Source organism: Kitasatospora aureofaciens (assembly GCF_019192735.1).
Classification (GTDB): Bacteria; Actinomycetota; Actinomycetes; order Streptomycetales; family Streptomycetaceae; genus Kitasatospora; species Kitasatospora aureofaciens_A.
In genome coordinates this window covers 224,256-281,926 of record NZ_JAHTKP010000003.1, presented here as the reverse complement: position 1 = coordinate 281,926, position 57,671 = coordinate 224,256, and the positions used below count along the sequence as shown (strand labels likewise).

The window sequence follows — 57,671 nt, the reverse complement described above, 5'->3', positions numbered from 1 at the left end:
GAGCCAGGGCGACAGTCCCGGGATCGTGATGTACGGCAGCGGATCCGCCGGCGGGGACTGGTTCGCGCCGGCCCCGGCGGAGATGTAGTCCTTGTAGTAGATCCGGTTGACGTACGCGCAGATGCCGGGGATCAGCAGGTTGATACCGACACCGGACACGATGTGGTCGACGCCGAAGGTGACGGTGATGACCGCGTGCAGCAGGCCACCGAGCGCACCGCCGAGCATGCCGGCCACCAGGCCGAACCACGGGTTGACGAGGTATCCGGCCCAGGCGCCGCAGAAGGTGCCGGCGACCATCATGCCTTCGAGGCCGATGTTGACCACGCCGGCCCGCTCGGACCAGAGACCGCCCAGACCGGCCATGCCGATCGGCACGGCGGCGCTGAGCGCGGCGGTGATCTGCCCGGAGGAGGTCAGCGAGTGGTTGCCGGTGGCCATGCCCACGGCGGAGAACAGGGCCAGGGCGCCCGCGATCAGCAGGAGCACCACGGGCCAGGACAGCTTGCGCTTCTGGGCGGGCGCACCGGGCGCCTTCGGACGAGCAGCAGTGGCGGTGCTCATGCCCACACCTCGCTTCGCTCGGCGCGTGCTTCGCACAACGCGCTGTACTTCATGGCTCGCTCGCTTCGCTCGTTCACGCGGCCGCCTCCTTCTTCTCAGTGGCCGCGAGCTGGGCGGCGAGCTGGGCGCCGACCTTCTGCTGCTGGCGCTTCAGGCCGTACCGGCGCACCAGCTCGTACGCGACGACGACGCAGATGACGATGGTGCCCTGCATGACGGCGACGATCTCGAACGGGAAGCCGCCGTTCTTCGGCAGCGGCAGCTGGGAACCGGTGGAGTCCAGGAACGCGAACAGCAGCGCCGCGAAGGCCATGCCGATCGGGCTGTTCCGGCCGAGCAGGGCGACGGAGATGCCCAGGAAGCCGAGGTTCTGCTGGAAGCCCTGACCGAAGTTGTACGAGTTCTGCAGCAGCTCGGGCAGGCCGATCAGGCCGGCCAGCGCGCCGGAGACCGCCATCGAGATCATGACCATCCGCTTGACGTTCACGCCGGACGCGGTGGCGGCGCTCTCCGAGCGGCCGGTGGCGCGCAGGTCGAAGCCGAAGCGGGTGCGGGTCAGCACGAACTGGAAGGCCACGCCGACCAGGAGGGCGATGAAGATGAAGCCCCAGAGGTTGCCGCCGGCCGTGTTGAACGAGAAGAAGTGGCTGGACTGCGAGACCGGGTCGGTCTGGATCGAGTTGCTGGTGGTGCCCTGCTTCGGCGCGAAGATGCCCGGGACGAGGAGCAGACCGATGATCGCGATCGAGATGGCGTTCAGCATGATGGTCGAGATGACCTCGCTGACGCCGCGGTAGACCTTCAGCGCACCGGCGATGCTCGCGTACAGACCACCGACCAGCATGGCGGTGATCAGCAGCAGCGGGATCTGGATGATCGACGGCAGGTTGATCTGGGCGCCCACGTAGGCCGTGAACAGCGCCGCGACCTTGTACTGGCCCTCGACGCCGATGTTGAACAGGTTCATCCGGAACCCGAACGCGGCGGCCGCGGCGGCCAGGTAGTAGGTGGTGGACCGGTTGAGGATCGCCACCTGGCCGTCCGACTTCGTGGCGTACGTGATCATCACGTTCCACGCGTCGAACGGGTTCTTGCCCGAGGTCGCCAGCAGGATCGAGCAGATCGTCACCGAGAGCACGACCGCGAGCACCGGCGCCGCCAGTGCGAGCACGATCCGCTCACCGCTGATCCGCTGCGCCAGGCTGCGCTTGGCGGCGGGAGGGTTGGGACTGGTCATGTGGGTTACTCCCCCGCCTGCGGGTCGTCGGCGGTGTCGGTGGGGCCGGCGTCGGACTCGGCCTCGGTGCCCTCCACGAGGATCTCGTGGAAGTGCTCGACGGCCTCCGGCTCGGACTCGATGTGGCCGCGGGCCGCACCGGTCATCGCGGTGCCCAGGTCCTCGGCGGTGACGGTGGCCGGGTCGGCGTCGGCGACCAGGCGGCCGCGGTAGATGACCCGGATGGTGTCGGAGAGGCCGATCAGCTCGTCCAGGTCGGCGGAGATCAGCAGCACGGCCAGGCCGTTGCGCTGCGCGACCCGGATGTGCTCCCAGATCTGCGCCTGCGCGCCGACGTCCACACCGCGGGTGGGGTGGGCGGCGATCAGCAGCTTGGGCTGGTGGCTCATCTCGCGGCCGATGATCAGCTTCTGCTGGTTGCCGCCGGAGAGGGACGCCGCGGTGACCTCGATGCCGGGGGTACGGACGTCGTACTCCTCGACGATCCGCCGGGTGTCCAGACGGGCCGCGGTCGGGTCGAGCAGCGGGCCGCTGGAGTTCGGCTTCTCGGTGACGTGGCCGAGGATCCGGTTCTCCCAGAGCGGGGCCTCCAGCAGCAGGCCGTGCCGGTGGCGGTCCTCGGGGATGTAGCCGATGCCGGCCTCGCGGCGGGCCCGGGTGAGGCTGCCGGAGAGGTCCTTGCCGTCGAGGGTGACGGTGCCGGCGTCCAGCGGGAGCATGCCCATGATGGCCTCGACCAGTTCGGCCTGGCCGTTGCCCTCGACACCGGCGATGCCGAGGATCTCGCCCTTGTGGATGCGCAGCGAGATGTCGTCGAGCACGACGCGCTCGATGCCCTCGGCGTCGGTCTTGGCGATCCGCAGGCCCTGGACGTCGAGCATCTCGGTCGTGGTGACGGTCGACTCGCGGCTCTCCGGGGAGGGCAGCTCGGCGCCGACCATCATCTCGGCGAGCTGGCGGGCGGTGACCGTCTTCGGGTCGGCGTCGCCGACCGTGGTGCCGCGCCGGATGACGCTGATCGCGTCGGCGACCGCCAGCACCTCGTGCAGCTTGTGCGAGATGAAGATGACGGTGACGCCCTCGGACTTGAGCTCGCGCAGGTTGTCGAACAGCGCGTCGACCTCCTGCGGGACGAGCACGGCCGTCGGCTCGTCGAGGATCAGGATCTTGGCGCCTCGGTAGAGCACCTTGAGGATCTCGACGCGCTGGCGGTCGGCGACGCCGAGATCCTCGACCAGGGCGTCCGGGCGCACGCCCAGGCCGTACTGGTCGGAGATCTCCTTGATCTTCGCCTTGGCCTTGCCGCCGATGCCGTACAGGTGCTCGCCGCCGAGGACGACGTTCTCCCACACCGTGAGGTTGTCGGCGAGCATGAAGTGCTGGTGCACCATGCCGATGCCGCGGGCGATGGCGTCGCCCGGGGTGTGGAACTCGCACAGCTCGCCGTTGATCGCGATGGTGCCCTCGTCCGGCTTCTGCATGCCGTAGAGGATCTTCATCAGCGTCGACTTGCCGGCGCCGTTCTCGCCCATGAGGGCGTGCACGGTGCCGCTGCGGACGGTGAGGTTGATGTCGTGGTTGGCCACGACGCCGGGGAAGCGCTTGGTGATGCCGCGCAGTTCGACGGCCTGGGTCGCCGTCCCCGCGCTGGGGGTACCGTCCTTGCGCAGCGGGACGGGGTCGGATGCGGTGATGGCGGTCTCCTGGTGGTCTGGAGGCGCGTCGTTGCGCTGGGAGGGCCAAAGGGGGGAAACGGGGGGACGGGACGGGGCCCGGGGGTACGCCTTCAGCGCACCCTGCCGGGCCCCTCCCGTGATGCTGTGCCCATCATCGCGCTGCCGGGCAGGCGGCAGTCGCTACGACGTCCTGGACGCGGGCCTTACTGGGCCGGCGCGGTCGGGACGGTGGTGGCGCCGGTCTTGATCGCGTTGGCGGCCTGGTCCAGCTGGGTCTTGATGTCGTCGATCTTGCCGCCCGTGGTGGCGAGCGCGACACCTTCGGCCTTCAGGTCGAAGAGCTTGGTGCCGGTGAACGGCGCGCCCTTCTTGACCGAGTCGATGTAGGAGAACACCGCGTTGTCGACGTTCTTCACCATCGAGGTGAGGATGCTGGCCTTGTACTTCGCCAGGGCCGGCTGGGTGGCCTGGTCGGAGTCGACACCGATGGCCAGGGCGCCCTGCTTGTTGTTGGCGACGGCCTCGATGGAGCCGTTGCCGGAGGAACCGGCCGCGGAGTAGATGACGTCCGCGCCCTTGTCGAGCTGGCCCTGGGCGGCCTCCTTGCCCTTGTCGGGCGAGGCAAAGCCGGAGAAGTCCGGGGGCGTGGTGAGGTAGGTGACCTCGACCGGCATCTGCGGGTCGATGGACTTGACGCCCGCGCGGTAACCGGCCTCGAACTTCTTGATCAGCTCGGTCTGCACACCGCCGATGAAGCCGACGTGCTTGTTGTGCGACTTGAGGGCGGCGGCCACGCCGGCGAGGTAGGAACCCTCCTGCTCGGCGAAGACCAGCGAGGTGACGTTGGTCGGCTGGGCGTCGTCGTGCGAGTCGATGATCGCGAACTTGACGTCCGGGTTGTCCTTGGCGACCTTGTCGACCGCCTGCTGGTACACGAAGCCGACCGCGATGACGGTCTTGTAGCCGCCGTCGATCAGGTTCTTGAGGCGGGTCTCCTTGTCGGCCTCGGCCTCGCCGGCCTTTGCCTCGGCCTCGGTGACCGAGACGCCGAGGTCGGACTTGGCCTTGTCGAGACCGCGGGCGGCGGAGTCGTTGAAGGACTGGTCGCCACGGCCGCCGATGTCGTAGGCCATACCGACCTTCAGCGAGCCGTCGGAGGCACCGGCGGAGGAGGTGTTGTCAGTGCTCTTTGCGCCGCAAGCGGCGAGCGAGGCCATGCCCAGGGAACCCGAGAGCACAACCGCGGCGAGCTTCATTGAACGGCGCAAGGGAGTATCTCCTTCTCACACGCACCCGTTTAGCGTGGTCGGACGCCACCGTAACGCGCGTAGAACACGGTTGTATTACGGGCTGCCGGAGCATTCGGGTTGTTATCAAACCGTGGTCTGACAGTCGTCCCGATGTCCTGTTCCCGTGCGCGGACGGCGATCCGGAACTGGTGGCCCCAGTTTACGGAACCCCGCCAGAACCCCGGATCCCGACAAACCCGCCACCCGTCCGACACCTGCTCCCGGGTGCGGGGCTCAGCTCCCGGGCACCTCCAGGGCCAGCGCCGCGAACAGCTCCACACCGATGCCGATCGCCCGCTCGTCCACGTCGAAGCGGCCCTGGTGCAGGTCGCGGACCGTCGTGTCACCGGGGGCGCGGACACCGAGCCGGGCCAGCGCGCCCGGGGCGTGCTCCAGGTACCAGGAGAAGTCCTCCCCGCCCAGGCTCTGCTCGGTGCTCTCCACCACCTGGCCGCCGTCGCGCCCGAACCGGGCCGTCATGGCCTCCTCCAGCAGGGCGACCGAGACCGCCTCGTTCACCACCGGCGGGACCCCCCGGTGGTAGTCGAGCGTCCACTTCGCCCGGTAGGTCTCGGCGAGCTTGGCGATCAGCTCGTGCAGCAGGTCCGGCGCCTCGCGCCAGCCGTCCAGCTCCAGGCAGCGGACGGTGCCCTCCAGTTCGGCGTGCTGCGGGATGACGTTGGGCGCGGAGCCGGAGGCGATCCGGCCCCAGACCAGGCTGACGCCCCAGCGCGGGTCCATCCGGCGGGCCAGGGCGGCCGGCAGGTCGGCGGCCATCCTGGCGATCGCGGTGACCAGGTCGGTGGTCAGGTGCGGGCGGGCGGTGTGTCCGCCGGGGCCGTCCAGGTGGAGCACCAGGCGGTCGCAGGCCGAGGTGATCGCCCCGGTGCGCAGCGCGATCCGGCCCACCTCGACCTTCGGGTCGCAGTGCACCGCGAAGATCCGGCCGACGCCGTCCATCCCGCGGGCCTTGATGACGTCCAGCGCGCCGCCGGGCATGACCTCCTCGGCCGGCTGGAAGACCAGCCGGACCGGGCGGCGCAGTTCGCCGGTGCGGACCGCCTCGGCCAGCACCAGGCCGGTGCCGAGCACCACCGAGGTGTGCACGTCGTGGCCGCAGGCGTGGGCCCGGCCGGGGACGGTCGAGCGGTACGGCGCATCGGTCTTGGCGTCGTCGATCGGCAGCGCGTCGATGTCGGCGCGGAAGGCCAGGAACTCGGTGCCGGGGGCCGTCCCGGGCGGGACGATGTCGACGATCAGGCCGGTGCCGCCGGGCAGCACCCGGGGCTTCAGGCCGGCCGCCACCAGGCGGTCGCGGAGCAGGCCGGTGGTGCGGAACTCCTGGCGGCCCAGCTCCGGGTGCCGGTGCAGATCGCGGCGGAAGGCGATCAGCTCGGACTCCAGCCCGCTGACCCGGGCACGCAGTTCGGCGGCGGGGCGGGCAGCGGCGAGAGTGGTGCCCGGCTGAGCGGGCTCAGGACGGTTCATCTCATTAAGAGTAGGGCTGTTGGGGGGATTTGGCCCGACTTCCGGAAAACTAGTCCCCGGATGGGCGCATACCGGCCGGACAGGTGGGTATGACATCTCGTTTCAGCCGCCTTCCCCGGGTTGCTTGCCCTGTGCAACGATCACCCGGGCCGGTGGTCACGGCCCCGCTTCCTTGACATGGGGTCAGAACCGCTCCACCGGCGCGTATGTGCCCCACACCTCGCGCAGCGCGTCGCACACCTCCCCGACGGTAGCGCGGGCGGCCAGCGCCTCCTTCATGGGGTACAGGACGTTCGCGTCGCCTTCGGCAGCTCGACGCAGCCCGTTCAGCGCCCGGCCGACCGCCGGGGCGTCGCGCTCCGCGCGCAGCCGGGCCAGCCGCTCGGCCTGCCGGCGCTCGATCGCCGGGTCCACCCGCAGCGGCTGGTACGGCTCCTCGGCGTCCAGCCGGAAGCGGTTGACGCCGACCACCGTGCGCTCGCCGGCGTCGGTCTCCTGCTGGACGCGGTAGGCGGTGCGCTCGATCTCCGCCTTCTGGTAGCCGTGTTCGATCGCGGCCACCGCGCCGCCCAGCTCCTCGACCCGGGCCATCAGGGCGAGGGCGGTGGCCTCCACCTCGTCGGTCAGCGACTCGACCACGTACGAGCCGGCGAACGGGTCGACGGTGGCGGTCACGTCGGTCTCGTACGCGAGCACCTGCTGGGTGCGCAGGGCGAGCCGGGCGGCCTTCTCGGTGGGCAGCGCGATCGCCTCGTCGAAGCTGTTGGTGTGCAGCGACTGGGTGCCGCCGAGCACGGCGGCGAGCGCCTGCACCGAGACCCGGACCAGGTTCACCTCGGGCTGCTGGGCGGTCAGCTGCACCCCGGCGGTCTGGGTGTGGAAGCGCAGCATCTGCGAGCGCGGGTCCCGCGCGCCGAACTCCTCGCGCATCACCCGGGCCCAGATCCGGCGTGCGGCACGGAACTTGGCCACTTCCTCCAGCAGCGTGGTGCGCGCCACGAAGAAGAACGACAGCCGGGGCGCGAACTCGTCCACGGCCATCCCGGCGGCGAGCGCGGTGCGGACGTAGGCGATGCCGTTGGCGAGCGTGAAGGCGATCTCCTGCGCGGGGCCCGCCCCGGCCTCGGCCATGTGGTAGCCGGAGATGGAGATGGTGTTCCAGCGCGGGATCTCCGCCCGGCAGTACCGGAACACGTCCGCGACCAGCCGCAGCGAGGGCGCCGGCGGGAAGATGTAGGTGCCGCGGGCGATGTACTCCTTCAGCACGTCGTTCTGGATCGTCCCGGTGAGCTCGGCCGGCGCCACCCCCTGGGCCTCGCCGACGAGTTGGTAGAGGAGCAGCAGCAGAGCGGCCGGCGCGTTGATGGTCATCGAGGTGGACACCCCGCCCAGCGGGATGCCGTCGAACAGCACCGCCATGTCCTCGACGCTGTCGACCGCGACCCCGACCTTTCCGACCTCCCCTGCGGCGAGCGGCGCGTCCGAGTCGTAGCCCATCTGGGTGGGCAGGTCGAAGGCCACCGAGAGGCCGGTGCTGCCGCCGGCGATCAGCTGCCGGTAGCGGGCGTTGGACTCGGCGGCGGTGCCGAAGCCCGCGTACTGGCGCATCGTCCACGGCCGGCCGGTGTACATCGACGGGTAGACGCCCCGGGTGTACGGGTACTCCCCCGGCCGCCCCAGCCGGGTCGCCGGGTCCCAGCCGGCCAGCGCCTCCGGGCCGTACAGCGGCTCGATCGGGAAGCCCGACTCCGAACGACGGGCGGACTCGGCGCGGCGCGGCTCGGCTGCCATGGGTGTCTCCACGGGATCGGCGGGCTGGTGCTCCTCCTCGCAATGTAGTGGCGCCCGGCCGGAAGACGGCGGAGCCGACGCGGTTGAGATGATCGGACCAACGACCGACGTGCAGACCGATACGACAAGCCCAGGGAGTGGCAATGACCGAGCAGAAGGTGGCCGTGGTCACCGGTGCCAGCAGCGGGATCGGCGCGGCGACCGCCCGCCGGCTGGCCGCGGAGGGTTTCGACGTGGTGCTGACCGCCCGGCGGACCGAGCGCATCGAGGCACTGGCCAAGGAGATCGGCGGCCGGGGCGGTTCAGCAAGAGCGGTCACGCTGGACGTCACCGACCGGGCGGCCGTGGACGCCTTCGCCGCCGAGGTCGGCCGGGTGGACGTCCTGGTGAACAACGCGGGCGGGGCGCTCGGCGCCGAATCGATCGAGCACGGCGACCCGGCCGACTGGCGCGCCATGTACGAGGTGAACGTGCTCGGCGTCCTGCACATGACGCAGGCGCTGCTGCCCGCCCTGCGCGCCACCGGCGACGGCACCGTGCTGGTGCTCTCCTCGACGGCCGCGCTGGCCGCGTACGAGGGCGGCGGCGGGTACGTCGCGGCCAAGCACGCCGCACACACCATCGCGGCGACGCTGCGGCTGGAGCTGTGCGGGGAGCCGATCCGGGTGATCGAGATCGCCCCCGGCATGGTGAAGTCCGAGGGCTTCGCGCTCACCCGCTTCGGCGGCGACGAGGAGAAGGCGGCGGCCGTGTACGCGGGCGTGGCCGAGCCGCTGACTTCGGAGGACATCGCCGACACCGTCGCCTGGACGGTCACCCGGCCGTCGCACGTGAACATCGACCTCCTGGTGGTCCGGCCGCGCGCCCAGGCCGCCAACCACAAGGTCCATCGCGCCTGATCAGGCGGCAGGCGGGCAGCCCGGTACCCCTCGATCGGACGTGCCACCCGGCAGTGATACATACGTGCGATGAACATCAACCGGGCCGCCCGCCCACGGGTCCTGCTGACCGCCCTGGCGGCAGGCACCCTCCTGCTCAGCTCCGCCTGCAACGACAACGCCGCGCCCGCCCAGGACAAGGCCGCCGGCGCCCCCGCAGCGGCCACCCCGACCGCCACCCCCACCCCGACGCCGAAGCCCACCGGGGCGGACGACCCCGCCCTCAAGCCGTTCTACGGCCAGCAGATCGCCTGGGCCGCCTGCCCGGCCGACCCCCAGGCCGAGAAGGCCAAGATCGACATATCCGGCATGCAGTGCGGCAAGCTGCACGTCCCGCTCGACTACGCCAACGCCACCAAGGACGCGCTCGACGTCGCGCTGATCAAGCTCCCGGCCGCCAAGCCGGACCAGAAGGTCGGCTCGCTGATGGTCAACCCGGGCGGCCCGGGCGAGTCCGGCGTCGACATGGTCAAGTACGGCGCCAAGGACTTCACCGGCGCCCTGCACAACCGCTTCGACGTCATCGGGTTCGACCCCCGCGGCACCGGCGACAGTTCGCCGATCGTCTGCTACGACGACAAGCAGCGGGACGCCCTCGACCAGACCGACGAGCCGCTCGACCCGGCCGCCCGCAAGACGCAGCACGTCAAGATGGCCACCGACCACGCCGCCGCCTGCGAGGCCAAGGCCGGCAAGCTGCTGCCCTTCGTCGGCACCCGCAACACCGCCCGGGACATGGACGTGCTGCGCGCCGCCGTCGGCGACAAGAAGCTCAACTACCTCGGCGTCTCCTACGGCACCTACCTCGGCTCGCTCTACGCCGAGGAGTTCCCGAAGTACGTCGGCCGGCTCATCCTGGACGGCGCCGTCGACCCGGCCGCCGACAGCCTCGACGAGGGCGTGAACCAGCGGATCGGCTTCGAGAAGTCCTTCGACCGCTTCGCCGCCGACTGCGTCAACAACCACGCCGCCGAGTGCCCGCTCGGCAGCGACCCGGACCAGGCCGCCAAGAAGGCCGCCGACTTCCTGGACGGCCTGCGCGACCACCCGCTGACCGCCAAGGACGGCCGCAAGATCGGCAGCGACCTCGCCTGGACCGGCACGACGCAGTTGCTCTACGGCGACGAGAAGACCTCCTGGCAATACCTGCGCAATTCGCTCGGCTGGGCGATGAAGCGCGGCGTGGGCGACGGTCTGCTGGCCTTCGCCGACGAGTACAACGGCCGCGACCAGAACGGCCACTACAACGCCTCGCAGGAGGCGCTGGGCGCGATCCGCTGCGCCGACATCGCCTCCCCCGCGCCGACGCCGGAGAAGGCCCAGCAGGTCGTGGCCAAGCTCCAGGCCGAGGCACCGCTGATGTCCAAGGGCGTGTCGGTCGACGACTACACCGAGGCCGGCTGCGCCTACTGGCCCTTCAAGACCACCGAGAAGCCGCACACCATCCGGGCCGAGGGCGCCGACCCGATCCTGGTGGTCGGCTCCACCGGTGACCCGGCCACCCCGTACGCGGCCGCCGAGTCGCTCGCCAAGGGCTTCGCCAACGCCACCCTGCTCACCCGGGTGGGCGAGGGCCACGGCGCGTTCGGCAAGGGCAACGCCTGCATCGACCAGGCCTACGAGGCCTACCTGACCGCGGGCACGCTGCCGGCCCCCGGGACGCGCTGCAGCTGAGCCCGCGCACCGGGCAGACCCGGTGTACTAGCAGATGAACGCGGGGAGGGCGCTGACACGAAGGTGTCAACGTCACAACTTGATAGCTCGTTCGGATGAAATCCGCATGCGCCCTCCCCAACCGATGACGGCTCAACTACCGTGGAGCCGCTGCCCGGCAGGCGCTGGACGCCACCCCGTAGCCCCCATACTTCAGCTGCTTCACCCACCCACATCACCGGCCACCTTCCCGCCCTCACGAGGAGGACCCGCTGGCCAGCGACATCCCGTCACAGCGGCTCGATCCCAGCTCCGAGCCGACCCTCCTCGGGTTGCACCGCTTCAACGAGGCCGACGCCGGCGCCGCCGAGGAGGCCTTACTGGCCTGCTGCGGCAGCCACCGCTGGGCCCTCCGGCTCACCGCCCACCGGCCGTACCCCGACATAGAGTCCCTGCTGGCCGCTGCCAGCGAGGCCTCCTACGACCTCCGCCCGGCCGACCTCGCCGAGGCGCTGGCGGACGAGAGCTGGATGCCGCAGCCGCTGCTCGGCATGCGGGCCCCGGGCAGCCAGGCGGCGCACACCGCGCTGCGGGCGGCCCACGCCGCGTACGAGGCCAGATTCGGCCACGTCTTCGTGGTCTGCCTGGACGGCGTGGCGCCCGAGGAGATGCTCTCCACCGTGCTCTCCTCGATCCGCACCCGGCTGGCCAACGACCCGGACGAGGAGCGGCTGATCGCGGCGGACGAGCTGCGCCGGATCGCCCTCACCCGGTTGGAGCACCTGGTCGCCACCCATTCGGAGGCCGGGGCGCGCTGAGCCGCCTACCGCTGCCTCCTTCTTCGGCTGCGCTCCTTCTTCAGCGGGCTACTTCTTGAGTCGCGCTACTTCTTCAGCCGCTACTTCTTCAGCCGCTACTTCTTCAGCTGGGCGGCCCGCAGCTTCGCCACCTGCTGCCGGACGATCCGCTCGTCCGGCGCGCCGGCCGGCTCGGTGGCGACACCGAAGGTGGTGAAGACCGCGAGCGCCGGTCCGACCCGCGTCAGCACCGCACGCTGCGAGAGCACCGCCGTACCCGATTCATTCGTCAGGGTGAATCCGGTCGCCGCGTCGGCTCCCTCGGGCGTGGGCGTGTCGACCTGGGCCAGCCGGTGCCGGGTGTGCGTCGCCTGCGCGCCCCTCTTCCCCTTCTCCGCGGGTGGTGGCGGCGCCGTCGAGCTGAAAGTGGCGCACGGGCCGAACAGCTTCTCCAGCTCCGCCTGCACCTGCGCCGCCCGCCCGGCCCGGTAGCCCACCAGGGCTCCGTACGCCGCGCCCTTGGGGTCGGCGGCCCGGGCCACACTCAGATCGGTCTCCGCATACGGGAGCCCCGGGCCGGGTGTGGCCGAGCCGGGGCCCGCCCCGCCGCCCGGGGCCACCGCGTCCAGCAACGGCTGGCAGGCCGGGGCGTCCGCGAGCTCCCGCCCGGCGCCCGCCCCGGTGTCGCCGTGACCGGGCGTCATCACCGTCACCGTGTAGCCGGACCCGAGGTCGGCGTCGGCCACCGCCGCCGCCCGCAGTTCGGCCGCGGACAGTTCGCGCCCCGGCGCGGCCCGGTCGACGGACGGCCCGCCGACCGTGGTACAGCCCGTGGCGAGCAGCAGCGCCCAGAGGAGGGCGGCGGACGGTCGGGCTGGGCGAAGTGGCACAGCTGCCTCGGGAGGGTGTCGGCGACGAAGGGGCCGTCACCGTAGCGCAGCAAGTCGGTCACCCAGAGCGAGCAAGCCGGGCTTGGTTCCCGCCCGACTAGGCCAGTCGTGCCTGATTGATCACACCTGAGACCCCCGGAGGCGGTTACCGAGGAGGCGTCGATAGGATGCTCGCGGCCGGTGGACCGTACCCGGCCGGGCTGACCGACACCGAAGCCGGCCGAGCCCCCAATCGCTTCCGGAGGGTTTTTCCGTGCCGGCTGGAACGCTGTACCGCGGCCGGGAAGGTATGTGGAGCTGGGTGGCTCATCGAGTCACCGGCGTCCTCATCTTCTTCTTCCTGTTCGCCCACGTCCTGGACACCGCCCTGGTGCGAGTGTCGCCGGAGTCCTACGACACCGTCATCCAGACGTACAAGACTCCCCTCGTGAACCTGATGGAGTACGGCCTGGTGGCCGCCATCCTGTTCCACGCCCTCAACGGCCTGCGGGTCGTCGCCGTGGACTTCTGGTCCAAGGGCCCGAAGTACCAGAAGCAGATGCTCTGGACGGTGGTCGGAGTCTGGGTCGTCCTGATGGCCGGCGCCTTCTACCCGATCCTGCAGCACACGCTGGTCGACTGGTTCGGGAAGTGAGCTGACTGATGTCCACGGAAATCTCCGACGCCCTGGTGGTCCCCTCCGCCCAGGCGCACACCGGCAAGGGTCTCGGCACCGGCAACCCGGCCGACGAGTTCGTCATCGAACCGCCGCGCCAGCGGACCGCGAAGACCCCGCGCCGTACCCGCACCAACTTCGAGATGCTGGCCTGGCTCTTCATGCGCCTGTCCGGCATCGTCCTGGTCGTGCTGATCCTCGGTCACCTGCTGATCATGCTGGTGCTCGACGGCGGCGTCTCCAAGATCGGCTTCGCCTTCGTGGCCGGCCGCTGGGCCTCCCCGTTCTGGCAGGGCTGGGACCTCCTGATGCTCTGGCTCGCCATGCTGCACGGCGCCAACGGCATGCGGCAGGTCATCAACGACTACGCCGACAAGGACTCGACCCGGCTCTGGCTCAAGGGGCTCATGGGTACCGCCACGGTCTTCACCGTGCTGCTCGGCACCCTGGTGATCTTCACCTTCGACCCCAACATCTGAGCCGCGAGCATCATCGGACATCGGCAGAGGCCAGAGGCGAGTTAACCCCCCATGCAGATTCACCAGTACGACACCGTCATCGTCGGCGCCGGCGGCGCCGGCATGCGCGCGGCCATCGAGTCGACGCAGCGCAGCCGCACCGCCGTCCTGACCAAGCTCTACCCCACCCGGTCCCACACCGGCGCGGCCCAGGGCGGCATGTGCGCCGCCCTCGCCAACGTCGAGGAGGACAACTGGGAGTGGCACACCTTCGACACGGTCAAGGGTGGTGACTACCTGGTCGACCAGGACGCCGCCGAGATCATGTGCAAGGAGGCCATCGACGCCGTCCTCGACCTGGAGAAGATGGGCCTGCCCTTCTCCCGCACCGAGCAGGGCCGGATCGACCAGCGCCGCTTCGGCGGCCACTCCCGCAACCACGGCGAGGCCCCGGTCCGCCGCAGCTGCTACGCGGCCGACCGCACCGGCCACATGATCCTCCAGACGCTGTTCCAGAACTGCGTCAAGCACGGCGTCGAGTTCTTCAACGAGTTCTACGTCCTCGACCTGCTGATCAACGAGGGCAAGACGGCCGGCGTCGTCGCCTACGAGCTGGCCACCGGCGAGATCCACGTCTTCCAGGCCAAGTCGGTCGTGTTCGCCTCCGGCGGCACCGGCAAGTTCTTCAAGGTCTCCTCCAACGCCCACACCCTCACCGGTGACGGCCAGGCCCTGGTCTACCGCCGCGGCCTGCCGCTGGAGGACATGGAGTTCTTCCAGTTCCACCCGACCGGCATCTGGCGCATGGGCATCCTGCTCACCGAGGGCGCCCGCGGCGAGGGCGGCATCCTGCGCAACAAGGACGGCGAGCGCTTCATGGAGCGCTACGCCCCCGTCATGAAGGACCTCGCGTCCCGTGACGTCTGCTCCCGCGCGATCTACACCGAGATCCGCGAAGGCCGCGGCTGCGGTCCGGACGGCGACCACGTCTACCTGGACCTCACCCACCTGCCGCCGGAGCAGCTGGACGCCAAGCTCCCGGACATCACCGAGTTCGCGCGCACCTACCTCGGCATCGAGCCCTACACGGACCCGATCCCGATCCAGCCCACCGCGCACTACGCCATGGGCGGCATCCCGACCAACGTCGAGGGTGAGGTGCTGCGCAACAACACCGACATCGTCCCGGGCCTGTACGCGGCCGGCGAGGTCGCCTGCGTGTCCGTGCACGGCGCCAACCGCCTCGGCACCAACTCGCTGCTGGACATCAACGTGTTCGGCAAGCGGGCCGGTATCGCCGCCGCCGACTACGCGCAGACGGTGGACTACACCGAGCTGCCCGAGAACCCGGCCGAGAAGGTCCAGGCCCTGGTCGACGGCCTGCGCGAGGCCACCGGCGAGGAGTCCGTGGCGCAGATCCGCAAGGAGCTGCAGGAGACCATGGACGCCAACGCCATGGTCTACCGCACCGGCGCCACCCTGAAGCAGGCGGTCGAGGACATCGCCGCGCTGAAGGAGCGCTACAAGAACGTCTCCATCCAGGACAAGGGCTTCCGGTACAACACGGACCTGCTGGAGGCCGTCGAGCTGGGCAACCTGCTCGACCTGGCCGAGGTGCTGGCCGTCTCCGCGCTCGCCCGCGAGGAGTCGCGCGGCGGCCACTACCGCGAGGACTTCCCGACCCGTGACGACGTGAAGTTCATGCAGCACACCATGGCGTACCAGGAGGTTGCCGAGGACGGCACCACCTCCATCCGCCTCGACTACAAGCCGGTCGTCACGACCCGCTACCAGCCGATGGAGCGTAAGTACTGATGAGCACTCCGACCGTGGAGAAGCACTCGGCCGCTCTGGACGCGGCTGAGAGCGGTGGCGTCCAGCTGATCACCGTCACCTTCCGGATCCGCCGGTTCAACCCGGAGGAGCACCCGGACCCGGTGTGGGTCGACTACCAGCTGACGATGGACCCGAAGGAGCGCGTCCTCGACGCGCTCAACAAGATCAAGTGGGAGCAGGACGGCACCCTCACCTACCGCCGTTCCTGCGCGCACGGCATCTGCGGCTCCGACGCCATGCGGATCAACGGCCGCAACCGGCTGGCGTGCAAGACCCTGATCAAGGACGTCAACCCGGAGAAGCCGATCACGATCGAGGCCATCAAGGGCCTCACGGTCCTCAAGGACCTGGTCGTGGACATGGACCCGTTCTTCCAGGCGTACAAGGACGTCATGCCGTTCCTCATCACCAAGGGGAACGACCCGACCCGCGAGCGCCTGCAGTCCGCCGAGGACCGCGAGCGCTTCGACGACACCACCAAGTGCATCCTGTGCGCCGCGTGCACGTCGTCCTGCCCGGTGTTCTGGAACGACGGCCAGTACTTCGGCCCGGCCGCCATCGTCAACGCGCACCGCTTCATCTTCGACTCGCGCGACGAGGGTGCCGAGCAGCGCCTGGAGATCCTCAACGACCGTGAGGGCGTGTGGCGTTGCCGCACCACCTTCAACTGCTCCGAGGCCTGCCCGCGTGGCATCGAGGTCACCAAGGCGATCCAGGAAGTGAAGCGGGCGCTGGTCACCCGCCGCTTCTGATCCCCGCCTGACACGGCGAAGGCCCCCGTCCGACCGGACGGGGGCCTTCGTCATGCCGTCAGCGCAGCACGCCGAGATACGGGCAACGGGGATCTTCAGTCGGCGGCCGGGGCCCGGCGGGTGGCGCGGAGGCCGCGGATGCCGATGGTGCCGACGGCGATGCCGAGGAGGAAGGAGGTGATGGCGAGCAGCAGGTGGATCCAGAAGAACGCGGTGGGCTGGGAGTGGTCGCCGTTGGTGAAGGCCTGGCCGCCGGAGTCCTTCCACAGGTTCTTGACGAAGGTGGTCCAGATGATGACCGACCAGACGCCAAAGGCGGTCAGGAACCAGGACGTGCGGCGGCTGAGCTTCATGGGGGTCCTCGGCGGCGGTGTGAAGGCGGTGTGCTGCTCCCCCAGTATGCGGTGGCCGCCGATCGGCGTACGGCGGGCCCCTCCTTCGGAGGACCGGCCCGGCGTGGCGGACGGCGGGGGCCCGGAGTGGGTACGGTCTGCGGGTGACTTCACGCTGTCGAAAGCTCGCGCACCTGTTCGCCGCCGCCACCGCGGTCCTTCCGGTGCTGCTCGCCGCCCCGGGGGCGGTCGCGGCCCCGGGTGAGCCGGCTCCGCCGACCGCGATCGGCGGCGACCGGCTCGGCCGGTCCGGGGTCCAGGTCTCGCCGCTGGCCGGGGCGCCGGCGCTGCCGAGGGATCTGACCGGACAGTCCTGGATAGTCTCCGACGCCGCGTCGGGGGAGGTGCTGGCGGCCAACAACCCGCATCTGCGGCTGGCTCCGGCCAGCACGCTGAAGATCCTCTTCGCGGACACCGTGCTGCCCAAGTTCGACCGCAACGCGGTGCACAAGGTGGCGGACGAGGAGATCCTCGGGATCGGCGCCGGCAGCAGCCTGGTGGGGATCAAGGAGAACCTGGAGTACCGGGTCGAGGACCTGTGGCGCGGGGTGTTCCTCAGCTCGGGCAACGACGCCGTGCACGTCCTCGCGCACATGAACGGCGGCATCCGGCAGACCGTCACCGAGATGCAGGCGCGCGCGGACGCCCTCCAGGCGCGGGACACCAAGGTGGTCTCCCCGGACGGCTACGACATGGACGGCCAGGTCTCCTCGGCCTACGACCTGACGCTGTTCGCCCGGGCCGGGCTGCGCAACCCCGACTTCCGGATGTACTGCGCGACCCGGTCCGCGATGTTCCCGGGCGCGGTGGACCGGAACACCGGCCAGCGCGGCAGCTTCGGGATCGCCAACACCGACCGGCTGCTGGGCAAGTACCCCGGCCTGATCGGCGTGAAGAACGGCACCACCACCAACGCCGGCTCGACCTTCGTGGGCGCCGCCGAGCGGAACGGCCGCACGCTGCTGGTGACGGTGATGCACCCCGCGTCGTACCAGAGGGTCTACGACGAGACGGCCGAACTGCTGGACTGGGGCTTCTCGGCGGCCGGCAAGGTCCAGCCGGTGGGCCGGCTGGTGGACGAGCTGCCGGCCGGAGCCGCCGAGCCGACCGGCCAGGCGGGCGAGGCCTCCGGACTGCCCGCGCCACCGCACGCGTCGCCGTCCGCCCCGGCGGCATCGGCCGCATCGACTGCATCGGGTGACGGGGACGACGGGATCGGCGTCGCCGGCTGGCTCGCGGTCGTCGCGGTCGGGGCCGTGGTGGGCGCGTGGGCCCTGGTGGTGCTGCGGCGCCGACCGGCCTAGCCCTCGAACGGCTGAGGATCGCCCTACCCGGCCCGGCCTCACGTGTGAGGTCGGGCCTCTTCCATCTCGTCCGCCGCCGCCAGCAGCGCCCGCCCGTGCTCGCGGGTCCGCTCGCGGGCGGCGGCCGGGTCGGCCAGGGCCGTCCAGGCGACGCAGTACATCAGCAGCCGGCAGACGAAGTTGATCCACAGCAGCAGGGCCACCGGCACGCCGAAGGCGCCGTACACGCTCTTCCCGGCGACCGAGCCGAGGTAGGAGGCGAGCAGGATCTTCAGCAGCTCGAAGCCGACCGCGCCGATCAGCGCGCCCTGCAGCACGTCGCGCCGGCGCTGGCCGCCGATCCCGGGGAACGGCGCCAGCAGGTAGGCGAAGAGCAGGGTGTCGCAGGCCACCGCTATGAGCAGGCCGACCCCGGTGAGCAGGTAGCCGTTGGTGAGGCCGATCGCGTCGGCGATCCGCCCGGCCAGGGTCGTCCCGACGGCGGAGGCGCCCAGGGAGATCATCGAGACCAGGCCGAGGCCGCCGAGCACCACGCAGTCCCGGACCTTGCGCAGGACCAGGTTTCCGTCGCCGTCGGGCACCTGCCAGACGTCCCGGATCGAGGTGCGCATGGTGTCCACCCAGCCGAGGCCGGAGACCAGCAGCAGCGCCCCGCTGACCAGCCCGACGGCGCCCGCGTTGGCCACCAGGGAGGGCAGGTTGAGCGCATCGGAGATGCCCGGCAGCTGGTGGGAGATGCGCTTCTGCAGGTCGGCCACGCGGCTGTCGCTGAGGGTGGCGGCGGCGATCGCCAGGGCCACGGTGAGCAGCGGGAACAGCGCGAGGAAGCCGAAGAAGGTGACCGCGCCGGCCAGCCGGTTGCCGCGGGCGGCGGTGAAGTACTCGTACACCCGGTACGGGCGGCTGCGCAGCACCCGGGCGACCAGCGGGCCGACGACCGGAAGGCGGGTCAGGAAGTCCACCCGACCGGTTATACCGGTCATTCCCCTGAATGGCCGTCAGGCTCGACGTACGCCGTCCGGACGAGCGCCGGTGCTCAGCGCTTCACCAGCCGGCGGGCCCGGGCGAGGGCGCGGACGGCCTGGTAGGCGCCGTAGCGGCCGTGGCTGAGCAGTTCGGTGCGTACCCCGTCGACCCCGGCGGGCGGGCGGTAGCCGGCCGGGCGCAGCCGGGCGCAGTGCTCGGCGGCGCGGCGGAAGTACTCGCGGCGGTCGCCGGGCGGGACCCGGCCGGGCTTGGAGACCACGGTGTTGAGGTGGTGCAGCATCCGGTCGTAGACCACCGGGCGCCAGTGGTCGAGGCCGGGGCGGCGGTCGAGGAAGGCGAAGACGAGGTCGTACTGGGCGAAGACGTCGAAGTGCTTGCGGCTGGCGGTGGCCAGGATGTTGCCGCCCTCCTGGCGCTGGCGGTAGTGCACGCCGACCCGGTCGAGCAGGGTGATGCTCGTGGCGGCCAGCAGCGCCGGGTACGTCCAGGGGGTGTCCTCGTAGTAGCCGGCCGGGAAGACCAGCTTCTGCTCGGCGATGAAGCCGCGGCGGTAGGCCTTGTTCCAGACGACCTGGAGCAGGTCGAGCAGGTCGGGGCGGGCGGCGAGGTCGAAGGCGTCCGGGGAGGCGGCGCCGAAGACGTGGGCGGAGGCGGCCCGGGTGATCCGGCCGTCGACGTAGGTGCGGGCGTAGTCGTAGACCAGGATGTCCGGGTCGCCGGTGACGGTGAGCCGGTCGTCGACGGCCTTCAGCAGGCCCGGCGTGAGCGTGTCGTCACTGTCGAGGAAGATCACGTACTCGCCGGTGGCGACCTCCAGACCGGCGTTGCGGGCGCGGCCGAGGCCGACGTTCTCCGTGAGATGCAACACCCGGACGCGGGGGTCGGCAGCGGCCGCCTGGTCGAGCAGCGCGCCGCAGCCGTCCGGGGAGCGGTCGTCCACCGCGATCAGTTCGAGGTCGGGGCCACCCTGGCCGAGCACCGAGTCGAGGCACTCGGCGAGGTAGTCCTGGACCAGGTACACGGGGACGATCACGCTGAAGCGGGGCACGGGGCCCAGCGTAGTGGGCCCGGGGGAGGCCGAGGGCCGGGCCGGTAGGATCGGGGCGCACGTACGCACCGATTCAAAGTGCGGCCAGACCCCAACCGGGCTGCCACGCTGATTCCCGAGAAAGGCCTGCGTAGCCGATGGCTCCCCGCCTCTCCATCGTCGTTCCGATCTACAACGTCGAGCGCTACCTCGTCGAGTGCCTCGACTCGATCGCCGCCCAGACCTTCACGGACTTCGAGTGCGTCATGGTCGACGACGGTTCGAAGGACGGCAGCGCGGCGCTCGCCGAGGCGTACGCCGCCAAGGACGCCCGGTTCCGGCTGGTCCGCCAGGTCAACAAGGGCCTCGGCGCCGCCCGCAACACCGGCATCCGGCACATCGACCCGGACGCCGAGTTCCTGTGCTTCGTCGACAGCGACGACTCGATGCCGCCGAGCGCGTACGAGTTGATGATCAACACGCTGGACGAGACCGGCTCGGACTTCTGCACCGGCAACGTGCTGCGCTTCCGTGCGGTGGGCTACTACCAGTCCGGCGGGCACGTGAAGCCGTTCAAGGAGACCCGGCTCAAGACCCACATCACCGAGATCCCCGCGCTGGTCACCGACCGCACGGCGTGGAACAAGGTGTACCGCCGCTCCTTCTTCGACGCGGCCGACATCCTCTACCCCGAGGGCATCCTGTACGAGGACGCGCCGGTCAGCGTGCCGCACCACTACCTCGCGAAGAGCGTGGACGTGCTCTCCGAGCCGATCTACCACTGGCGCGAGCGCGAGGTCGGCGAGATGTCGATCACGCAGATGCGCACCAACCCGAAGGGCCTGATCGACCGCGTCGCCTCGGTCGAGCTGGTCCGCGGCTGGCTGAAGAAGCAGACCGACCCGCGCTTCGCCCAGTACCTGCGCTCCTACGACGAGAACACCCTCGTCGAGGAGATCCCGATGTTCTTCTGGTCCGTCGTGGACGGCGACAAGGAGTACCGGGACGCCTACGTCAAGCACGTCAGCCGGCTGCTCCGGTCGATCGGCCCCGAGCAGGTCCGCAAGCTGCGCGCGCCGCTGCGGCTGAAGTACCACCTGACCCTGGCGGGCCGCATCGACGAGTTCGTCGAGCAGATCAAGTACGAGGGCGAGAGCAACGGCGGCGTCCAGGCCCGCGGCGTGCTGCGCCCGTACGCCGACTACCCGTTCCTGCGCGGCGGCCGCAAGAGCGTGCCGGCCGGGGTGCTCAAGCTGGACAACTCGCTGGTCATGCGCAGCCGGCTGTACGAGACGGCCTGGGTGGGCGGCCGGCTCCAGCTGACCGGGCACGCGTACCCGGAGCAGCTGGGCGCGGCCGGCAAGCACGACATGGTCCGCACGCTGGTGCTCCGCGAGGCCAAGGGCCGCCGGGTCATCGCCGTGCCGATGAAGACCCAGTACAGCCCCGAGGCCACCGCCAGCTGCAACCACGACCTGTACAACTGCGACTGGGCGGGCTTCACCGTCGCCCTCGACCCGCAGAAGCTCAAGCACCGCGGCCAGTGGAAGGACGGCAACTGGCGCGTCCTGGTGGCCGGCGCGGGCAAGGGCGGCGTCTACAAGGGCCGGATCTCGGCCGGCTGGAGCGACACCGCGCAGTACCTCCCGGCGCACTGGGTCGAGCCGGACGTGCGGATCGTGCCCTGGGTCCGGGACAACTTCGTCTACCTGCGGGTGGAGACGGTCCGGGCCCGGGTGACCGGCCTGGCCGCGCACGCCGGCCAGGTGGAGGTCTCGGGTGCGGCCCGCTCCGGCGCCAGCTTCGCCGGGGCCCGCCTGCGGCTCACCCACGTCGAGTCCGACCGCGAGCTGCACTACCCGCTGGAGCTGGGCGCGCCGGTCGGCACGCTCCAGCCGTTCAGCGTCTCCTTCCCGGCGGCGGAGCTGACCGCCGTCCGCGAGGCCTGGGCCGAGCTCGACCCGGTGGCCACCGAGCGCGCCCGCGACCGCTGGGACACCGTCCTGGTGCTCGCCGACGGCAGCACCGTGCCGGTGGCCTGGGACGACCGCAACGCCCCCGAGCAGCTGCACGTCGCGCTGGGCGAGGACCCCACGGCCGACCGCCGCCGCGCGCTCTACTCCAAGCCCTCCCCCGGCGGCTACCTGCAGTTCTCCGACCAGCTGCTCCAGCCGGTGGTGGACGAGGTCGCCTCGCGCGGCGCCGACGGCTTCCTGCTGAGCGGTTCCTTCCCGCTGTCCGGCTCCCACCGCTGGGAGCTGGTGGTCCGGCACAACTGGCGCGAGGAGGAGCACGTCTACCCGGTGGAGATCGCCGACGGCCGGTTCCGCACCGCGATGCCGGCCGTGCCGACCGCCTCCTTCGCCGGTCGGGTGCCGCTCGCCCAGGGCACCTGGAACGTCTTCTTCCGCCCGGTCGGCGCGCCGGTCGACGAGGTCGCGACCTCGTACGCGCTGATCTCGCCGGACTGCTTCGGCGCGCTGCCGCTGGAGGTGGAGTCCCGCGGGAAGCGGATGGTGCTGGAGCGCCGCCACCACGACGGCCTGTCGCTGGAGTCGCACTCGGCCCTGCTGCCGGAGGAGCGCAGCGGCTACCGCCAGCGCCAGCTGCGGACCGTCGACTACCCGGCCGCGCGCCGGCACCCGGTGCGCGACACCGTGCTGTACAACGTCGGCCTCGGCGGCCTGTACGCGGACTCGCCGCGGGCGATCCACGAGGAGCTGGTCCGCCGCGGCCTGCCGCTGGAGCACCTGTGGGGCAGCGACGACCTGCAGGCCGACCTGCCGCAGACCGCGCAGGCGGTCCGGCTGTGGAGCCCGGAGTGGTTCGAGGCGCTGGCGACCGCCAAGTACATCGTCACCAGCACGCACCTGCCCGACTTCTTCGTCCGCCGCCCCGGCCAAGTGGTCGTGCAGACCTGGCAGGGCACCCCGCTGAAGCAGATCGGCCTGGACTTCGAGAAGGTCTGGTTCACCGACTCCAACTACCTGAAGGGCCTCGCCCAGGAGGTCCCGAACTGGAACCTGCTGGTCGCCGGCAACAGCTGGTCGGCCCCGGTGCTCAAGCGCGCGTTCGACTACAAGGGCGAGATCCTGGAGAGCGGTTCGCCCCGCAACGACCTGCTGTTCGCCGCGGACCGGGAGAAGACCGCCGAGCAGGTCCGGGAACGGCTCGGCCTGCCCGAGGGCAAGAAGGTCGTGCTCTACGCGCCGACCTGGCGCGAGGACCGGCGCCGCCCCAACGGCGGCTACCAGATCGACCTGCGGCTCGACCTGGCGGCGGCTCAGGCCGCGCTCGGCGACGACCAGGTGCTGCTGGTGCGCCGGCACAGCATGATGTGCGGTCAGATCCCGGGCGCCGGCAACGGCTACATCTGGGACGTCGGCAGCTACCCCGACATGGCGGAGCTGCTGCTGATCGCCGATGTGCTGGTCACCGACTACGCGGCGACGGTCTTCGACTTCGCCGCGACCGGCAAGCCGATGCTGTTCTTCACCCACGACCTGGAGCACTACCGCGACAACCTGCGCGGATTCAGCCTGAACTTCGAGTCGGAGGCCCCCGGCCCGCTGCTGGCCACCTCCGACGAGTTGGTCGCCGCGCTGGGCCGGGTGGACGAGCTCGCGGCCGAGTACTCCGACAAGGCCGCCGCGTTCCGTGAGACGTACTGCGACCTGGACGACGGCAAGGCCGCCGCCCGCGTGGTGGACGCCATGCTCCGCAAGGAGTAACTCCCGCGACCGGTCCGAGACGCCCGACACATATCCGCGTCGGGCGTCTCGGCTTTTCTGGGAGTTACCTGAGAGCGGCCGTCCCTTTACGCCCATATTGCAGTCGAACTGGCGTTTCGTCGGCGAATTTCTCAGGAAATTCGACGAACCGTACAGTTGACCCCGGGTGTCGTCCCGGTATGGGATGTCAATTCGGCTGCCCGCGCTCCGGCCCCCACCGGTGCGGCGGCCTCCCCGGCCCACCGCCAAGGACCGGGAACCCCGTTCCCCGAAGGGCTCCACCCGCATGCCAGTGCTCACACGGCTCGTCCTGCCGCACGCCGACCCCCGTGTGACCACCGAGCTGCCCACCCCCGTGACCGAGGACGCCGCCTTCGGCCTGCTCCGCGCCCGCTGGACCGGCCGCGGCCTCGAACTCACCGGCTTCGCCCGTCCGCACGGCCTCGACACCGGCCGCCCCGGCTCCGCCTGGACCTGGCTGACCCTGCGCCACCCCGACGACGCGCAGCCGCCCGTCCACGTGCGCTCCAGACCCCGGCGCCTGCCCGAGGTCACCGACGACAGCGCCCAGCCCGAGTACAACCACGACTGGTCCGGCTTCACCGCCCTGATCGAGCCCGGCCGGCTGCGCCGCGGCACCGAGTGGCTGCTCGGCGACTGGCAGATCGAGGCCACCCTCTTCACCCGCCCCCGCCCCACCCGGCTGCGCCGCCAGTACGGCACGCTCGCCCCGCACTGGTGCGGCTCGGGCGAGTACCCGCCGGCCCGCTGGGTCGACCGCGACGTCCGGCTCCAGCCGCACTTCGGCGACGGCCGGCTGTGCCTGCTGCTCGAACGCCCCGCCGTCCGGCTCACCGACGCCTCCCCCGCCGGCGACGGCCTCGACCTGCGCGGCACCGCCGACCACTGCCCCGCCGGCACCCAGCTGCGACTGCGCCACCGGCAGAGTGACGCCGTCATCGAGCGGCCCGTCACCCGTACGGGCAACACCTTCGCCGTCCACCTGCCGTACCGGCCGTTCACCGCGGACGGGCACGGCGCCGGCGACCTCGAACACTGGGACGCCGAGCTGCTGCGCCCCGACGGCGGCACCGACCGGCTCGTCCTGGACGAGCGCAGCGGCCCGGTGGCCGCCCAGCACCCGCTGCCGGACGCCCTGGACCGGGCGCTCTACCTCAAGCACCTCGCCGACGGCCGGCTCCAGCTCTGCGTCCAGCCAGCGGCCGGCCTGATCGACCGGATCGCCGTCCGGGCCGGCGGCTTCGAGCTCGGGGGGCACTGCCCGGATCCGGCCGCCGAACGGCTGGAACTGGTCCTGCGGCACACCGGTACGGCCGGCGAGGTCCGCCGCCCGGTCGAGGCCGGCGCGGACGGCCGGTTCCGGGTGCAGGTGCCCGCCACCCGCACCGGCTCGGACGGCACCGCGCTGCCGTTGCGCAAGGGCATCTGGGAGGCCGTGCTGGAACCGGCCGACCGGTCCGGCCCGGCCCGCCCGTTGCTCGCCGCACCCGGCACGCTGTCCACGTTGCCCGCCGCCACCGAGACCGGCGGCAAGCGGATCCTGCTCCAGCGCCGCTGGCACGACACCCTACTGGTGGACTCCACGCCGGTGCTCACCGCCACCGAGCGCAGCGCCTGGACCCAGGCCCGCCAGCGCGCCGCCGCCTACCCGGCCGCCCGGCGCGAGCCGCTGCGCGAGGCCGTCCTGTACGACGTGTTCGGCGGCCGCGGCTACGCCGACTCCCCGCGCGCGGTGCACGCCGAACTCGTCCGCCGCAACCTGCCGTTGGAGCACCTCTGGGTGGTCGACGACGCCCAGGCCGACCTGCCGCCCGGGGTCACCCCGGTGCGCATCTGGAGCCCCGAGTGGTACCGGGCGCTGGCCACCTGCCGCTACCTGGTCGGCAACACCCACTTCCCGGACTTCCTGGAACGCCGCCCCGGCCAGGTGGTCGTGCAGACCTGGCACGGCTCGCTGCTGAAGCGCATCGCCCACGACGTCGACAACCCCTGGCTGGCCGACCACGGCTACCTGGACGCGCTCGACCGCGAGACCCCGCACTGGAGCCTGCTGGTCTCCCCCAGCCCGTTCGCCACCCCGATCCTGCGGCGGGCGTTCCGCTACGACGGCGAGATCCTGGAGACCGGCTACCCGCGCAACGACCTGCTGGCCAGGGCCGACGAGCGCACCGCCGCGGCCGTCCGCCGCCGGCTCGGCATCCCCGACGGCAAGCGGATCGTGCTGTACGCGCCGACCTGGCGGGAGGACCAGCAGCGCGGCGACGGCGAGGGCTTCCGGCTCGACCTGCGGCTGGACCTCGACCACGCCCGCCGCACCCTCGGCCGGGACCACGTCCTGCTGGTCCGCCCGCACGCGCACGTCCGCGAGCCGCTGCCGGGCGCCGGGGACGGCTTCCTGTACGACTGCGCCGACTACCCCGACGTGCAGGAGCTGCTGCTGGTCGCGGACGTGCTGGTGACCGACTACTCGTCGATCATGTTCGACTTCGCGATCACCGGCCGCCCGGTGTACTTCTTCACCTACGACCTGGAGCACTACCGCGACACCCTGCGCGGCTTCTACTTCGACTTCGAGCCGGAGGCCCCCGGGCCGCTCGTCCCCAGCTCGGCCGGGCTGCTCGGCGCGCTGCGCGAACTCGCCGACGGCGGCGCCGCGCTGCCCGCCGGGTACGCCGAGCGCTACCGCCGCTTCCGGGCCGCCCACTGCGCGCTGGACGACGGCGGCGCGGCCCGCCGGGTGGTCGACCGGATGCTCGAACTCGGCGGAGCGGAAAGGTAGTTCAGGAAAAGTGGTAGCTCCGCCAGGGCCGCCACACCTCGTCCGCGTCGAACCGGGAGAGGCCGAAGCCCGGCACCGGGAACGACGCCCGGAAGCCGCGCATCTGCTCGTACGCCTGGTCCAGCACGTCGTCCGGCAGGCCGTGCGCCACCGTCACGTGCGGGTGGTACGGGAAGGCCAGCTCGCGGGCCAGCGGGCCGGAGCGGATGTCCGCCTCCAGCAGCCGGCACTCCTGGGCGCCCTCCTCGACCCGGACGAAGACCACCGGGGAGACCGGGCGGAAGGTGCCGCTGCCGCGCAGCAGCATCCGGAACGGCCGGCGCGCCGCCGCCACGGCCGCCAAGTGCTCCTCGATCTTCGGCAGCATGTCGGCCGGCACCTCGGTCGGCGGCAGCAGCGTGACGTGCGTCGGTATAGACCGGGCCAGCGGATCGCCGTGCCCGGCCCGGGCGTCCTGGATCGCCGTGCCGTACGGGTCCGGAACGCTCACGGACACGCCGATGGTGAGGACCTCCGGGAGGTCCTCACCATCGGGCAGGGCTGTGAAGGGAGTCACCGCTTGGCAGCCGGAAGGAAGCCCATCCGGTCGTACACCGACTCCAGCGTCTGCGACGCCACCGCGCGGGCCTTCTCCGCACCGATCTCCAGCACCCGGTCCAGCTCGGCCGGGTCGTCCAGGTACATCCGGGTGCGCTCCTGGAAGGGGGTGACCCACTCGGTGAACAGCTCGGCCAGCTCGGTCTTCAGGGCGCCGTACATCTTGCCCTCGAAGTGCGCGACCAGCTGGTCGATCGACTGGCCGCTGAGCGCGGAGTGGATGCGCAGCAGGTTGGAGACGCCGGGCTTCTCGTCCTCGTCGTAGGAGACGACGGTGCCGGTGTCGGTGACGGCGCTCTTGAACTTCTTGGCGCTGACCTTCGGCGCGTCCAGCAGGTTGACCAGACCCTTGTCCGAGGCAGCGGACTTGCTCATCTTGGCGCCCGGGTCCTGGAGGTCCTGGATCTTCGCCGTCTCCCGGAGGATGTACGGCTTCGGCACCGTGAAGGTGGGGCTGTACCGGGTGTTGAAGCGCTCGGCGAGGTCCCGGGTGAGCTCCAGGTGCTGGCGCTGGTCCTCGCCGACCGGGACGGCGTCCGCCTGGTAGAGCAGGACGTCCGCGACCATGAGGACCGGATAGGTGAACAGGCCGACCGTGGCGCTCTCGGCGCCGTGCCGGGCGGACTTGTCCTTGAACTGGGTCATCCGGGAGGCCTCGCCGAAGCCGGTGAGGCAGTTCATCACCCAGGCGAGCTGCGCGTGTTCGGGCACGTGCGACTGGATGAACAGCGTGCAGTGGTCCGGGTCCAGGCCGGCGCCGAGCAGCTGGGCGGCCGAGATCCGGGTGTTCTCGCGCAGCACCTTCGGGTCCTGCGGCACGGTGATCGCGTGCAGGTCGACCACCATGTAGAAGGCGTCGTTGTCCTTCTGCAGGTCGACCCACTGGCGCACCGCGCCCAGGTAGTTGCCGAGGTGGAACGAGCCGGAGGTGGGCTGGATCCCGGAGAGCACCCGGGGACGGTCCTTGACCGGACCAGTGACCGCTGCGTTGACCATGCGGGCCATTGTTCCAGTTCCACCGCCCGGTCAGGAAACCTCTGCCCCTGGAGGTTCCGACAGTGTGACGGCACTCACCCTGACCCGGGCGACCCGCCGGCCCTCCAGCTTGGCCACCGCCAGCAGCACCCCGGCACCGCCCCCGACCGGCACGCGCACCTGGTCGCCGTCCCTGGGCAGCCGGCCGAGCGAGGCGACCAGGCAGCCGGCCACCGTCTCGTACGGGCCCTCGGGCAGGGTGACGCCGGTCTCCTCGGTGAAGTCACCGAGGTTCAGCAGACCGTCCAGCTCTATGCCGCCGCCGGCCAGCCGGCGGGTGGTGGCGGTCTCCGGGCGGTCGTACTCGTCCCGGATCTCGCCGATGACCTCCTCGACCAGGTCCTCCAGGGTGACGATGCCGGCGGTGCCGCCGTACTCGTCCACCACGATGGCCAGGTGGTGGCCCTCGCGGCGCATCTCGCCCATCGCCTCCAGCACCAGCTTGGTGCTGGGCAGCAGCTTGACCGGGCGGGCCAGGTCGCGGACCTTGGCCGCCTGTTCGCCGCGCGCGCCGTACAGGTCGCGGACGTGGACGAAGCCGACCACCGCGTCGGCGCTGCCCTCGACCACCGGGTAGCGCGAGTGCGGCGAGGTGTCGGCCTGGTGGCGGACGGCGGGCAGCGGGCGTTCGGCGTCGAGGAAGGTCACCTCGGTGCGCGGGACCATCACCTCGCGCAGCTGTCGCTCCCCGGCGGAGAACACGTCCGCGATCATGGCCCGTTCGTCGCTGCCGAGTTCGGTGTTGGCGGCGACCAGGCCGCGGAGCTCCTCGGAGCTCATCGAGCCGCGGCCGGCGGCCGGGTCGCTGCCGAGCAGCCGGACCATCAGGTTGGTGGAGTGCCCGAGCAGCCAGATCACCGGGCGCAGCACGACGGACATGACGTCCACCACCGGCGCGGCGGTCACCGCGATGGACTCGGCGCGCTGGAGGCCGATCCGCTTGGGGGTGAGCTCGCCGAGCACCAGGGAGACGTAGCTGATCACCAGGGTGAGGCCGACCAGGGCGATCGCGTCGGCGACGCCCTCGGTGAGCCCGGCCTTCACGAAGAACGGGGCGACCTTGCCGGCCAGGGTGTCCGCGCCGAAGGCGGCGGACAGGAAGCCCATGCAGGTCACGCCGACCTGGACGGCGGCGAGGAAGCGGTTGGGGTCGGCTGCCAGGTGCGCGGCCCGGGCCGACCGCCGGGTGCCGCGCGCCTCCAGCGTCCGGATCTGGCCTTCGCGCAGCGAGATCAGCGAGATCTCGGCGACGTTGAACAGGCCGCCCAGCAGGATGAAGACGAGGACGAGCGCGGCGTCCCCGAAGGTTTCGTTCACAGCGCGCCAGTGTAGGCGGGTCGGTGGACAGCGGCGGCCCGCCGCCCCCGGGGAGGGGACGGCGGGCCGCCGGACTGCTCAGAGGGCTCAGATGAGGCCGAGCTCCTGGACCGCGTCGCGCTCCTCGGTCAGCTCCTTGACCGAGGCGTCGATGCGGGCGCGCGAGAAGTCGGAGATCTCCAGGCCCTGGACGATCTCGAACCTGCCGTCCTTGGTGGTGACCGGGAAGGACGAGATCAGGCCGGCCGGGACGCTGTAGGAGCCGTCGGAGACGACACCCATGGAGGTCCAGTTGCCCTCGGCGGTGCCGTTGACCCAGGTGTACACGTGGTCGATGGCGGCGTTGGCGGCCGAGGCGGCCGAGGAGGCGCCGCGGGCCTCGATGATGGCGGCGCCGCGCTTGGCGACGGTCGGGATGAAGTCCTTCTCCAGCCAGGCCTGGTCGCTGCCGACGGCCTCGAAGGCCGGCTTGCCAGCGACCTCGGCGTGGAAGATGTCCGGGTACTGGGTGGCGGAGTGGTTGCCCCAGATGGTGACGCGCTTGATGTCGGAGACCAGGGCGCCGGTCTTGGCGGAGAGCTGGCCGACCGCGCGGTTGTGGTCCAGACGGGTCATCGCGGTGAAGCGCTCGGCCGGGACGTCCGGGGCGTTGCGCTGGGCGATCAGGGCGTTGGTGTTGGCCGGGTTGCCGACCACGAGGACCTTGATGTCGTCCGCGGCGTGGTCGTTGATGGCCTTGCCCTGCGGGCCGAAGATGCCGCCGTTGGCCTGCAGCAGGTCGCCGCGCTCCATGCCCGCGGTGCGCGGACGGGCGCCGACCAGCAGGGCGACGTTGGCGCCGTCGAAGGCCTCGTTCGGGTTGTCGGTGATCGTGATGTCGCGCAGCAGCGGGAAGGCGCAGTCGACGAGCTCCATGGCGGTGCCCTCGGCGGCCTTCAGGCCCTGCGGGATCTCCAGGAGGCGCAGGTTCACCGGCACGTCGGCACCGAGCAGGTGGCCCGAGGCGATGCGGAAGAGCAGCGCGTAGCCGATCTGGCCGGCCGCTCCGGTGATGGTGACGTTGACGGGGGTGCGGGTCATTTCTACCTTCTCCAGCAAATCGCCAGGTGCCCCAGGCACACCGGCGCACTGGAGCCGAGGATGGTCTCTCGACGTCGAGAGACCGGCGTCAGGTTATCGCAAAGGGAAGCGTACGCCGCGTGTGCGGGCCTGGCTGATGCGTCACAGAGGACGACGGCCCCCGCCGGGCAGAAACCGGGCGGGGGCCGTCATGGCGGATCGGTGCCTGTGATCAGTGCTTGGGGCGGCCGATCAGCTGGCCGATGTTGTCGAGCAGCGGGAACTCCAGCCACGGATTCGGCTGGGCCACCAGGGTCAGCAGCACGATCGACGAGCCGAGGAAGGCCAGCACGATCACGTCGGTGAAGCGGCTGCGCACCGCGAGCATCCCGACCTCGGGCAGCACCAGCCGCAGCACGGCGCCGAGCAGCACGCCGCCACCGAGGATCAGCAGCCCGTACTTGAAGCCGTCCTTGAAGTCGGCGAAGTAGGTGACCGCGAGCCCGGCGCCGACCACCAGCAGGACCAGCGTTATCGGCCACTGCCGGACCGGCAGGGCGTGCTCGCGCCCGAAGGCCGCGGCCGAGCCCTCGGGCGGCAGGGTGCCAGTGGTCTTGACCGGCCTGCGCCGGGACCGTGCCGGTCGTGGCTCAGACATGCTCGCCGTCCCTCGTGTGGTGTCAGACGCCGGCGCGGCGCTCGGCCGCCTCGACGATGTTGTTCAGCAGCATCGCGCGGGTCATCGGGCCCACGCCGCCCGGGTTCGGGGAGATCCAGCCGGCCACCTCGGCCACGCCCGGGTGCACGTCGCCGACGATCTTGCCCTCGCTGCGGCTGACGCCCACGTCCAGCACCGCCGCGCCCGGCTTGATGTCCTCCGGCTTGACCAGGTGCGGCACACCCGCGGCGGCCACGATGATGTCGGCCTTGCGCAGGTGGTAGCCGAGGTCCCGGGTGCCGGTGTGGCACAGGGTCACGGTGGCGTTCTCGCTGCGGCGGGTCAGCAGCAGGCCGATCGAGCGGCCGACGGTGATGCCGCGGCCGATCACGACCACCTCGGCGCCGTTGATCTCGACGTCGTGCCGACGCAGCAGCTCGACGATGCCGAGCGGGGTGCAGGGCAGCGGGCCCTCGATGCCCAGCGCGAGCCGGCCGAGCGAGGTCGGGTGCAGGCCGTCCGCGTCCTTGTCCGGGTCCATCAGCTCCAGGACCGGGTTCTGGTCCAGGCCCTTGGGCAGCGGCAGCTGGACGATGTAGCCGGTGCACGCCGGGTCGGCGTTGAGCTCGCGGACGACGTTCTCGACGTCCTCCTGGCTGGCGGTGGCGGGCAGTTCGCGCTGGATCGAGGCGATGCCGACCTCGGCGCAGTCCTTGTGCTTCCCGTTGACGTACCACCGGCTGCCCGGGTCGTCGCCGACCAGGACGGTGCCGAGGCCGGGCGTGATGCCCTTCGCCTTGAGGGCCGCCACGCGGGCGGCGAGTTCGGACTTGATCGCGGCGGCGGTGGCCTTGCCATCGAGAATCTGGGCAGTCATGACCCCATTCTCCCGGATCGCGGCAAGGCGCCGTACCACAGCCCGCCCCTGGGCCTGTCGCCGGACCGGACGGGCACGGAAGGTCCGGGCCGCGTTGCGGTTGCGCCACAGTCTCGGTACCGGCGTCAAGGCAGCTGGACACGGCCCTGCCGTCTGTTTGACGATATGCGGGCATACCCTGCCGCGACCGGCCCGGTGACGGGCCGACGGACACCACGGCGGGGCGTACCCGGGGGAAAGAGCCAGTGAGCCGACCACACGAGACCGCGCCGCCCGATCACCGCCGCGGCGCCGTGACCGCCGCCCTGCCGTCGACGATTCCGCTCGCTCCGCACCCAGCACGTTCCTGAGCCGCCGATGCCGGGCGCCACGGCCCCACCGCCGCAGCGTCAGCGCGCCCGGCCGGCGTCCCGTTCGTCCGGTGTCCCGCTCGTCCGGTGTCCCGACCCACCGGCCGGTTCCGGGGCCTCCGCCGTCCCGTCCCCACGTCCCGTATCTGCCCGGAGGCATCGATGAGTTACCCGCCCGATCCGAACAACCCGTACAGCCAGCCGCCGCAGCCCGGGTACGGCTACCCGCAGCAGGCCCCGCCGGCCGCCGGGTACGGCTACCCGCAGGCGGCCCCGATGCAGGCCCCGATGTACGGGTACCCGCCGGCCGTGCCGCAGTCCATGCCGGGCATGGTGGTCACCAGCCGGGTGCTGCTGTTCATCATCGGCGCGGTGCAGATCATCGGTGCGGGCATCATCCTGACCGGTGCCGCGGTGACGAAGACGGTCACCGACCGGGCCCGCGACAGCTACGAGAGCGACCCGTTCGGCGGGTTCGGCGGCGCGGCGACCGGCGTGCTGGTGGTCGTCGGCATCGTGGCCCTGCTCTTCGCGGTGTTCTCCATCACGCTGGGCGTGAAGTTCGGCCAGGGCGGTCCGGCCGTTCGCATCACCACTCTGGTGTACGGCTCGCTGGGCGCGCTGTGGGGCCTGGTGATGTTCCTCGGCTCGTTCGCCAACAAGGTGAACCCGGCGCCCGGCTTCGTCTTCGCGGTGATGTGGCTGGCGGTCTCGATCCTCATGATCGTCGGGATGTCCACCAGGGACGGCGTCGCCTGGTTCGCCCGGCCGCGCTACTGAGCCACCGGCTGATCGCGAAGAGCGGCCTGGCTCCCTCCGTGGAGGGGACCAGGCCGCTCTGTCGTACCGTCACACGATCAGTGCGTCACGCGATCAGTGGAAGAAGTGCCGCGCGCCGGTGAAGTACATCGTCACGCCCGCCTCGGCGGCGGCCGCGATGACCTCCTCGTCCCGGATCGAACCGCCCGGCTGGACGATCGCCTTCACGCCCGCGGCGATCAGGATCCCCGGGCCGTCCGGGAACGGGAAGAAGGCGTCCGAGGCCGCGTACGATCCCTTGGCCCGCTCGCCGGCCCGCTCGACCGCGAGCTTGCAGGAGTCGACCCGGTTGACCTGGCCCATGCCGACGCCGACCGAGGCGCCGTCCTTGGCCAGCAGGATCGCGTTGGACTTGACGGCCCGGCAGGCCCGCCAGGCGAAGGCCAGCTCGGCCAGCTCCGCCTCGGACAGCGCCTCACCGGTGGCCAGCGTCCAGGTCGACGGGTCGTCGCCCTCGGCGTGCACCCGGTCGGTGTCCTGGAGCAGCACGCCACCGGAGATCGGGCGCACCTCCTGGCGGTTGGCCGGCGCCTCTGGGGCGACCAGCACCCGCAGGTTCTTCTTGCGGGCCAGCACCTCGACCGCGCCGTCCTCGTAGCCGGGGGCCACGACGACCTCGGTGAAGATCGGGGCGATCTGCTCGGCCAGCTCGACGGTGACCGGGCGGTTCACCGCGATCACACCGCCGTACGCGGAGACCGGGTCGCACTCGTGCGCCTTGCGGTGCGCCTCGGCGACGTCGGCGCCGGTCGCGATGCCGCACGGGTTGGCGTGCTTGATGATCGCGACGGCCGGCTCGGCGTGGTCGTACGCGGCGCGGCGGGCGGCGTCGGTGTCGACGTAGTTGTTGTACGACATCTCCTTGCCGTGCAGCTGCTGCGCGCCGGCCAGACCGCCGCTGCCGTCGCTGTACAGCGCGGCGCCCTGGTGCGGGTTCTCGCCGTAGCGCAGCACGTTCTGCCGCTCCCAGGTGGCGCCCAGGAACTCCGGGAACCCCGCGGCGGAGCCGCTGATGTTCGCAGCGTCGCTGGGCGCGTAGCCGGCCTCGAACCAGGAGGCGACGGCCACGTCGTACGCGGCGGTGTGGGCGAACGCGGCACCGGCCAGGCGCTTGCGGGTGGCCAGGTCGAAGCCGCCCTCCTGGACGGCCCTGAGCACGTCGCCGTAGCGGGCCGGGTCGACCACGACGGCCACCGACGGGTGGTTCTTGGCGGCGGCGCGGACCATGCTCGGGCCGCCGATGTCGATCTGCTCGACGCACTCGTCCGGGGTGGCGCCCGAGGCGACGGTGGCCTTGAACGGGTAGAGGTTCACCACGACCAGGTCGAAGGGCTCGACGCCCAGCTCGGCCAGCTGTGCGCGGTGCGACTCCAGGCGCAGGTCGGCGAGCACGCCGGCGTGCACGCGGGGGTGCAGCGTCTTCACGCGCCCGTCCAGGCACTCCGGGAAGCCTGTCAGCTCGGAGACCTCGGTCACCGGGACGCCGGCGGCGGCGATCCGGCCGGCGGTGGAGCCGGTGGAGACGATGGCGACCCCGGCGGCGTGCAGGCCCTGGGCCAGCTCCTCCAGACCGGTCTTGTCGTACACGCTGATCAGCGCGCGACGGATCGGACGAACGTTCTCCGAAACGGGGGGCGTGGTGGAGCTGGCACTCATGCCGGAATCCATACCTTTCGGTCCTCGATACGGTGACCCTCGCGGGCCAGCCGGCCCACGACGTCGACGAGCAGCTTGCGCTCGACAGTCTTGATGCGCTCGTGCAGCGCTTCGCCGCCATCGGCGTGATCGGCGTCGGCGACCTCGACGACGCCCTGCGCGATGATCGGCCCGGTGTCCACCCCGGCGTCGACCAGGTGGACGGTGCAGCCGGTGACCTTGACCCCGTACGCGAGCGCGTCGGTGACGCCGTGGGCGCCGGGGAAGGACGGCAACAGCGCGGGGTGGGTGTTGACGATCCGTCCCGCGAAGGCCGCGATGAACTCGGGGCCGAGGATCTTCATGAAGCCGGCCGAGACCACCAGGTCCGGCTCGTACCCGGCGACGGACGCGGTCAGCGCGCGGTCCCAGTCGGCCCGGTCCGGGTAGTCCTTCACGCGGTGGACGAAGGTCGGCAGCCCCGCCTTCTCGGCGCGCTCCAGACCCGCGATGCCGTCCCGGTCCGCGCCCACCGCCACGATCCCGGCCCCGTAGGCCGGGTCGGCGGCGGCGTCGATCAGCGCCTGCAGATTGGTGCCCGAGCCGGAGACCAGCACCACCAGGCGGGCCGGTCCGGGCGTACGGGGCGGGAAGAGCTGGGCGGGGGCGGCGGCCACTACGCGATTCTCCGTAGGTCGGGCGCCGCCCGCTGGTACGTCCACCGGCGGTGGGGCCACTACGAACGGCAGGTCGAGCGAGGGGGAACACAAGGAGAACCCGCCGCGACGCGGGCCCCGGGAACCGATCTGAGCTGCTGACCGTCACCACGATAACGGCTGGTCGGAGGGCCTCCGAACCCTCCTCCCGGCGCTACGCGCGTAGTTGAGACGGGGATCTCCCCGCGGCCGAGCGGCAGGCCGCCGGGGGCCCGCCGGACGGCTGCGGGATCATAGGGGGCGCGGGCGACCGCACCACCGACCGAGAAGGAATGGCTGAACCATGAGCAGCGGTGACAACACCGGCGAGCGCAACCCCTTCGCGCCGCCGCCGGCGGATGCCCCGGACCAGCCGTGGCAGCCGCGCACCCCCCGGCCCGGCGAAGGCCCCGAACGCCCCGACGGCGAAGGCGCCGGCGAACACCCCCAGGTGCCGCCGCCGCACCCGTGGGGCCCCGGCCCCCAGGGCGGCGACGGCTGGCAGCCCCGCCCGCCGGCCCCGCAGCCGCCCCGGCTCGACCCCACCGACCCGGCCCAGCGCAAGGCCCGCAACGCGGCGCTCGCCGGGCTGTTCGCGCTGATCTGCGTGCTCGCCGGCTTCCACTGGGTCGCACTGTTCGTCGGCGCGCTCGGGATCCTGTGGGGCATCACCGCGATGCGCGCGCCGAAGCCGTCCGCGACCGACCCGGTCGGCATCGCCCCCTCGGCGTCGAACCCGCTCACTCCGGCCGCCCTCTCCGGGATCCTCACCGGGGCGATGACCGTCATGGTCGCGTCCTCGGTGATCGGCCTCGGGCTGTACTACCAGGACTACGTCACCTGCGTTCAGGACTCCCTGACCTCGGTCGGCGCCGACAACTGCAGCCGGCTGGCGCCGCAGTGGTACGTGGACCTGGTCGGGAACGGCAACTAGCTCCCTAGGACGCGCGCCCGCTCAGCCGCACCACCGCGGCGTGCACGCGGGCGCGCAGCAGCCAGGCGGACCGGCGCACGCGGCCGGCCCGCCCGGTGAGGGCCGCCGGTTCCGGACTGCCCGGGCTCAGCGCCCGGTACCGCACCAGCAGCGCACCCGGCACCGCCACGACGGCGAACCAGCCCGCCGCCGCCAGGCCCGTCCAGCAGGGCACCGGCCCCAGCCAGGCCATCCGGCCACCGGCCAGCGCGCCACCGGACAGCCCGGCCAGGGCAGCCGCCCCGGCCCCGGTCAGCAGGGCCGCCGCCGCGGCCGCCAGCGCCGTCGCCGCGGGATGCCACGGCTCCTCGTCCGTTGCACCCGTCGCTGCGGCGCGGCCCAGCAGCAGTGCCGGGACCACCCCGGCCAGTACGGGCAGCACCACCACCGCCAGCCGCCAGCCCCCCGGGCCCGACTCCGGTAGCAGCGCGAACAACGGGAACTCGGGCACCGGGCCGAGCGCCGTACCGCCCGGCGCCACCACCGTCCCCTCCCCCACCGCGAACCCTGGCCCCAGCGCGTACGCCGCGCCCCACACCACGGCGTTCGGCAGCAGCACCACCGCCATCAGCACCAGCGCCACCACCGCCGTCGACCCCCGGCCCAGCACCGCCATCCCCCGGCCGCCCCCGACCACCGCGTCCGACACCGCCGCGACCGCGACCAGCACCCCGCCCGCCGCCACCAGCCCCGCCCCGGCCGCCAGCGCCGACCGGCGCACCACCCCCGCACAGCCCGTCGGACGGGCCCACACCGGCAGTCGGTCCAGCACCGGCCGGGCATCGGTCTCGGCCCGGGGTGTCGGGGCCTGGGACGTCGCAGCCGAACGGACACCCGCGCCGACCGCCAGCGCGGCCAGCAGCCCCACCGCCACGACGTCCGGCAGCACCCGCGAGCGGAACAGGCCCCCACCAGCGCAGTGCACCACCACAGCGACCGCCACCCCGCAGTACCCCGCCCACACCGCCACCGGGCCGCCCCACCGCGACCGCAGCCCCCGCCGCGCCGCCACCCGGGCGCCCGCCCGGAAGAGCTGAACCACCGCCAGCACCCCCAGCAGCAACGGCGTGACCGTCAGCGGAGCCTCCGCACCCCCGCGCAGCACCGGCGCACCGTGCCCCAGCAGCCACAGCGCCCCCGCCAGCCGGGTGGCACCCGCCGCTCCGTTGTCCGCGTTCGGCGTCGCCACCCACAGCCCGAGCACCGGCACCCCGACCACCGCCAGGCCGACCAGCGCCATCCGCACCCCGGCCAGCAGGTCGGCCGGCACGGGACGAACGCCCAGTTCGCCCGGCACCTCCAGGATCGGACGGCCCATCAGCTGCGTCATGTGCCTCATGGTGCCAAGGCGACTCGCCATGCTCCGTGAAGCGGCAAACTGCCGTCGTGTCCCAGATTATTGGCTTATGCGCATCTTCAGACCCTGCCCCCAAGCCGCCGACGCCCCGGCACGGAGCGTCTGATGACCACGCCGCCCACCCGCACCGGCCAGGACGCGACCGGCCTCCTCCGGACACTGACCCCCCGTGAGGTCCAGGCGCTCGCCCACCTCGCCGCCGGCCACGACGTCCACCGGACCGCCGCCGCCCTCGACATCACCCCCGCCACAGCCCGCAACCACCTCCACCGCGCCATGCGCAAACTCGGCGCAGCAACGGAGGCCGACGCCGTGGCCCTCGCCGCCCACCTCCGGGGGACGGCAGCCCCGGAAGCCGAGGCAGCGCAACCACCGCGGGCCCAAGAGCGGCCCCCGGTGGTCGGCACCAAGAAGCACACCCCCGCAGCCGACGACCCCGCCGCCCCCCAGGCGAACCCCCACCCTGGGGAAGGCGGCAAGACCACCCCCAGCGACAACCACCTGCCAACCCCACCCGGCGCGGCCAACCCCCGTACCACCGCCCGACAGGGCGACCAGCCCACAGCGGAACCGCCGCTTGACCAACACCGCGAGCACAGCACGACAACCGGCCGGCGCAGCGACGTATCGGGCGGGCGCGACGAGGCTGCCGCTCGACACGACCGACTCGCCGACACGGCCCGCGCCGGCAGCGAACACCCGGCCGCCTCACCCGGCCCGGCTGCGAAGCCCGCCACAGCCCCCGCCGCCCGGCGAGGCGACCAGCGCCCTGCGGAGCCGCCGCTCGACGAGCGCAGCGCGTCGAGCGGCGGGCCCGGCGAGGCGGCCGTCCGGTTCCGTGAGCCGACCCGCCGGCCTGCCGGCACGGCGCCCGGGCAACGCCGGGCGTCGGACGGCAGGCACGACGGGCCGGTGAGCGGGCGCGGGAAGACCGCCGACAGGCACGCCGAGGCGGCCGGCCGGCGCAGCAAGCGTGACGGCGAACCGGCCCCGGGGACGTTCGAAGAGGTGTACGAAGGGGCGCATGCGCGGTTGGTGCAGCAGGTGTTCCTGCTGACGGCGTGCAGGCATCGGGCGCTGCACTGCGTGCGGCGGGCGTTCGGGGAGGCGCGGCGGGGGTGGAAGAAGGTGGTCGGGACGGGGGATCCGGAGGGGTGGGTGCGGGGGCGGGCGTGTGAGTTGGCGTTGTCGCCGTGGCATCGGGGTGGGCCGCAGCGGGCGCATGCGTGGCGGTTGCCGCATCGGCGGATCAAGGTGCAGCCGGCGGACGAGTCGCAGGCGGTGCTGCCGGATCACGACCGGCTGACGGACCGGGACCGGGCGCTGCTGAAGGCGCTGAAGCGGCTGTCCCGGCCACAGCGGCGGGCGCTGGTGCTGCATGACGGGCTGGGGCTGCCGGCCGCCGCCGTGGCGGTGGAGGTGGAGTCGACGCTGGCGGCCGCGGAGCGGCGGGTGTGGGCGGCGCGGACGGCGTTGGCGCGGTGGGTGCCGGACCTGGTGGGATCGGATCCGGCGGCGCCGGGGTTCGCGGACCGGTTGAGCGGCTTGCTGCACCGGGCGGCGGTGCGGGGGTGTCCGGAGCCGCATCGGCCGGCGGTGCCGGTGTTGCGGGCCCGGCACGGGTTGGTGAGTGCGGCGCGGACGGGGGCGGCGGCGCTGTTGACGGCGGCGGTGGGCGGGGCGGTGGCGCTGACGCTGGCAGGTGGGCGGCCGGCGGCGTTGTTCCAGCCGTCGGAGCCGCCGGAACCGCCGGTGTGTGCGGCCGCGCCCGAAGCGGGGGTGCCGGTGGTGCCGGGCGGGCCGCCGGGCGGGATCAGCAGTCTGTGGTGCAGCCTGACGCCGGGGGTGGAGGCGGTCGTGGTGGATCCGCCGCCTCGGGCGGTCGGGCTGTGGGAGCTGCCGCCGGCGGCGGGCCGGGGGACGGAGGCCCCGCCGCCGCAGGGACCGCCGACGTGTGCCCGTTGGGCGCTGCCACCCTGCACCCCGGCACGCTGAAACCCGGCGCGCCAAAAGCGAGTGCCCCTGCCCGGCGAACCGGGCAGGGGCACTCGCGTGAGCCGGGCTGGGGTCAGCCGGCGATGATCTCGCGCGCCAGGCGGGCGGTCTCGGACGGCGTCTTGCCGACCTTGACACCGGCGGCCTCCAGGGCCTCCTTCTTGGCCTGGGCGGTGCCCGAGGAGCCGGAGACGATGGCGCCGGCGTGGCCCATGGTCTTGCCCTCGGGGGCGGTGAAGCCCGCGACGTAGCCGACGACCGGCTTGGTGACGTGCTCGGCGATGTAGGCCGCGGCACGCTCCTCGGCGTCGCCGCCGATCTCACCGATCATGACGATGAGCTCGGTCTCCGGGTCCTCCTGGAACGCCTTGAGGGCGTCGATGTGGGTGGTGCCGATGACCGGGTCACCGCCGATGCCCACGGCCGAGGAGAAGCCGATGTCGCGCAGCTCGTACATGAGCTGGTAGGTCAGGGTGCCGGACTTCGAGACCAGACCGATCTTGCCGGAGCTGGTGATGTCGGCCGGGATGATGCCGGCGTTCGACTGCCCGGGGCTGATCAGGCCGGGGCAGTTCGGGCCGATGATCCGGGTCTTGTTGGCCTTGGAGCCGGCGTAGGCCCAGAAGGCGGCGGTGTCGTGCACCGGGACGCCCTCGGTGATGACGACGGCCAGGCCGATCTCGGCGTCGATGGCCTCGACGACGGCGTCCTTGGTGAACTTCGGCGGCACGAAGATGACGGTGACATCGGCACCGGTCTTCTCGATGGCCTCGGCGACGGAGCCGAAGACGGGCACCTCGGTGCCGTCGACGTCGACCGTGGTGCCGGCCTTGCGCGGGTTGACACCGCCGACGATCTGGGTGCCGGAGGCGAGCATGCGGCGGGTGTGCTTCATGCCCTCGGAGCCGGTCATGCCCTGAACGATGACCTTGCTGTCCTTGGTAAGGAAGATAGCCATGGTGTGAAAGTCCCCTTCCTTACTTGTTGGCCAGCTCGGCGGCGCGGTCCGCGGCGCCGTCCATGGTGTCCACCTGCTGGACCAGCGGGTGGTTGGCGTCGGTCAGGATCTTGCGACCCAGCTCGGCGTTGTTGCCGTCCAGGCGGACGACGAGCGGCTTGGTGACGTTCTCGCCCTTGCTCTCCAGGAGCGCGAGGGCCTGCACGATGCCGTTGGCGACCGCGTCGCAGGCGGTGATGCCGCCGAAGACGTTGACGAAGACGGACTTGACGTCCGCGTCGCCCAGGATGATCTCCAGGCCGTTGGCCATGACCTCGGCGGAGGCGCCGCCGCCGATGTCGAGGAAGTTGGCGGGCTTGACGCCGCCGTGGCTCTCACCGGCGTAGGCGACCACGTCGAGGGTGCTCATGACGAGGCCCGCGCCGTTGCCGATGATGCCGACCTGGCCGTCGAGCTTGACGTAGTTCAGGCCCTTGGCCTTGGCGGCGGCCTCCAGCGGGTTGGCCGCGGCCTTGTCCTCCAGGGCCTCGTGCTCGGGCTGGCGGAACTCGGCGTTCTCGTCCAGCGAGACCTTGCCGTCGAGCGCGATGATCTTGCCGTCGCCGGACTTGATCAGCGGGTTGACCTCGACGAGGAGGGCGTCCTCCGCGATGAAGACCTTCCACAGCTTCTGCAGGACGTCGGCGACCTGGTCGGCGACCTCGGCCGGGAACTTCGCCGCGGCGACGATCTCGGCGGCCTTCTCCGGGGTGCAGCCCTCGTTGGCGTCGACCGGGATCTTGGCGAGCGCCTCGGGGTTCTCCTCGGCGACGACCTCGATCTCCACACCGCCCTCGACGCTGGCCATGGCCAGGAAGGTGCGGTTGGTGCGGTCCAGCAGGAACGAGACGTAGTACTCGTCCTTGATGTCGGCGGTCTGGGCGAGCATCACCTTGTGAACGGTGTGGCCCTTGATGTCCATGCCGAGGATCGCCTCGGCCTTGACGACGGCGTCGGCCGGGTCGGAGGCGAGCTTCACGCCGCCGGCCTTGCCTCGGCCACCCACCTTCACCTGAGCCTTGACGACGGCGCGGCCGCCGAAGCGCTCCGCGATGGCGGCAGCGTCTGCGGCGGTCTCGATGACATCACCGTCAAGCACGGGAACACCGTGCTTGGCGAAGAGGTCCCTCGCCTGGTACTCGAACAGGTCCACGTGTTTGTCCTTGTTCGTGGTCGCGGATTGTGTCTCTACGAGCGTGCCACGGCAGGATCTTCGCTGCGGGTCGTCGGGGCGGTGCGGGTACGCAGAGGTACGGCCTTGCGGCCCACACAGCCACGGGCGCACACGTCAATCAACACGCGCGTCACGTCCGTCTGGCAGGTTATCCCCGCAGGACGGGACTCTTTCGCCCGGGACCGGCCCGTCTTTGGTGAGAACCGTCACAGACAGCCTAAATGGGCGTGACAAACGCCCGGTCCACCGGTCGGGTGGATTCGCACGTCCGGGTGAATCCGTCCCCACTCCCTGGTCGGACCACCCGGTCAGGCCCCCTGGTCGGGCCCCTCTAGTTGGGTACTGGGATCGGCCGCTTCTCGATCGCCGCCGCCATGATCTCCGGGAAGGCGTCCGGGGTGCAGGCGAAGGCGGGCGCGCCGAGGGCTGCCAGCGCGGCGGCGTGGGCGTGGTCGTAGGCCGGCGCGCCTTCGTCGGAGAGGGCGAGCAGGGCGACGAACTGGACGCCGGCCGCCTTCATCGCGGCGACCCGCCGGAGCATCTCGTCCCGGATGCCGCCTTCGTAGAGGTCGCTGATCAGGACCACGATCGTCTCGGACGGGCGGGTGATCCTCGACTGGCAGTAGGCGAGGGCGCGGTTGATGTCGGTGCCGCCGCCGAGCCGGGTGGCGAAGAGCACGTCGACCGGGTCGCTGAGCTGTTCGGTGAGGTCGACCACCGAGGTGTCGAAGACGACCAGCCGGGTGTCGAGCGTCCGCATCGAGGCGAGCACCGCCCCGAAGACCGCCGAGTGGACGACGGACGGCGCCATCGAGCCGGACTGGTCGATGCAGAGGATGACGTCCTTCCGGACCGCCCGCTGGGCGCGGGCGTGGCCGACCAGCCGTTCGGGGACGACGGTGCCGTGCTCGGGCAGGTAGTTCTTCAGGTTGGCCCGGATGGTGCGGTCCCAGTCGATGTCGCGGTGGCGCGGGCGGTTCACCTTGGCGCTGCGGTCGAGGGCGCCGCCCAGGGTGGCCCTGGTCCGGTCGGCGAGCCGGCGCTCCAGGTCGGCGACGACCCGGCCGACGACGGCGCGGGCGGTCTCCCGGGTGGTCTCGGGCAGCGCGTGCTTGAGGGAGAGCAGGGTGCCGACGAGGTGGACGTCCGGTTCGACGGCGGCGAGCATCTCGGGTTCCAGCAGCAGCCGGTCCAGGCCGAGCCGGGTGATCGCGTCCTGCTGCATCAACTGCACGACGGTGGACGGGAAGTAGCTGCGAATGTCGCCGAGCCAGCGGGCCACCTGCGGGGCCGAGCCGCCGAGCCCGGCGGAGCGCCGGGCGCCGCGGCCCGGGCGGCCGGTCTCCTCGGGGGCGCCCCGGTAGAGCGCGGCGAGCGCGCCGTCCATCGCGGCGTCCCGGCCGCGCAGGGTGCAGCCGGTGCCGTCGGCCTCGCCACCGAGCACCAGTCGCCACCGGCGGAGGCGTTCGTCGGTCGTCGTCGCCATGGGGTCCTCCTTCACGGTCTCAACGGGGTGTTGTCTCGACGGGGTGTCGTCACGACGGGTGTCGTCACGACGGGGTGTCGTCACGACGGGTGTCGTCAGGTGTCGCGGCCGGCGGCCTGCCGGGGGATGAACGGCCGGACGCCGAGCAGCAGGGCCATCACCGGCACGGCGGCGTCGGCCCGGGCACGGTCGAGTTCACCGGCAGCGGGCTCGGCGAGGGGTTCGGCGTCGAGGGGGCCGGACGCGACCCGGGCGCCGATCGTGGTGCGGACGCCCGCCTCCAGGCCGGCGAAGGTGCGGCGCAGCAGCGGCAGGACGTCGGTGAAGGCCTCGCCGGACACGCCGGTCAGCCACTCGTCGAGCAGCGCGAGCAGCCGGGGGTCGTGCAGCAGCAGGGCGCCGCCGCCGGCGAGGAAGCCCTCAATCCAACCGGCCGCGTCCGCCGGGGCGTTGGCGGCGGACAGGACCAGGCGCAGGCGTCGGCCGGCCTCGTCGGAGTCGAGCCGCCCGTCGTCCAGCAGCAGCCGGACGGCGCGCCCGCGGAGCAGCCCGGGGGCTCCGGTGGCCGGTCCGCCGGCGGGTTCGCGGCGGGCCAGCGAGCGCAGGGCGGCGGCCCAGCGGCCGGCGAGGCCGGCGGCGTCTTCCGCGTCGGCTTCGGCCGCGTCGGCTTCGGCCGCGTCGGCTTCGGCCGCGTTCGCTTCGGCCCCGCCGGCGGCGAGCAGGCCGATCGCGCCGTGCACCTCGTCGAGCCGGCCGCGCATCGCCGCCGAGCTCTCGGCGTCCAGCCCGACGCAGGCGGGCGGCAGTCCGACGCAGATGCGGTCGGCCAGGCCGGTGGCAGCCGCGCCGAGCGCGCCGTGGTCGGTGCCGCGCACGTCGCCGTAGCGCAGCGCGCGGACGAGGGCGGGCAGGGCGCCGGCCAGGTGGGCGACGTCGGTGGCCAGGGCGGCCAGGTCGGCGAGCACCCGCATCACGGCGGGCAGCGCGGCGGGCAGGCCGGCCAGCAGGCAGGTCTCCACCAGGGCGGTGAGCTCGGCGAGTTCGGTGGCACGGGCGGTACTGGTGGCCTTGGCAATGGCCTTTGCGACGGCCGCCTCCTCGACGGTGGTGCCCCACTGGGCGGCCTCGGCGATCCGGACCGCGTACTCGGGCTGCCAGCACAGGCGCCAGGTCTCCCGGAAGGTCCCGGTCGAGGCGACGGCGGAGCGAGCGGGCACGCCCCAGTCGACGCCGAGCAGGCGCAGCCGGTGCAGCAGGCGGGAGCGGGCGGCGTCGGTGTCCTTGCGCAGGTCGAGGTCGAGGTCCCGGGGCGTGGCGGCGGGCTTGAGGCGCAGGGTGCGCTGGAGCCGGGTGATGTCCCGCTGGAGGGGCACCGCCGGTGCGGTGTCGGGGACTTCGCCGAGGGCGTCGCCGACGACCAGGCGGTCGCGGACGAGTTCGAGCGCGACGTCGGAGCCGTCGCACAGCACGGCGCGGACGGCGTCCAGCGTCTCGGTGAGCCCGGCCAGCGGGCGGCCGCGCAGCACCGCCAGGGTGTGGGCGAGCCGGACCGCCTCGATCACGTGCGCCGAGGAGACCGGGTGATCCTCGGCCCGCAGCAGGTCGGCGGCCCGGGCGAGCCAGTGCGGGACCGGGTCGCCCTCGACGGTGAACAGGTGGTGGTACCAGCCGGGCGACGCCACGCCCGCGCCGTAGCCGGCGGCTTGGGAGAGCCGGCGGTGCGTCCAGGGCACCCAGGTGATGTCGGTCCTGGCCTTCTTCGGCAGCTCCGCGAGCAGCGCCCGGTCGTGGGCGACGGTCGGCATGGCGGCCAGCGCGGGCACGTGGAACGCCCCGCAGACCACGGCGATCCGCGCGTACCCGGCCCGCCGGGCGGCGCGGATCCGCTGCCGCATGTGGGCCTCGCGGAGCAGGTCCCGGCGGGACTCGCCGAGGCCCTCCTCGCGCAGCGCCGCCATCGCCTCGGCGACGGCCGCGAACGGCACGAGGGCGTCCGCGCCGGGCGCGCGGTGCTCGATCACGTCCTCCCACCAGCGCTCCGGGTCGTCGTGCCCGGCCGCCTCGGCGAGCAGCGCCACCGGGTCGGCGGCCGGCTCGTCGGTGTCCGGGGCGTCGCCGGCGGCCCTACCGTCGCCGGTGTCCAGGGCGTCGCCGAAGCCGTATGCGGCAGGCAGGTCGATGAACCGGACCGGCAGCTCCCGCTCCACCGCGTACCGGATCGCCACCCACTCGGGGGAGAACTCGGCGTACGGCCAGAACGCGGCCCGCGACGGGTCGTCCACCGCGTGGGCCAGCAGCGCGACCGGCGGCACGAGGTCCTTCTCCGCGGCCAGCCCGACGATGCCGTCGGCCTCGGGCGGGCCCTCGATCAGCACCGCGTCCGGCCGCAGCTGCGCCAGCGCGGCGGCCACGGCCCGGGCCGAGCCGGGGCCGTGGTGGCGGATGCCGAGGAGAGTGACGTCCGAGGTCATCGCTCCTCCTCGCGGGCGGCCCGGTAGAAGTCCTTCCAGCCGTCGCGCTCGCGCACCACCCCTTCGACGTACTCGCGCCACACCGCCCGGTCCGCCACCGGGTCGCGGACGACGGCGCCGAGGACGCCCGCCGTCACGTCCCCGGCGCGCAGCACGCCGTCGCCGAAGTGGGCGGCCAGGGCGAGGCCGTTGGTCACCACCGAGATCGCCTCCGCGGTGGACAGCGTGCCGCTCGGCGTCTTCACCTTCGTCCGGCCGTCCGCCGTGATCCCGGCCCGCAGCTCGCGGAAGACCGTCACGACCCGCCTGATCTCCTCGGCGCCGCCGGGCAGTTCGGGCAGCTCCAGGGACCGGCCGAGCTGGTTCACCCGGCGGGTGACGATGTCGACCTCCTCCTCCAGCGAGGCCGGCAGCGGCAGCACCACGGTGTTGAACCGCCGGCGCAGCGCACTGGACAGCTCGTTGACGCCGCGGTCGCGGTCGTTGGCGGTGGCGATCACGTTGAAGCCCCGGACGGCCTGCGTCTCGGTGCCCAACTCCGGTACCGGCAGCGTCTTCTCGGACAGTATGGTGATCAGGCCGTCCTGCACGTCGGCCGGGATCCGGGTCAGCTCCTCGATCCGGGCGAGCTTGCCGTCCGCCATCGCCCGCATCAGCGGCGAGGGCACCAGCGCGTCCCGGCTGGGGCCGCGGGTGAGCAGCTGGGCGTAGTTCCAGCCGTACCGGACGGCCTCCTCGGGGGTGCCGGCGGTGCCCTGCACGAGCAGGGTGGAGTCGCCGCTGACGGCCGCGGCCAGGTGCTCCGACACCCAGGTCTTGGCGGTGCCGGGCACGCCGAGCAGGAGCAGCGCGCGGTCCGTCGCCAGGGTCGTGACGGCGACCTCCACCACCCGGCGCGGGCCGATGTACTTGGGCGTGATCAGGGTGCCGTCGGGCAGCTCGCCGCCGAGCAGGTACGTGGCCACGGCCCATGGGGACAGCTTCCAGCGGGCGGGGCGCGGACGGTCGTCCTGCGCGGCCAGGGCGGCCAGTTCACCGGCGAAGGCGTCCTCGGCATGCTGCCGCAGAACGTCGGTCATGGGGGGCTCCTTCGGGTCGGCCGCCGGGAACACGGGCGGCGGGGTGATCGGGGGAGCGAACAGGAGGGGCGGCGCGCAGCGCCTCGGACAAGGGTGGTGGCGGACGACGGGAGGGCAATTCCGGCCTGCGGGAACCACCCTGCACCGGGCCACTGACATTCCCGGGCGGACGGCGGGACGGACGGTGAGGGAGTGTCAGTGCCGCCGCCTACCGTCGGTGCCATGGAGGAACGCTGGAGCACCGAACACGTCCTGTCCCTGGCACCTGACGCCGCGTCGCAGAAGGCGGCCGGCAAGCTCTCCACGCCCGCCCCCTGGTCGGCCGCGGGCACCGACGGCACCGCGCTCTGGGGCGAGTGCCGGGGCAGCGGCAGTACGCCGTACCGCACCGTGATCGAACTCGCCACGCCCGCCTACCGGTGCAGTTGCCCGAGCCGGAAGTTCCCGTGCAAGCACGCGCTCGGGCTCCTCCTGCTGTGGAGCGGCACCCCGGAGGCCGTCGCCGCCGCCGAGCCCGCCGACTGGGCGGCCGACTGGCTCGCGGCCCGCCGGGAGCGCGCCGCGATCCCCTCCGCCCAGGCCACGGCCGATCCGGCCGCCGCCCGCCGCCGGGCTGAGAAGCGCGGCGCCCGGGTCGCCGCCGGCGCGGCCGAGCTGCGGCTGCGCCTCGCCGACCGGATCCGGCACGGCCTGGCCGACCGCTCCACCGCCGGGCCGTGGGAGGAGGTGGCCGCCCGCATGGTCGACGCCCAGGCGCCGGGCCTCGCCGCCCGGGTCCGCGAGCTCGACGGCCTGCCGCAGGAGCGGCTCCTGGAGGAGTACGCGATGCTCCACCTGCTGGCCACCGCCGCCACCCGGATCGACGAGCTGCCGGCCGGGCTCGCCGCGACCGTGCGCACCCGGGTCGGCTACACCACCGACGCGGCCGAGATCCTCGCCGGGCCGACGGTCCGGGACCGCTGGCAGGTCCTCGGCAGCCGGACGGCACCCATGGGTGATGGAGGGGACGACCGGCTCACCACCCGCCGGGTCTGGCTGCGCGGCGCCAAGACCGGCCGCCCGGCCCTGCTGCTCGCCTTCGGCCGCCCCGACCAGGCCCCCGACCTCGCCGTCCCCACCGGCCACCTGCTGGAGGCCGAGCTCGCCTTCCACCCCGCCGCCCGCCCGCTGCGGGCCGCCCTCGGCACCCGCTACGGGGCCCCCGAGCCCGGCCCGGCCGCCCCGCCCACCGGACTCACCGTCGCCGAGGCGGTGGCCGGCTACGGCACCGCCGTCGCCGACGACCCGTGGCTGGACGCCTGGCCCACCGTCCTCGCCGGGGTCGTCCCGGTCCGCACCCCCGAGGGCTGGCAGCTGACGGACGGCCACCACACCGTCCCCGTCCGCCCCTCGGCCGTCCCGGAGCCGGCCCTCTGGCGGCTGGCCGCGGTCTCCACCGGCCGCCCGCTGACGGTCTTCGGCGAGTACGGCCACCAGGGCTTCGCCCCGGTCACGGCGTGGGCCGGCGATCACCGCCCGATCGGTCTGACCACTGCCTAACCCACCACAGGAGCACCGAGAATGACGATCACCCAGGACCCGTGGGAGAGCCTGCGGACCACCGCCCTGCTCGGCACCGACCGCCGCCCGCTCCCGGCCACCGCCCTGCCCCTCGCCGAGTCCGTGGACCAGGACGACCCGGCCACCGCCCTGCTGGAGCTCGCCGCCCTCGCCACCGTCCGCCGCCGCGCGGGCGCCCTGCCCGTCCCCGCCGCCGGGCCGCCCGGCCCGCCCGCTCCCGAGGACCCGCGCCCCGAGCTGCCCCCGGCGGCGGCCCGCCGGCTGGCCGTCCTCCTCGCCGGGCGGTCGAACGGCGGCGGCACCCTCGCCAACCTCACCGAGCTGCTGCCGCAGTGGCTCGCCACCGCCCGCGCCCGCGGCTTCCGCCCGCCCGCCGCCCTGGTGCCCGCCCTGCTCGACGCCGCCCGCGCCCGCAGCGAACTGCGGACGGACGGGGTCGCCCTGGCCGGCCCGCTCGGCCGCTGGCTGGCCGGGCAGAACCCGGACTGGCGCTACGTCCTGCGCACCACCGCGCCCGACGCTCCCGAGCAGCCCACCGACGATCACCTGTGGCACGAGGGCCTGTTCGCCGAGCGCGTCACCCACCTCACCCTGCTGCGCCGGCGCGACCCGGCCGCCGGCCTCGCCCTCCTGCGGAGCACCTGGCCGACCGAGCGCGCCGAGGACCGGCTGCTCTTCCTGGACGCCCTCCAGGACGGTCTCTCCCCCGCCGACGAACCGTTCCTGGAGGCCGCCCTCGGCGACCGCAGCAAGAACGTCCGGGCCACCGCCGCCGAGCTGCTGTCCACCCTCCCCGGCTCGGACCTCGCCCACCGGATGGCCGTCCGGGCCACCGCCGCCGTCCGCCTCGCCGAGCCGGGGACGCACCTGCTGGTCACCCCGCCCGCCGAGTGCGACGCCGGCATGCAGCGCGACGGCATACCCCTCAAGTCCCCCACCGGGCGCGGCGAACGGGCCTGGTGGTTCGGCGAGGTGATCGCCGCCGCGCCGCTCGCCGTCTGGCCGGAGACCACCGGGCTGACACCGGAGCAGCTGCTCACCCTGCGGGTCGGCGACAGCATCGACGAGACCAGCAGCAGCTGGGCCGACGACCTCCGGGAGGCCTGGGCCCGCGCCGCCGTCCGCCAGCACGACGCCGACTGGGCCCGCGCGCTGCTCGGCCCGGCGCCCGTCCCGCCCGCCCGCGGCGCCGGCCGGTCCCGGGCGCCCCGCGCCACCGGTGCCCCGAGCAAGCTGCTCGCCGTCCTGCCGCCCGCCGAACGGGCCGTCTGGACGGCCGCGTTCATCGAGGTGCACGGCCTGGGCGAGGCGTTCCAGCTGCTCGGTGCCTGCGTCACGCCGTGGACGCCGCCGCTGTCCACGGCGGTGGTCACCGCGCTGGCCCGGGCCGCCGCCTCCGGCGCGTACCCGTGGAGCCACAGCGGGGTGCTCGGCATGACGGAACGCGCGCTGGCCCCGGAGACGGCCGCCGCCGTCGAGGCGCTGGCCGCCGAGGCCGCGCCCGAGTCCGCGTGGTCCGAGACCTTCGCCCGCCTCGCCGGGACGCTGCGCTTCCGGGAGGCGATGCTCGCCGAACTCGGCGCCTGAAACTCAGTGCCCGAAAGACCCGGCGTCTGAAAAGCCTGAGCGGGCCGGCCCCCGACGGACCGGCCCGCTCGGCCGAAGTTCAGACGGCTGCCCGAAGTTCAGCCCGCCGCCCGCAGGTTGGCCTCCACCCAGGCGACGACGTCCCGGGTCGGCGTGCCCGGGGTGAAGATGTCCGCGACGCCCATCGCCTTGAGCTCGGCGATGTCCTCGTCCGGGATGATCCCGCCGCAGAAGACCTTGATGTCCGCCGCGTCGCGCTCCTTGAGCAGCTCCAGCACCCGCGCGCACAGGGTCATGTGGGCGCCGGAGAGGATCGACAGCCCGATCCCGTCCGCGTCCTCCTGGATCGCGGTGTCCACGACCTGCTCGGGCGTCTGGTGCAGCCCGGTGTAGATGACCTCCATGCCGGCGTCGCGCAGGGCGCGCGCGATGACCTTGGCGCCACGGTCGTGACCGTCGAGCCCCGGCTTGGCGACCACCACACGGATCGGCCCTGACACACCCATCACTGCCTCCTGGACCTCGTCGTCCACCAACCCACCCGACCTCGTGGGCCCCGGGCGCGTTAACGGTCAATAACCAACCTGAGGGGAGGTTAGCGCCACCCGGCCCGGTTGACCGTCCCACCCCTCAAGAGGAGGGCAAAATCACAGCTCCACCCCTTGCTACCAGTGGGTATACCCGCTCGCGGGCCCGCCGCACAGCCCCCCGGCCGCCCTCTTGACAACCGGAGGTTTTTCCGAGGGGCCGGACGTGGGGCTACAGTCACGGCTGTTTTCCCTCGCCCGACGACGTGACCGAGGCCCACCGAGGAGGCAGCCCCCGATGGCTCCCGACGCAGCCGCCCGTCCGACCCGTGCGGAGCTGCGCCTGGCCGCCCGCGAGCAGTCCCGCGTCCAGCGTCGCGGTGCCGCCAAGGCGGCCACCCGGGCCGCGCTGTTCCGGGTCGCCATCCCGTCGGTGGCCGCACTCGGGGTCGCCGGCGCCGCGGCGGTCACGGTGATACAGGACGAGGCCGGACGGGTGCCCGCGCAGGCGTCCGCGGCCGACGCCCCGGACAACACCGCCGCCAAGGCCGCCGCCCAGCAGGCCGTCGCGGCCGGCGACCCGGCGCAGGCCTCGCGCAGCGACGCCCGGCAACCGCTGGCCGGCGCCCAGCCCACGGACACCCCGACCGCCCAGCCGACGCCGCAGGCGGCCCCGCAGCCGAAGGTGGTCATGCCGGTCGCCCAGCACGGCCTCGGCGAGCTGTTCGGCGCGGCCGGCACCCACTGGGCCAACCGCCACACCGGCATCGACTTCCCGGTGGACGGCGGCTCCGAGGTCATGGCCGTCACCGACGGCACGATCCGGACGCAGTGGAACCCGTTCTACGGCTACATGTCGATACTCAAGATGCCCGACGGCACCGAGGCCTGGTACTGCCACCTGCGCGGTTACAAAATCCGCAAGGGCCCGGTGAAGCAGGGCGACGTCATCGCCTTCGTCGGCAGCAGCGGCAACAGCACAGGACCGCACCTGCACTTCGAGATCCGGCCGCCCGGCAGCGGGCCGGTCGACCCGCTGCCGTGGTTCCTTTCGAACGGGCTTGACCCCCGCTAGAGCCCGGGCCTCAGAGCTTCTCCACCGGCGCGTACCGCAGCAGCAGCTGCTTGCGGCCCTCCGAGCCGAAGTCCACGGTGGCCTGCGCCCGGTCGCCGACGCCGGTGACGTTCACCACCGTGCCCAGCCCGAAGGTGTCGTGGGTGACCCGGTCGCCGACCGCGAGCGAGACGACCTCGCGCTCCACGACCTTGCCGGAGCGCCGCGCCGACTGCCCCCAACCCGCCTTCGGCTTGGACGACGCGGCCGCCGAAGACCCGGCGGAACGCGAACTCCCGCCCCCGGACGAGGACTTGCCCCAGGACGACCCGGAGGAGAAGCCGCGCGCGGCCGGCGCCTGCGCCGCCCCCCTCCGCTTCCACTCCACCAGGTTCTCCGGGATCTCCTCCAGGAACCGCGAGGCCGGGTTGTACGCGGGCTGCCCCCACGCGCTGCGCAGCACCGAGCGGGTCAGGTAGAGCCGCTCGCGCGCCCGGGTCAGCCCGACGTAGGCGAGCCGGCGCTCCTCCTCCAGCTCCTTGACCTGGTTGAGCGCCCGCATGTGCGGGAAGATCCCGTCCTCCATGCCGGTGAGGAAGACCACCGGGAACTCCAGGCCCTTGGCGGTGTGCAGGGTCATCATCGTGATGACGCCCTGGCCCTCCGCATCCTCGTCGGGGCTTCCTCCTTCGGTCCCGTACTGCTTCGCATCCGGGAGCTGGTCCGAGTCGGCGACCAGCGCGACCCGCTCCAGGAAGTCGGCCAGCGAGCCGACCGGGGGCGTGCCCTCCTCGCCGGCGTCGGGCCGCTCGCCCGGGTCCTGCTCGTACTCCAGGGCCACCGAGGCGAGCTCCTGCAGGTTCTCCACCCGGGTCTCGTCCTGCGGGTCGGTGGAGGCCTGGAGTTCGGCCAGGTAGCCGGTCTCCTCCAGGACGGCCTCCAGCACCGCCGCCGGGCCCGCGCCCGACTCGACGACCTGCCGCAGCCCGGCCATCAGCGTGTTGAACTTCTTGACGGCGTTGGCCGAGCGCGCGGCCATCCCGTACGCCTCGTCGACCCGCAGCAGCGCCTGGGCGAAGGAGATCCGCTCCCGCGCGGCCAGCGCGTCGACCATCGCCTCGGCCCGCTCCCCGATGCCGCGCTTGGGCACGTTGAGGATCCGGCGCAGCGGCACGGTGTCCTCCGGGTTGGAGAGCACCCGCAGGTACGCCAGGACGTCCCGGACCTCCTTGCGCTCGTAGAAGCGCACCCCGCCGACCACCTTGTAGGGCAGGCCGACCCGGATGAACACCTCCTCGAAGACGCGGGACTGGGCGTTGGTGCGGTAGAAGATCGCGACGTCGCCGGGCTTGGCGTCGCCCGCGTCGGTGAGCCGGTCGATCTCGTCGGCGATGAACTGGGCCTCGCCGTGCTCGTCGTCCGCGACGTAGCCGACGACCTTCTCGCCGTGCTCGCCGGCCGTCCAGAGCTTCTTCTCGCGCCGGTTGGCGTTGCGCTCGATGACGGCGTTGGCCGCGCTCAGGATCGTCTGCGTGGAGCGGTAGTTCTGCTCCAGCAGGATCGTGATGGCGTTCGGGTAGTCCTCCTCGAACTGGAGGATGTTGCGGATGGTCGCGCCGCGGAAGGCGTAGATCGACTGGTCCGCGTCACCGACGACGCACAGCTCGGCCGGGGGCACCTCGGCGAGGCGGCCGGCGGCCGGGTTGACCAGGTCGCCGTCGACGGTGCGCCTGGGGGCGGCCGCCACCGAGCCGCCGGTCAGCTCCCGGACCAGGGTGTACTGGGCGTGGTTGGTGTCCTGGTACTCGTCGACCAGGATGTGCCGGAACCGCCGCCGGTAGTGCTCCGCGACGTCGGGGAAGGCCTGGAGCAGGTTCACCGTCGTCATGATGATGTCGTCGAAGTCGAGCGCGTTGGCCTCGCGCAGCCGCCGCTGGTAGAGGGCGTAGGCCTCGGCGAGCTTCTTCTCCATCGGGTTGGCGGCCTGGTCGGCGAAGGTCTCCTCGTCGATCAGCTCGTTCTTGAGGTTGCTGACCTTCGCCGTGAAGGACTTCGGCGGGAACTGCTTCGGGTCCAGGTCGAGGTCACGGCAGACCAGCGACATCAGCCGCTGCGAGTCGGCCGAGTCGTAGATCGAGAAGCTGGAGGTGAAGCCCAGCACCTTGGACTCGCGGCGCAGGATCCGCACGCACGCGCTGTGGAAGGTGGAGACCCACATCGCCCGGGCGCGCGGGCCGACCAGCTGCTCGACGCGCTCGCGCATCTCGCCGGCCGCCTTGTTGGTGAAGGTGATCGCCAGGATCTCGCCCGGCTGCACGCCGCGGGCGCCGAGCAGGTGGGCGATCCGGTGGGTCAGCACCCGGGTCTTGCCGGAGCCGGCGCCGGCCACGATCAGCAGCGGCGAGCCGGCGTGCAGCACGGCCTCGCGCTGGGGGTCGTTCATGCCCTCCAGCAGCTGCGCCGGGTCGATCACCGTACGGGCGGCGCCGTTGCGGTACCAGGCGTCCCGCTGGGCCTCGGCCGCATGGTCGGTCCGGAACAGCCCCTCCGGGATGGCCTCCTCGAAGGCGTCGTACGGGACGTCGTCCTCGTACGGCGGGGGCTCCTCGTCGAGGGGTGCGGCGGGCTGCTTCGACCCGGCGGCGGGGGCCTCGAAACCGGGGAGCGGGAGGTCGTCAAAGAGGCTACTCATGGCACTCCGAGTCTATGGCCCCGCACCGACAAGCCCGCCCGCCGGTACGAGACCGGCGGGCGGGCTTGACAGCGGTCCCCGAGCGGAGGCCGGGCTCAGACCAGCCGGCGGGCGGTGGCCCAGCGGGTGAGCTCGTGCCGGTTGCTCAGCTGGAGCTTGCGCAGGACGGCGGAGACGTGGCTCTCGACGGTCTTCACCGAGATGAACAGCTGCTTGGCGATCTCCTTGTACGCGTACCCGCGCGCGATCAGCCGCAGCACCTCGCGCTCGCGCTGGGTCAGGCGGTCCAGGTCCTCGTCGACCGGCGGGGTGTCGGTGGCGGCGAAGGCGTCCAGCACGAAGCCGGCCAGCCGGGGCGAGAACACCGCGTCGCCGTCGGCGATCCGGAAGATCGCGTTGACCAGGTCGGTCCCGGTGATCGTCTTGGTGACGTAGCCGCGCGCGCCGCCGCGGATGACGCCGATGACGTCCTCGGCCGCGTCCGACACCGACAGTGCCAGGAACTTGACCCCTCCCTGCTCGCCCATCAGCCCCGCCGAGCGCCGCAGCACCTCGACACCACCGCCGCCGGGCAGGTGGACGTCGAGCAGCACCACGTCCGGCCTGGTCTCGGCGACGACGCGGACCGCCGACTCCACGTCGTCGGCCTCGCCGACCACGTCGATGCCGGTGGCCTCGGTGCGCCCGATCTCGGCCCGGACGCCCGTCCGGAACATCCGGTGGTCGTCCACCAGCACGACCCGCGCGATACGGTCCGGCGCTGCCTCAGTCATTCGTTCTCCCCATCTCCAGCTCGACCTCGGTGCCGCCGTCCGGCGCGGGCCGCACCCGTGCGGTGCCGCCGTTGCGCTTCATCCGGCCGATGATCGACTCCCGTACGCCCATCCGGTCCTCGGGCACCGTGTCGGGGTCGAAGCCGGGGCCGTGGTCGCGGACGAACACCGACACCGTCCTCCCCTCCACCTCGGCGTAGACCTGGACCGGTCCCCCGCCACCGTACTTGGCCGCGTTGACGGTCGCCTCCCTCGCGGCCTGCATCTGTGCCGCGATCTTCTCGTCCATCGGGCAGTCGCCGACGATCACCAGCTCGACCGGGACGCCGTGCCGGTCCTCGACCTCGGCGACGACGGCCCGCAGGCTCTCCGCCATGGTGTCCGGCGCGGCCTCGGCGGCGGCCTCCGGGCGGTACAGCCAGAGCCGCAGCTCGCGCTCCTGGGCGCGGGCCAGACGCAGCACCTCCTTCGGGTCCTCGGCCCGGCGCTGGATCAGGGTCAGGGTGTGCAGCACCGAGTCGTGGACGTGCGCGGCGATCTCGGCGCGCTCCTGGGCACGGATGCGGGCGGTGCGCTCGGCCCCGAGGTCCTGCCACAGCCGCAGCCCGTACGGGCCGAGCAGCACCAGCACGCCGGCCAGCACCGCGATCGACGCCTCGATCACCGAGCCGAGCGTCGAGCCGCTGCCCTGCATGGCGAGCAGCGCGATGGTGCCGGCCACCGCGAGCAGCACGCCGGCGCCGACCCGGGTGTAGGCTCCGCGCCGCTTCTCGCCCTCCTCCAGGCCGAACCAGCGCTGCCAGCGCGAGTCGTCGGCCTGCCGCCAGACCAGCGCGACGCCGACGCCGATCGCCAGCAGCGGCCAGGTGTACGGCTTGGCGCTCTGCCAGCCGAGCACGTTGAGCAGGGCGATCAGGCCGATCACGACCATCACCAGGGCGGCCAGCTGGCCGAGGCCGCCCTGCCCGTCCTTGGCGGCGGGCCGGGCGGCGGCCTCGCCCTCGGCGGCGGCGGTCGCGGCGACCGGCTCGCCCTGGAGCGCGTGCTGGAGCAGTTCGCGCAGCCGGCCGACCCAGCCGCTGCTCCCCTTGGTCAGCGGTGTGCCGGGCGCCTGCCACTGGCTCGCCGGGACGAAAGCGCCGTTGACGTACACCCAGTGCGCGCCGCCGCGGTGCGCGGGCTCGCCGATGCCGATCGGCACCACGAACCAGAACGCCGCGTACAGCAGCCCACCGATCCCCTGCGCGAAGAACAGCAGCACGAACGCCAGCCGGACCCACCGCACCGGCAGCCCGAGGTGCACCGCGAGGCCGTGCGCGACACCGCCGAGCATCCGCCCCTGCGGGCTCCGGTAGAGCCGGCGGTACGGCGGACGGCCGGCGTCGGGCGCGCTCGGGTCGGCGCCCGCCGACGGCGCGGGATCGGGGGTGAGGGGACGGGGATCGGTACCGGGTGCTGCCACGCCACCGATGGTTCCACGCGCGCGCCCGCGGGCGCATCAGGGTGGGTCCCTACCCCTTATCAGGGACAAGTCAGGGTGCGGGCAGGGCTCGCACCGGTTGGGCGGGGCCGCGCGGCCCGGGAGGATGGTGGCCATGACCGAGGACCACCGCATCCAGGACGCCGGGCCCGCCGCCCCGCCGGAACCGGACCGCCCCCCGCTGACCAGGGCCGAGCACCACCGCGTGGTGGCCGGCGTCTGCGGCGGCCTGGGGCGGCACCTGGACATCGACCCGGTGGTCTTCCGGGTCGTCACGGTGGTGCTCTGCCTCTCCGGCGGGCTCGGTCTGTTCCTGTACGGCCTGGCCTGGCTGATCGTGCCGACCGAGGCGGTGCCGGACGGCAAGGGCGGCAGCAGGCACGGCCGCACCGAGCTCCAGCGGGTGCTCACCGGCCGGGTGGACGGCCAGTCGGTCGGCGCGGTGCTGCTGACCGTGATCGGCACCGGGGTGTTCTTCTCCTCGATGGGCGACGGCGGCCAGCTGTTCCCGCTGCTGCTGCTCGCCGGGCTGGTCTTCCTGGCGGTCCGCTACGACCCGGAGCGCCGCCGCGGCCGCGGACGCCGCCGGGGCGGCCCGTACGACCGCTACTTCCCCGGCGCCGAGACCGCCGGCACCCCGTACGTCTGGCCCCGCCCGGAGGCGGCGGACGACGAGGCGGCCCGCGCCGGGCACGCCGCCGAGAGGGCCGCCGGGACGGTGCCCGCCGACAGCCCGGCCCCCGGCCCGACCGGCTACCTGTGGGACCCGCGCCACCCCGAGCGCAACCCGTACGGCGCCGCGACCGCGCCGCCGAAGAGCACCACTCCCCCGTACGGCACCCCGGTGCCGCCGCCCGGCAGCCCGGCGCAGCCCTGGTGGCAGCGCACCGACCTGCCGGAGGGCGACCCGCTGCGCAAGGAGCGCCCGGCGGCGCCGCCGAAGCCGGTCGTGGTCCGGCGCCCGAAGGAGCGGTCGGCGCTCGGCTTCTTCGGCTTCCTGCTGGCGATCGGCGCGGGCGCCACGGTCTGGTCCGCCTCGGCCGGCCACACCAGCGTCACCGTGCTGAGCGCGACCGTCCTGGCGACCGCCCTGCTGGTGGTCGGTCTGACGCTGCTGGTCGGCGCGAAGTTCGGCCGGGCGCGCAAGCTCGCGGCGATC

At 72.7% G+C, this 57,671-nt stretch carries 45 protein-coding genes (2 of these 45 cut by a window edge); 17 read left to right on the top strand and 28 right to left on the bottom strand.

Going from position 1 to position 57,671, the window contains the following annotated elements:
- The 6 genes from KV557_RS05310 to KV557_RS05285 form a co-directional block, all read right to left on the bottom strand.
- Positions 1–564 carry the start of an ABC transporter permease gene (locus tag KV557_RS05310; protein ID WP_218198529.1) on the bottom strand. It extends 702 nt beyond the left edge of the window, so only the first 564 of its 1,266 coding nucleotides appear in the window; its start codon is at positions 562–564; the stop codon falls past the left edge of the window.
- A gap of 73 nt (positions 565–637) precedes the next feature.
- Entirely contained in the window at positions 638–1,801 is a 1,164-nt protein-coding gene (locus tag KV557_RS05305; protein WP_218198528.1) for an ABC transporter permease, read from the bottom strand.
- A gap of 5 nt (positions 1,802–1,806) precedes the next feature.
- Positions 1,807–3,387: an ABC transporter ATP-binding protein gene (locus KV557_RS05300; RefSeq protein ID WP_374106592.1), complete on the bottom strand. Its 1,581-nt coding sequence runs from the start codon at positions 3,385–3,387 to the stop codon at positions 1,807–1,809.
- Between the two features lie 293 nt (positions 3,388–3,680).
- Positions 3,681–4,745, bottom strand: coding sequence for a BMP family lipoprotein (locus KV557_RS05295; protein ID WP_218198527.1), 1,065 nt, complete (start codon positions 4,743–4,745; stop codon positions 3,681–3,683).
- A 255-nt stretch (positions 4,746–5,000) separates the two neighbouring features.
- Positions 5,001–6,254, bottom strand: coding sequence for an amidohydrolase (locus KV557_RS05290; protein WP_218198526.1), 1,254 nt, complete (start codon positions 6,252–6,254; stop codon positions 5,001–5,003).
- 183 nt (positions 6,255–6,437) lie between these two features.
- Positions 6,438–8,045: an acyl-CoA mutase large subunit family protein gene (locus KV557_RS05285; RefSeq protein WP_218198525.1), complete on the bottom strand. Its 1,608-nt coding sequence runs from the start codon at positions 8,043–8,045 to the stop codon at positions 6,438–6,440.
- A 143-nt stretch (positions 8,046–8,188) separates the two neighbouring features.
- Between KV557_RS05285 and KV557_RS05280 the strand changes: the two genes are divergently transcribed.
- The 3 genes from KV557_RS05280 (at position 8,189) to KV557_RS05270 (ending at position 11,454) form a co-directional block, all read left to right on the top strand.
- Positions 8,189–8,944, top strand: a complete 756-nt coding sequence (locus KV557_RS05280) for an SDR family oxidoreductase (protein ID WP_218198524.1) — start codon at positions 8,189–8,191, stop codon at positions 8,942–8,944.
- 69 nt (positions 8,945–9,013) lie between these two features.
- On the top strand, positions 9,014–10,657 hold the full coding sequence (locus KV557_RS05275) for an alpha/beta hydrolase (RefSeq protein WP_218198523.1): 1,644 nt from the start codon (positions 9,014–9,016) through the stop codon (positions 10,655–10,657).
- Positions 10,658–10,968: 311 nt separating this feature from the next.
- Positions 10,969–11,454 (top strand): 2-oxo-4-hydroxy-4-carboxy-5-ureidoimidazoline decarboxylase, encoded by a 486-nt coding sequence (locus tag KV557_RS05270; protein WP_218198522.1) that lies wholly within the window; start codon positions 10,969–10,971, stop codon positions 11,452–11,454.
- A gap of 95 nt (positions 11,455–11,549) precedes the next feature.
- On the opposite strand, the gene KV557_RS05265 is transcribed toward KV557_RS05270, so the two are convergent.
- Positions 11,550–12,323, bottom strand: a complete 774-nt coding sequence (locus KV557_RS05265) for a hypothetical protein (RefSeq protein WP_218198521.1) — start codon at positions 12,321–12,323, stop codon at positions 11,550–11,552.
- A gap of 253 nt (positions 12,324–12,576) precedes the next feature.
- Here KV557_RS05265 and sdhC point away from each other — a divergent pair, with 253 nt between their 5' ends.
- The 4 genes from sdhC to KV557_RS05245 are packed head-to-tail and all read left to right on the top strand — an operon-like array spanning position 12,577 to position 16,024.
- Positions 12,577–12,957, top strand: a complete 381-nt coding sequence (sdhC, locus tag KV557_RS05260) for a succinate dehydrogenase, cytochrome b556 subunit (RefSeq protein WP_218198520.1) — start codon at positions 12,577–12,579, stop codon at positions 12,955–12,957.
- Between the two features lie 8 nt (positions 12,958–12,965).
- Positions 12,966–13,457 (top strand): succinate dehydrogenase hydrophobic membrane anchor subunit, encoded by a 492-nt coding sequence (locus KV557_RS05255; protein WP_218198519.1) that lies wholly within the window; start codon positions 12,966–12,968, stop codon positions 13,455–13,457.
- A 51-nt stretch (positions 13,458–13,508) separates the two neighbouring features.
- Complete coding sequence (gene sdhA / locus KV557_RS05250) at positions 13,509–15,251, top strand: succinate dehydrogenase flavoprotein subunit (RefSeq protein ID WP_218198518.1); 1,743 nt, start codon at positions 13,509–13,511, stop codon at positions 15,249–15,251.
- Positions 15,251–16,024: a succinate dehydrogenase iron-sulfur subunit gene (locus KV557_RS05245; RefSeq protein ID WP_218198517.1), complete on the top strand. Its 774-nt coding sequence runs from the start codon at positions 15,251–15,253 to the stop codon at positions 16,022–16,024. Before sdhA ends, KV557_RS05245 begins: the two co-directional genes overlap by 1 nt.
- 95 nt (positions 16,025–16,119) lie before the next feature.
- Here the strand turns inward: KV557_RS05245 and KV557_RS05240 are convergent, their stop codons facing one another.
- Positions 16,120–16,377 carry an SCO4848 family membrane protein gene (locus KV557_RS05240; protein WP_218198516.1) on the bottom strand — a complete coding sequence of 86 codons (258 nt, stop codon included), beginning with the start codon at positions 16,375–16,377 and terminating at the stop codon, positions 16,120–16,122.
- 143 nt (positions 16,378–16,520) lie between these two features.
- Between KV557_RS05240 and KV557_RS05235 the strand changes: the two genes are divergently transcribed.
- Positions 16,521–17,720: a D-alanyl-D-alanine carboxypeptidase family protein gene (locus KV557_RS05235; RefSeq protein WP_218198515.1), complete on the top strand. Its 1,200-nt coding sequence runs from the start codon at positions 16,521–16,523 to the stop codon at positions 17,718–17,720.
- Positions 17,721–17,758: 38 nt separating this feature from the next.
- On the opposite strand, the gene KV557_RS05230 is transcribed toward KV557_RS05235, so the two are convergent.
- The gene (locus KV557_RS05230) at positions 17,759–18,682 is read right to left on the bottom strand and encodes a YihY/virulence factor BrkB family protein (protein ID WP_218198514.1); all 924 of its coding nucleotides are present in this window, start codon (positions 18,680–18,682) and stop codon (positions 17,759–17,761) included.
- A gap of 74 nt (positions 18,683–18,756) precedes the next feature.
- Positions 18,757–19,755, bottom strand: coding sequence for a glycosyltransferase family 2 protein (locus KV557_RS05225; protein WP_218198513.1), 999 nt, complete (start codon positions 19,753–19,755; stop codon positions 18,757–18,759).
- Positions 19,756–19,892: 137 nt separating this feature from the next.
- Between KV557_RS05225 and KV557_RS44005 the strand changes: the two genes are divergently transcribed.
- The gene (locus tag KV557_RS44005) at positions 19,893–23,465 is read left to right on the top strand and encodes a bifunctional glycosyltransferase/CDP-glycerol:glycerophosphate glycerophosphotransferase (protein WP_218198512.1); all 3,573 of its coding nucleotides are present in this window, start codon (positions 19,893–19,895) and stop codon (positions 23,463–23,465) included.
- A gap of 286 nt (positions 23,466–23,751) precedes the next feature.
- Positions 23,752–26,265, top strand: a complete 2,514-nt coding sequence (locus tag KV557_RS05215; protein ID WP_218198511.1) for a CDP-glycerol glycerophosphotransferase family protein — start codon at positions 23,752–23,754, stop codon at positions 26,263–26,265.
- A gap of 1 nt (position 26,266) precedes the next feature.
- Here KV557_RS05215 and KV557_RS05210 read toward each other — a convergent pair whose 3' ends face one another.
- The 6 genes from KV557_RS05210 to KV557_RS05185 form a co-directional block, all read right to left on the bottom strand.
- Entirely contained in the window at positions 26,267–26,821 is a 555-nt protein-coding gene (locus KV557_RS05210) for a 2'-5' RNA ligase family protein (protein ID WP_308129769.1), read from the bottom strand.
- A complete protein-coding gene (trpS, locus tag KV557_RS05205; RefSeq protein WP_218198510.1) occupies positions 26,818–27,858 on the bottom strand; it encodes a tryptophan--tRNA ligase in 1,041 nt (346 codons plus the stop codon). Before trpS ends, KV557_RS05210 begins: the two co-directional genes overlap by 4 nt.
- A gap of 30 nt (positions 27,859–27,888) precedes the next feature.
- Positions 27,889–29,214 carry a hemolysin family protein gene (locus KV557_RS44380; protein ID WP_218198509.1) on the bottom strand — a complete coding sequence of 442 codons (1,326 nt, stop codon included), beginning with the start codon at positions 29,212–29,214 and terminating at the stop codon, positions 27,889–27,891.
- A gap of 87 nt (positions 29,215–29,301) precedes the next feature.
- Positions 29,302–30,294: a malate dehydrogenase gene (locus tag KV557_RS05195; protein ID WP_218198508.1), complete on the bottom strand. Its 993-nt coding sequence runs from the start codon at positions 30,292–30,294 to the stop codon at positions 29,302–29,304.
- 211 nt (positions 30,295–30,505) lie between these two features.
- Entirely contained in the window at positions 30,506–30,931 is a 426-nt protein-coding gene (locus KV557_RS05190; RefSeq protein WP_218198507.1) for a DUF3017 domain-containing protein, read from the bottom strand.
- A 22-nt stretch (positions 30,932–30,953) separates the two neighbouring features.
- Positions 30,954–31,808 carry a bifunctional methylenetetrahydrofolate dehydrogenase/methenyltetrahydrofolate cyclohydrolase gene (locus KV557_RS05185; protein ID WP_218198506.1) on the bottom strand — a complete coding sequence of 285 codons (855 nt, stop codon included), beginning with the start codon at positions 31,806–31,808 and terminating at the stop codon, positions 30,954–30,956.
- Positions 31,809–32,320: 512 nt separating this feature from the next.
- Here KV557_RS05185 and KV557_RS05180 point away from each other — a divergent pair.
- Positions 32,321–32,938, top strand: a complete 618-nt coding sequence (locus KV557_RS05180; RefSeq protein ID WP_218198505.1) for a hypothetical protein — start codon at positions 32,321–32,323, stop codon at positions 32,936–32,938.
- Positions 32,939–33,031: 93 nt separating this feature from the next.
- Here KV557_RS05180 and purH read toward each other — a convergent pair whose 3' ends face one another.
- Both purH and purN read right to left on the bottom strand, forming a co-directional pair.
- Entirely contained in the window at positions 33,032–34,633 is a 1,602-nt protein-coding gene (gene purH, locus KV557_RS05175; RefSeq protein ID WP_218198504.1) for a bifunctional phosphoribosylaminoimidazolecarboxamide formyltransferase/IMP cyclohydrolase, read from the bottom strand.
- Positions 34,630–35,289 (bottom strand): phosphoribosylglycinamide formyltransferase, encoded by a 660-nt coding sequence (gene purN / locus KV557_RS05170; RefSeq protein WP_218198503.1) that lies wholly within the window; start codon positions 35,287–35,289, stop codon positions 34,630–34,632. Before purN ends, purH begins: the two co-directional genes overlap by 4 nt.
- A 322-nt stretch (positions 35,290–35,611) precedes the next feature.
- On the opposite strand from purN, the gene KV557_RS05165 reads away from it, so the two are divergent.
- Complete coding sequence (locus tag KV557_RS05165; RefSeq protein WP_218198502.1) at positions 35,612–36,241, top strand: hypothetical protein; 630 nt, start codon at positions 35,612–35,614, stop codon at positions 36,239–36,241.
- A gap of 4 nt (positions 36,242–36,245) precedes the next feature.
- On the opposite strand, the gene KV557_RS05160 is transcribed toward KV557_RS05165, so the two are convergent.
- The gene (locus KV557_RS05160; RefSeq protein WP_218198500.1) at positions 36,246–37,610 is read right to left on the bottom strand and encodes a cell division protein PerM; all 1,365 of its coding nucleotides are present in this window, start codon (positions 37,608–37,610) and stop codon (positions 36,246–36,248) included.
- Between the two features lie 132 nt (positions 37,611–37,742).
- Here KV557_RS05160 and KV557_RS05155 point away from each other — a divergent pair, with 132 nt between their 5' ends.
- Positions 37,743–39,632, top strand: coding sequence for a LuxR C-terminal-related transcriptional regulator (locus KV557_RS05155; RefSeq protein ID WP_218198498.1), 1,890 nt, complete (start codon positions 37,743–37,745; stop codon positions 39,630–39,632).
- A gap of 73 nt (positions 39,633–39,705) precedes the next feature.
- Here KV557_RS05155 and sucD read toward each other — a convergent pair whose 3' ends face one another.
- The 5 genes from sucD to KV557_RS05130 form a co-directional block, all read right to left on the bottom strand.
- Complete coding sequence (gene sucD, locus KV557_RS05150) at positions 39,706–40,590, bottom strand: succinate--CoA ligase subunit alpha (protein WP_218198496.1); 885 nt, start codon at positions 40,588–40,590, stop codon at positions 39,706–39,708.
- 19 nt (positions 40,591–40,609) lie between these two features.
- Positions 40,610–41,782: an ADP-forming succinate--CoA ligase subunit beta gene (gene sucC / locus KV557_RS05145; protein WP_218198494.1), complete on the bottom strand. Its 1,173-nt coding sequence runs from the start codon at positions 41,780–41,782 to the stop codon at positions 40,610–40,612.
- 352 nt (positions 41,783–42,134) lie between these two features.
- Entirely contained in the window at positions 42,135–43,289 is a 1,155-nt protein-coding gene (locus KV557_RS05140) for a VWA domain-containing protein (protein ID WP_218198492.1), read from the bottom strand.
- A gap of 95 nt (positions 43,290–43,384) precedes the next feature.
- Positions 43,385–45,760, bottom strand: a complete 2,376-nt coding sequence (locus tag KV557_RS05135) for a DUF5682 family protein (protein ID WP_218198490.1) — start codon at positions 45,758–45,760, stop codon at positions 43,385–43,387.
- Entirely contained in the window at positions 45,757–46,839 is a 1,083-nt protein-coding gene (locus tag KV557_RS05130; protein WP_218198481.1) for an ATP-binding protein, read from the bottom strand. The genes KV557_RS05135 and KV557_RS05130 overlap by 4 nt, the downstream gene beginning before the upstream one ends.
- A gap of 222 nt (positions 46,840–47,061) precedes the next feature.
- Between KV557_RS05130 and KV557_RS05125 the strand changes: the two genes are divergently transcribed.
- Together KV557_RS05125 and KV557_RS05120 are read left to right on the top strand one after the other, a co-directional pair.
- Entirely contained in the window at positions 47,062–48,378 is a 1,317-nt protein-coding gene (locus tag KV557_RS05125) for an SWIM zinc finger family protein (RefSeq protein ID WP_218198479.1), read from the top strand.
- Between the two features lie 21 nt (positions 48,379–48,399).
- Complete coding sequence (locus KV557_RS05120; protein ID WP_218198477.1) at positions 48,400–49,986, top strand: DUF5691 domain-containing protein; 1,587 nt, start codon at positions 48,400–48,402, stop codon at positions 49,984–49,986.
- A gap of 98 nt (positions 49,987–50,084) precedes the next feature.
- Here the strand turns inward: KV557_RS05120 and KV557_RS05115 are convergent, their stop codons facing one another.
- Entirely contained in the window at positions 50,085–50,492 is a 408-nt protein-coding gene (locus KV557_RS05115; protein ID WP_153460947.1) for a cobalamin B12-binding domain-containing protein, read from the bottom strand.
- 319 nt (positions 50,493–50,811) lie between these two features.
- Here KV557_RS05115 and KV557_RS05110 point away from each other — a divergent pair, with 319 nt between their 5' ends.
- The gene (locus KV557_RS05110) at positions 50,812–51,588 is read left to right on the top strand and encodes a M23 family metallopeptidase (protein WP_218198475.1); all 777 of its coding nucleotides are present in this window, start codon (positions 50,812–50,814) and stop codon (positions 51,586–51,588) included.
- A 10-nt stretch (positions 51,589–51,598) separates the two neighbouring features.
- Here KV557_RS05110 and pcrA read toward each other — a convergent pair whose 3' ends face one another.
- The 3 genes from pcrA to KV557_RS05095 form a co-directional block, all read right to left on the bottom strand.
- The gene (pcrA, locus tag KV557_RS05105) at positions 51,599–54,259 is read right to left on the bottom strand and encodes a DNA helicase PcrA (RefSeq protein WP_218198468.1); all 2,661 of its coding nucleotides are present in this window, start codon (positions 54,257–54,259) and stop codon (positions 51,599–51,601) included.
- A gap of 95 nt (positions 54,260–54,354) precedes the next feature.
- Positions 54,355–55,032, bottom strand: coding sequence for a LuxR C-terminal-related transcriptional regulator (locus KV557_RS05100; RefSeq protein ID WP_218198466.1), 678 nt, complete (start codon positions 55,030–55,032; stop codon positions 54,355–54,357).
- On the bottom strand, positions 55,025–56,494 hold the full coding sequence (locus KV557_RS05095; protein ID WP_218198464.1) for an ATP-binding protein: 1,470 nt from the start codon (positions 56,492–56,494) through the stop codon (positions 55,025–55,027). The genes KV557_RS05100 and KV557_RS05095 overlap by 8 nt, the downstream gene beginning before the upstream one ends.
- Positions 56,495–56,627: 133 nt before the next feature.
- On the opposite strand from KV557_RS05095, the gene KV557_RS05090 reads away from it, so the two are divergent.
- Positions 56,628–57,671, top strand: partial view of a PspC domain-containing protein gene (locus KV557_RS05090; RefSeq protein WP_218198463.1) — the 5' portion only. The gene runs 417 nt beyond the window's last position; 1,044 of the gene's 1,461 nt are visible here — the first part of the coding sequence; the start codon lies at positions 56,628–56,630; its stop codon lies off the right edge, out of view.

Coding starts and splice junctions, on each gene's coding strand:
- KV557_RS05115 (WP_153460947.1), bottom strand. CDS start 50,492: ATGGGTGTGTCAGGGCCGATCCGTGTGGTGGTCGCCAAGCCGGGGCTC.
- KV557_RS05240 (WP_218198516.1), bottom strand. CDS start 16,377: ATGAAGCTCAGCCGCCGCACGTCCTGGTTCCTGACCGCCTTTGGCGTC.
- KV557_RS05125 (WP_218198479.1), top strand. CDS start 47,062: ATGGAGGAACGCTGGAGCACCGAACACGTCCTGTCCCTGGCACCTGAC.
- KV557_RS05190 (WP_218198507.1), bottom strand. CDS start 30,931: ATGTCTGAGCCACGACCGGCACGGTCCCGGCGCAGGCCGGTCAAGACC.
- sdhA (WP_218198518.1), top strand. CDS start 13,509: ATGCAGATTCACCAGTACGACACCGTCATCGTCGGCGCCGGCGGCGCC.
- KV557_RS05305 (WP_218198528.1), bottom strand. CDS start 1,801: ATGACCAGTCCCAACCCTCCCGCCGCCAAGCGCAGCCTGGCGCAGCGG.
- KV557_RS44005 (WP_218198512.1), top strand. CDS start 19,893: ATGGCTCCCCGCCTCTCCATCGTCGTTCCGATCTACAACGTCGAGCGC.
- trpS (WP_218198510.1), bottom strand. CDS start 27,858: ATGGTCAACGCAGCGGTCACTGGTCCGGTCAAGGACCGTCCCCGGGTG.
- KV557_RS05290 (WP_218198526.1), bottom strand. CDS start 6,254: ATGAACCGTCCTGAGCCCGCTCAGCCGGGCACCACTCTCGCCGCTGCC.
- KV557_RS05110 (WP_218198475.1), top strand. CDS start 50,812: ATGGCTCCCGACGCAGCCGCCCGTCCGACCCGTGCGGAGCTGCGCCTG.
- KV557_RS05160 (WP_218198500.1), bottom strand. CDS start 37,610: ATGACGCAGCTGATGGGCCGTCCGATCCTGGAGGTGCCGGGCGAACTG.
- KV557_RS05135 (WP_218198490.1), bottom strand. CDS start 45,760: ATGACCTCGGACGTCACTCTCCTCGGCATCCGCCACCACGGCCCCGGC.
- KV557_RS05275 (WP_218198523.1), top strand. CDS start 9,014: ATGAACATCAACCGGGCCGCCCGCCCACGGGTCCTGCTGACCGCCCTG.
- KV557_RS05280 (WP_218198524.1), top strand. CDS start 8,189: ATGACCGAGCAGAAGGTGGCCGTGGTCACCGGTGCCAGCAGCGGGATC.
- KV557_RS05185 (WP_218198506.1), bottom strand. CDS start 31,808: ATGACTGCCCAGATTCTCGATGGCAAGGCCACCGCCGCCGCGATCAAG.
- KV557_RS05245 (WP_218198517.1), top strand. CDS start 15,251: ATGAGCACTCCGACCGTGGAGAAGCACTCGGCCGCTCTGGACGCGGCT.
- KV557_RS05285 (WP_218198525.1), bottom strand. CDS start 8,045: ATGGCAGCCGAGCCGCGCCGCGCCGAGTCCGCCCGTCGTTCGGAGTCG.
- pcrA (WP_218198468.1), bottom strand. CDS start 54,259: ATGAGTAGCCTCTTTGACGACCTCCCGCTCCCCGGTTTCGAGGCCCCC.
- KV557_RS05120 (WP_218198477.1), top strand. CDS start 48,400: ATGACGATCACCCAGGACCCGTGGGAGAGCCTGCGGACCACCGCCCTG.
- KV557_RS05195 (WP_218198508.1), bottom strand. CDS start 30,294: ATGACCCGCACCCCCGTCAACGTCACCATCACCGGAGCGGCCGGCCAG.
- KV557_RS05155 (WP_218198498.1), top strand. CDS start 37,743: ATGACCACGCCGCCCACCCGCACCGGCCAGGACGCGACCGGCCTCCTC.
- KV557_RS05130 (WP_218198481.1), bottom strand. CDS start 46,839: ATGACCGACGTTCTGCGGCAGCATGCCGAGGACGCCTTCGCCGGTGAA.
- purH (WP_218198504.1), bottom strand. CDS start 34,633: ATGAGTGCCAGCTCCACCACGCCCCCCGTTTCGGAGAACGTTCGTCCG.
- sucD (WP_218198496.1), bottom strand. CDS start 40,590: ATGGCTATCTTCCTTACCAAGGACAGCAAGGTCATCGTTCAGGGCATG.
- KV557_RS05140 (WP_218198492.1), bottom strand. CDS start 43,289: ATGGCGACGACGACCGACGAACGCCTCCGCCGGTGGCGACTGGTGCTC.
- KV557_RS05100 (WP_218198466.1), bottom strand. CDS start 55,032: ATGACTGAGGCAGCGCCGGACCGTATCGCGCGGGTCGTGCTGGTGGAC.
- KV557_RS05255 (WP_218198519.1), top strand. CDS start 12,966: ATGTCCACGGAAATCTCCGACGCCCTGGTGGTCCCCTCCGCCCAGGCG.
- KV557_RS05215 (WP_218198511.1), top strand. CDS start 23,752: ATGCCAGTGCTCACACGGCTCGTCCTGCCGCACGCCGACCCCCGTGTG.
- KV557_RS05180 (WP_218198505.1), top strand. CDS start 32,321: ATGAGTTACCCGCCCGATCCGAACAACCCGTACAGCCAGCCGCCGCAG.
- KV557_RS05165 (WP_218198502.1), top strand. CDS start 35,612: ATGAGCAGCGGTGACAACACCGGCGAGCGCAACCCCTTCGCGCCGCCG.